At 63.7% G+C, this 57,671-nt stretch carries 46 protein-coding genes (1 of these 46 running past the window's edge); 30 read left to right on the top strand and 16 right to left on the bottom strand.

What is annotated here, in order from left to right; all coding sequences use genetic code 11:
- A protein-coding gene (locus ACIOVF_RS23150; RefSeq protein WP_010224703.1) for an electron transfer flavoprotein subunit beta/FixA family protein crosses the window boundary here: on the bottom strand, window positions 1–419 show its 5' portion. Its footprint begins 331 nt before the window's first position; the window shows 419 of its 750 coding nt (coding positions 1–419); the start codon lies at window positions 417–419; its stop codon lies off the left edge, out of view.
- A 544-nt stretch (window positions 420–963) separates the two neighbouring features.
- On the opposite strand from ACIOVF_RS23150, the gene ACIOVF_RS23145 reads away from it, so the two are divergent.
- A complete protein-coding gene (locus ACIOVF_RS23145; protein ID WP_045200520.1) occupies window positions 964–2,628 on the top strand; it encodes an electron transfer flavoprotein-ubiquinone oxidoreductase in 1,665 nt (554 codons plus the stop codon).
- A 61-nt stretch (window positions 2,629–2,689) separates the two neighbouring features.
- On the opposite strand, the gene ACIOVF_RS23140 is transcribed toward ACIOVF_RS23145, so the two are convergent.
- From ACIOVF_RS23140 to ACIOVF_RS23125, 4 genes are all read right to left on the bottom strand, one after another.
- Entirely contained in the window at window positions 2,690–3,091 is a 402-nt protein-coding gene (locus tag ACIOVF_RS23140; protein WP_045200518.1) for a type II TA system antitoxin MqsA family protein, read from the bottom strand.
- A 228-nt stretch (window positions 3,092–3,319) separates the two neighbouring features.
- Window positions 3,320–4,630, bottom strand: coding sequence for an MFS transporter (locus tag ACIOVF_RS23135; protein WP_045200515.1), 1,311 nt, complete (start codon window positions 4,628–4,630; stop codon window positions 3,320–3,322).
- Window positions 4,631–4,726: 96 nt separating this feature from the next.
- Window positions 4,727–5,212 carry a hypothetical protein gene (locus ACIOVF_RS23130; protein ID WP_045200513.1) on the bottom strand — a complete coding sequence of 162 codons (486 nt, stop codon included), beginning with the start codon at window positions 5,210–5,212 and terminating at the stop codon, window positions 4,727–4,729.
- Window positions 5,213–5,393: 181 nt separating this feature from the next.
- The gene (locus tag ACIOVF_RS23125) at window positions 5,394–5,873 is read right to left on the bottom strand and encodes a sigma-70 family RNA polymerase sigma factor (RefSeq protein WP_093387632.1); all 480 of its coding nucleotides are present in this window, start codon (window positions 5,871–5,873) and stop codon (window positions 5,394–5,396) included.
- Between the two features lie 228 nt (window positions 5,874–6,101).
- Between ACIOVF_RS23125 and ACIOVF_RS23120 the strand changes: the two genes are divergently transcribed.
- The 3 genes from ACIOVF_RS23120 to ACIOVF_RS23110 are packed head-to-tail and all read left to right on the top strand — an operon-like array spanning window position 6,102 to window position 10,652.
- Window positions 6,102–7,280 carry an efflux RND transporter periplasmic adaptor subunit gene (locus ACIOVF_RS23120; protein ID WP_093385371.1) on the top strand — a complete coding sequence of 393 codons (1,179 nt, stop codon included), beginning with the start codon at window positions 6,102–6,104 and terminating at the stop codon, window positions 7,278–7,280.
- A complete protein-coding gene (locus ACIOVF_RS23115; RefSeq protein WP_401292719.1) occupies window positions 7,281–9,248 on the top strand; it encodes a MacB family efflux pump subunit in 1,968 nt (655 codons plus the stop codon).
- A gap of 3 nt (window positions 9,249–9,251) precedes the next feature.
- Window positions 9,252–10,652 carry an efflux transporter outer membrane subunit gene (locus ACIOVF_RS23110; RefSeq protein ID WP_401292716.1) on the top strand — a complete coding sequence of 467 codons (1,401 nt, stop codon included), beginning with the start codon at window positions 9,252–9,254 and terminating at the stop codon, window positions 10,650–10,652.
- A gap of 79 nt (window positions 10,653–10,731) precedes the next feature.
- Here the strand turns inward: ACIOVF_RS23110 and ACIOVF_RS23105 are convergent, their stop codons facing one another.
- The gene (locus ACIOVF_RS23105; protein WP_401292713.1) at window positions 10,732–12,354 is read right to left on the bottom strand and encodes a twin-arginine translocation signal domain-containing protein; all 1,623 of its coding nucleotides are present in this window, start codon (window positions 12,352–12,354) and stop codon (window positions 10,732–10,734) included.
- A gap of 145 nt (window positions 12,355–12,499) precedes the next feature.
- Here ACIOVF_RS23105 and ACIOVF_RS23100 point away from each other — a divergent pair, with 145 nt between their 5' ends.
- Window positions 12,500–13,471 carry a siderophore-interacting protein gene (locus tag ACIOVF_RS23100; RefSeq protein WP_401292710.1) on the top strand — a complete coding sequence of 324 codons (972 nt, stop codon included), beginning with the start codon at window positions 12,500–12,502 and terminating at the stop codon, window positions 13,469–13,471.
- A gap of 305 nt (window positions 13,472–13,776) precedes the next feature.
- On the opposite strand, the gene ACIOVF_RS23095 is transcribed toward ACIOVF_RS23100, so the two are convergent.
- From ACIOVF_RS23095 to ACIOVF_RS23080, 4 genes are all read right to left on the bottom strand, one after another.
- Window positions 13,777–13,926: a hypothetical protein gene (locus ACIOVF_RS23095; RefSeq protein ID WP_156160226.1), complete on the bottom strand. Its 150-nt coding sequence runs from the start codon at window positions 13,924–13,926 to the stop codon at window positions 13,777–13,779.
- A 331-nt stretch (window positions 13,927–14,257) separates the two neighbouring features.
- The gene (locus ACIOVF_RS23090; RefSeq protein WP_045200501.1) at window positions 14,258–15,670 is read right to left on the bottom strand and encodes an aspartate aminotransferase family protein; all 1,413 of its coding nucleotides are present in this window, start codon (window positions 15,668–15,670) and stop codon (window positions 14,258–14,260) included.
- Window positions 15,671–15,828: 158 nt separating this feature from the next.
- Entirely contained in the window at window positions 15,829–17,154 is a 1,326-nt protein-coding gene (locus ACIOVF_RS23085) for an ATP-binding protein (protein WP_401292706.1), read from the bottom strand.
- A complete protein-coding gene (locus ACIOVF_RS23080; protein WP_045200496.1) occupies window positions 17,151–17,834 on the bottom strand; it encodes a response regulator transcription factor in 684 nt (227 codons plus the stop codon). The genes ACIOVF_RS23085 and ACIOVF_RS23080 overlap by 4 nt, the downstream gene beginning before the upstream one ends.
- 175 nt (window positions 17,835–18,009) lie before the next feature.
- On the opposite strand from ACIOVF_RS23080, the gene dsbD reads away from it, so the two are divergent.
- From dsbD to ACIOVF_RS23060, 4 genes are all read left to right on the top strand, one after another.
- Window positions 18,010–19,713 carry a protein-disulfide reductase DsbD gene (gene dsbD, locus ACIOVF_RS23075; protein ID WP_045200494.1) on the top strand — a complete coding sequence of 568 codons (1,704 nt, stop codon included), beginning with the start codon at window positions 18,010–18,012 and terminating at the stop codon, window positions 19,711–19,713.
- Complete coding sequence (locus tag ACIOVF_RS23070; RefSeq protein ID WP_045200576.1) at window positions 19,713–20,570, top strand: TlpA disulfide reductase family protein; 858 nt, start codon at window positions 19,713–19,715, stop codon at window positions 20,568–20,570. Before dsbD ends, ACIOVF_RS23070 begins: the two co-directional genes overlap by 1 nt.
- On the top strand, window positions 20,555–21,319 hold the full coding sequence (dsbG, locus tag ACIOVF_RS23065; RefSeq protein ID WP_045200491.1) for a thiol:disulfide interchange protein DsbG: 765 nt from the start codon (window positions 20,555–20,557) through the stop codon (window positions 21,317–21,319). Before ACIOVF_RS23070 ends, dsbG begins: the two co-directional genes overlap by 16 nt.
- Before the next feature lie 76 nt (window positions 21,320–21,395).
- Window positions 21,396–21,875 (top strand): YkgB family protein, encoded by a 480-nt coding sequence (locus ACIOVF_RS23060; protein WP_045200489.1) that lies wholly within the window; start codon window positions 21,396–21,398, stop codon window positions 21,873–21,875.
- A gap of 4 nt (window positions 21,876–21,879) precedes the next feature.
- Here ACIOVF_RS23060 and ACIOVF_RS23055 read toward each other — a convergent pair whose 3' ends face one another.
- Window positions 21,880–34,842 carry a non-ribosomal peptide synthetase gene (locus tag ACIOVF_RS23055; protein WP_401292701.1) on the bottom strand — a complete coding sequence of 4,321 codons (12,963 nt, stop codon included), beginning with the start codon at window positions 34,840–34,842 and terminating at the stop codon, window positions 21,880–21,882.
- Between the two features lie 335 nt (window positions 34,843–35,177).
- Here ACIOVF_RS23055 and ACIOVF_RS23050 point away from each other — a divergent pair, with 335 nt between their 5' ends.
- Window positions 35,178–35,708 (top strand): RNA polymerase factor sigma-70, encoded by a 531-nt coding sequence (locus ACIOVF_RS23050; protein ID WP_093385407.1) that lies wholly within the window; start codon window positions 35,178–35,180, stop codon window positions 35,706–35,708.
- A gap of 63 nt (window positions 35,709–35,771) precedes the next feature.
- Here ACIOVF_RS23050 and ACIOVF_RS23045 read toward each other — a convergent pair whose 3' ends face one another.
- Window positions 35,772–36,785 (bottom strand): GNAT family N-acetyltransferase, encoded by a 1,014-nt coding sequence (locus ACIOVF_RS23045; protein ID WP_401292698.1) that lies wholly within the window; start codon window positions 36,783–36,785, stop codon window positions 35,772–35,774.
- 62 nt (window positions 36,786–36,847) lie between these two features.
- Complete coding sequence (locus ACIOVF_RS23040; protein WP_045200574.1) at window positions 36,848–37,609, bottom strand: ABC transporter substrate-binding protein; 762 nt, start codon at window positions 37,607–37,609, stop codon at window positions 36,848–36,850.
- 207 nt (window positions 37,610–37,816) lie between these two features.
- Between ACIOVF_RS23040 and ACIOVF_RS23035 the strand changes: the two genes are divergently transcribed.
- Complete coding sequence (locus ACIOVF_RS23035) at window positions 37,817–38,368, top strand: exonuclease domain-containing protein (RefSeq protein ID WP_195883411.1); 552 nt, start codon at window positions 37,817–37,819, stop codon at window positions 38,366–38,368.
- A 70-nt stretch (window positions 38,369–38,438) separates the two neighbouring features.
- Window positions 38,439–38,723, top strand: coding sequence for a pyrimidine/purine nucleoside phosphorylase (locus tag ACIOVF_RS23030; RefSeq protein WP_010225980.1), 285 nt, complete (start codon window positions 38,439–38,441; stop codon window positions 38,721–38,723).
- A gap of 78 nt (window positions 38,724–38,801) precedes the next feature.
- On the opposite strand, the gene ACIOVF_RS23025 is transcribed toward ACIOVF_RS23030, so the two are convergent.
- Entirely contained in the window at window positions 38,802–39,491 is a 690-nt protein-coding gene (locus ACIOVF_RS23025) for an alpha/beta family hydrolase (protein WP_195883410.1), read from the bottom strand.
- A gap of 49 nt (window positions 39,492–39,540) precedes the next feature.
- Between ACIOVF_RS23025 and ccoN (ACIOVF_RS23020) the strand changes: the two genes are divergently transcribed.
- The 16 genes from ccoN (ACIOVF_RS23020) to ACIOVF_RS22945 all read left to right on the top strand — a co-directional run bounded on the left by ccoN (ACIOVF_RS23020) (window position 39,541) and on the right by ACIOVF_RS22945 (window position 55,049).
- Complete coding sequence (gene ccoN, locus ACIOVF_RS23020; RefSeq protein ID WP_038996264.1) at window positions 39,541–40,965, top strand: cytochrome-c oxidase, cbb3-type subunit I; 1,425 nt, start codon at window positions 39,541–39,543, stop codon at window positions 40,963–40,965.
- Window positions 40,966–40,975: 10 nt separating this feature from the next.
- The gene (gene ccoO / locus ACIOVF_RS23015) at window positions 40,976–41,584 is read left to right on the top strand and encodes a cytochrome-c oxidase, cbb3-type subunit II (RefSeq protein WP_038996265.1); all 609 of its coding nucleotides are present in this window, start codon (window positions 40,976–40,978) and stop codon (window positions 41,582–41,584) included.
- Window positions 41,585–41,589: 5 nt separating this feature from the next.
- A complete protein-coding gene (locus ACIOVF_RS23010; protein WP_010225988.1) occupies window positions 41,590–41,787 on the top strand; it encodes a CcoQ/FixQ family Cbb3-type cytochrome c oxidase assembly chaperone in 198 nt (65 codons plus the stop codon).
- Window positions 41,784–42,731 carry a cytochrome-c oxidase, cbb3-type subunit III gene (gene ccoP / locus ACIOVF_RS23005; protein WP_045200477.1) on the top strand — a complete coding sequence of 316 codons (948 nt, stop codon included), beginning with the start codon at window positions 41,784–41,786 and terminating at the stop codon, window positions 42,729–42,731. Before ACIOVF_RS23010 ends, ccoP (ACIOVF_RS23005) begins: the two co-directional genes overlap by 4 nt.
- Window positions 42,732–43,217: 486 nt before the next feature.
- Complete coding sequence (gene ccoN / locus ACIOVF_RS23000) at window positions 43,218–44,660, top strand: cytochrome-c oxidase, cbb3-type subunit I (RefSeq protein WP_038993873.1); 1,443 nt, start codon at window positions 43,218–43,220, stop codon at window positions 44,658–44,660.
- On the top strand, window positions 44,660–45,268 hold the full coding sequence (gene ccoO / locus ACIOVF_RS22995; RefSeq protein ID WP_036994387.1) for a cytochrome-c oxidase, cbb3-type subunit II: 609 nt from the start codon (window positions 44,660–44,662) through the stop codon (window positions 45,266–45,268). The genes ccoN (ACIOVF_RS23000) and ccoO (ACIOVF_RS22995) overlap by 1 nt, the downstream gene beginning before the upstream one ends.
- Window positions 45,269–45,273: 5 nt before the next feature.
- Window positions 45,274–45,471, top strand: a complete 198-nt coding sequence (locus ACIOVF_RS22990; RefSeq protein ID WP_010225992.1) for a CcoQ/FixQ family Cbb3-type cytochrome c oxidase assembly chaperone — start codon at window positions 45,274–45,276, stop codon at window positions 45,469–45,471.
- A complete protein-coding gene (ccoP, locus tag ACIOVF_RS22985; protein WP_045200473.1) occupies window positions 45,468–46,448 on the top strand; it encodes a cytochrome-c oxidase, cbb3-type subunit III in 981 nt (326 codons plus the stop codon). Before ACIOVF_RS22990 ends, ccoP (ACIOVF_RS22985) begins: the two co-directional genes overlap by 4 nt.
- A 251-nt stretch (window positions 46,449–46,699) precedes the next feature.
- Window positions 46,700–48,115: a cytochrome c oxidase accessory protein CcoG gene (ccoG, locus tag ACIOVF_RS22980; RefSeq protein WP_045200470.1), complete on the top strand. Its 1,416-nt coding sequence runs from the start codon at window positions 46,700–46,702 to the stop codon at window positions 48,113–48,115.
- A gap of 12 nt (window positions 48,116–48,127) precedes the next feature.
- Complete coding sequence (locus ACIOVF_RS22975; protein WP_045200468.1) at window positions 48,128–48,667, top strand: FixH family protein; 540 nt, start codon at window positions 48,128–48,130, stop codon at window positions 48,665–48,667.
- Between the two features lie 106 nt (window positions 48,668–48,773).
- Entirely contained in the window at window positions 48,774–51,227 is a 2,454-nt protein-coding gene (locus ACIOVF_RS22970; RefSeq protein ID WP_401292686.1) for a heavy metal translocating P-type ATPase, read from the top strand.
- A 12-nt stretch (window positions 51,228–51,239) separates the two neighbouring features.
- Complete coding sequence (gene ccoS, locus ACIOVF_RS22965) at window positions 51,240–51,452, top strand: cbb3-type cytochrome oxidase assembly protein CcoS (protein WP_010225999.1); 213 nt, start codon at window positions 51,240–51,242, stop codon at window positions 51,450–51,452.
- Window positions 51,445–52,128, top strand: a complete 684-nt coding sequence (locus ACIOVF_RS22960) for a sulfite exporter TauE/SafE family protein (RefSeq protein ID WP_093385427.1) — start codon at window positions 51,445–51,447, stop codon at window positions 52,126–52,128. The genes ccoS and ACIOVF_RS22960 overlap by 8 nt, the downstream gene beginning before the upstream one ends.
- 83 nt (window positions 52,129–52,211) lie before the next feature.
- Entirely contained in the window at window positions 52,212–53,594 is a 1,383-nt protein-coding gene (gene hemN, locus ACIOVF_RS22955) for an oxygen-independent coproporphyrinogen III oxidase (RefSeq protein WP_093385431.1), read from the top strand.
- A 118-nt stretch (window positions 53,595–53,712) separates the two neighbouring features.
- On the top strand, window positions 53,713–54,447 hold the full coding sequence (gene fnrA / locus ACIOVF_RS22950; RefSeq protein ID WP_010226003.1) for a Crp/Fnr family transcriptional regulator FnrA: 735 nt from the start codon (window positions 53,713–53,715) through the stop codon (window positions 54,445–54,447).
- Between the two features lie 53 nt (window positions 54,448–54,500).
- Complete coding sequence (locus ACIOVF_RS22945; RefSeq protein ID WP_045200461.1) at window positions 54,501–55,049, top strand: adenine phosphoribosyltransferase; 549 nt, start codon at window positions 54,501–54,503, stop codon at window positions 55,047–55,049.
- Window positions 55,050–55,127: 78 nt separating this feature from the next.
- Here the strand turns inward: ACIOVF_RS22945 and recR are convergent, their stop codons facing one another.
- Window positions 55,128–55,730 (bottom strand): recombination mediator RecR, encoded by a 603-nt coding sequence (recR, locus tag ACIOVF_RS22940; protein WP_045200459.1) that lies wholly within the window; start codon window positions 55,728–55,730, stop codon window positions 55,128–55,130.
- Window positions 55,731–56,095: 365 nt separating this feature from the next.
- On the opposite strand from recR, the gene ACIOVF_RS22935 reads away from it, so the two are divergent.
- The gene (locus tag ACIOVF_RS22935) at window positions 56,096–56,641 is read left to right on the top strand and encodes a fimbrial protein (protein WP_045200457.1); all 546 of its coding nucleotides are present in this window, start codon (window positions 56,096–56,098) and stop codon (window positions 56,639–56,641) included.
- Window positions 56,642–56,700: 59 nt separating this feature from the next.
- On the top strand, window positions 56,701–57,447 hold the full coding sequence (locus ACIOVF_RS22930) for a fimbria/pilus periplasmic chaperone (protein WP_176794283.1): 747 nt from the start codon (window positions 56,701–56,703) through the stop codon (window positions 57,445–57,447).
- Between the two features lie 9 nt (window positions 57,448–57,456).
- Here the strand turns inward: ACIOVF_RS22930 and ACIOVF_RS22925 are convergent.
- A partial coding sequence (locus tag ACIOVF_RS22925; RefSeq protein ID WP_401292678.1) for a hypothetical protein occupies window positions 57,457–57,671 on the bottom strand: 215 nt, incomplete at its 5' end.

Here is a 57,671-nt window from a genome sequence, read left to right as displayed (position 1 = left end):
CCCTGGGCGTAACCGCTCAGTGCAGCCAGCATCTGGCCGGTCTGGTTGTTGTCGCTGTCGATGGCTTGCTTGCCAAGGATCACCAGCTGCGGTTGTTCTTTGTCGACCACTGCCTTGAGCAGCTTGGCCACAGCCAGCGAAGTCAGCTCTTCAGCCGATTCGACCAGGATGGCGCGGTCGGCACCCAGTGCCAGGGCAGTACGCAGTTGCTCCTGGGCAGTGGCCGGGCCGACGGTAACGACGACGATCTCGCTCGCAACGCCCTTCTCTTTCAGGCGCACGGCTTCTTCTACGGCAATTTCGCAGAAGGGGTTCATGGACATCTTGACGTTAGCAAGGTCGACGCCGGAGTTGTCCGCCTTGACGCGAACCTTGACGTTATAGTCGACCACTCGTTTGACAGCTACAAGAACCTTCATGGATTCCTCGTTACTCTCCGGTGAAAAGAATGTCGCCTGGGGCAAACCCGGCGATTGCGCGTGGGTACAAGGGCACCTCTAAAAACGATCACAGGTGGACGAATTTAACCCTGACCCAGCGGTCTCGTTTCGGCCTGTCAGTTGCAAAACCCGTGGGTCATTATTTGTCGTGGCGTGTAAACTCCACTACAAAGCGGGTTGTGGCGTAACTGCCCTGCTTTTCGCCTGGTTTTTAGGGGTGCTCCTGCATCCTGCGGTCAGCCTACGGCGAGCGCAAAACCGCTCGTATCTTGACCGTAACGCCCAATCCGGTCAATACGGCAAACCGGTCAGCTTCAAGCCGCGCTTCTTTGATTTTACTGGCCTGCGGCAAATTCAAACAAACGTTTGTATTGGACCCCGCGAGTGGTGTAGATATAATGCGCGGCCAAGAGAAAGCGGTGTAGTCCGTCATCGCTCGAGCTACAGCCCGAGCGTCTGAAAAATGACCGCCTGACACCCGCCAACAAAGAAAAACCGATGAGCCTTGAGTAGGAGAGAACCTGTGGAACGCGAATACATGGAATTCGACGTGGTCATTGTCGGCGCTGGCCCGGCTGGCCTGTCCGCCGCCTGCCGACTGAAGCAGAAGGCCGCCGAAGCCGGTAACGAAATCAGCGTCTGCGTGGTCGAGAAAGGCTCGGAAGTCGGCGCCCACATCCTCTCCGGTGCGGTGTTCGAACCTCGCGCCCTGAACGAACTGTTCCCGGACTGGAAAGAGCTCGGCGCCCCGCTCAACACCGAAGTCAAACGCGACGACATCTACGTGCTCAAGGATGCTGGCAGCTCGATCAAGGTCCCTGACCTGTTCGTGCCCAAGACCATGCACAACGAAGGCAACTACATCATCTCTCTGGGTAACCTGTGCCGCTGGCTGGCCCAGCAGGCGGAGAACCTGGGCGTCGAGATCTACCCGGGCTTCGCCGCCCAGGAAGCCCTGTTCGACGAAAACGGCGTGGTCCGCGGGATTATCACCGGCGACCTCGGCGTCGACCGTGAAGGCAACCCGAAAGAAGGCCTGTATACCCCAGGCATGGAGCTGCGCGGCAAGTACACACTGTTCGCCGAAGGTTGCCGTGGCCACATCGGCAAACAGCTGATCAAGCGTTTCAACCTCGACAGCGAGTCCGACGTCCAGCATTACGGCATCGGCTTGAAAGAAATCTGGGAAATCGATCCGGCCAAGCACGAACAAGGCCTGGTTGTGCACACCGCAGGCTGGCCGCTGGATGTCATGGCCAAGGAAAACACCGGTGGATCGTTCCTCTATCACCTGGAAAACAACCAGGTAGTCGTAGGTTTGATCGTCGACCTGTCCTACTCCAACGCCTACCTGTCGCCGTTTGACGAATTCCAGCGCCTGAAACACCACCCGGTGATCAGCCAGTACCTCGAAGGCGGCAAGCGCATCAGCTACGGCGCCCGCGCCCTGGCCAAAGGTGGCTTGAACTCGCTGCCGAAAATGGTCTTCGCCGGCGGCGCCCTGATCGGTTGCGACCTGGGCACCATGAACGTGGCCAAAATCAAGGGCAGCCACACCGCCATGAAATCCGGCATGCTCGCCGCCGACGCGGTGGCCGAAGCCCTGCTGGCAGGTGGTGAAGGCGGCGATCAACTCAACAGCTACGTTACAGCGTTCAAAGCCAGCTGGCTGTATGACGAGCTGTTCTCCAGCCGTAACTTCGGCCCGGCCATGCACAAGTTCGGCCCGATGCTCGGCGCGGCGTTCAACTACCTCGACCAGAACTGGTTCGGTGGCAAGCTGCCGTTCACCCTGCACGACACCAAGCCGGACTACGCCTGCCTGAAGCTGGCGGCCGACTCGAAAAAAATCGACTATCCAAAACCGGATGGCAAGCTGAGCTTCGACAAGCTGAGCTCGGTGTTCCTCTCCAGCACCAACCATGAAGAAGAGCAGCCGTGCCACCTGAAACTGGCTGACGCGAGCATCCCGATCGGCACCAACCTGCCGCTGTACGACGAACCGGCCCAGCGCTACTGCCCGGCTGGCGTGTACGAAGTAGTCAGCCAGGAAGACGGCAGCAAGCGCTTCCAGATCAACGCCCAGAACTGCGTGCACTGCAAGACCTGTGACATCAAGGACCCTTCGCAGAACATTACCTGGGTCACCCCGGAAGGCGCCGGCGGCCCGACTTACCCGAACATGTAAGTCAGCCGGCCTAAAAAAGCCCCCTCGCCGTTGTGGCCAGGGGGCTTTTTTATCGCTTGTGTCAGGCCGTTCTGACTTCTTCGAACAACTCAGGGTGGCGATCAAGTAGCTTGAGCAATTTGACCAGGGCCAAGGGAGGCTTGGTCTTGCCGTTTTCGTAACGGGAGAATGCATTGACCCCGCCGCCGAATATTTCCGCTGCTTCACGCTGATCAAGTGCCAGCTTCTTGCGTACGGCAGCAATAAATTGCGGGTCGACAGCCGCAGCATTGACCTGCCGATTGAAGGCGAGCATCGCCGCACTGACACGCCGCGACTCTGTATCACTGAGCACCCTCTCAGCACAGGCAGGGCAGTAATCCCCGGCAACATCAGTCACCCGGGTTGTCTCACCTTTGTAGGTGTACGGCAGATCGCGCCTGGCACTGACCAGCTCAGCCGCGCCACAGGCTGGACATTTCATTTTCACAACTCCTTGAAGGACACGATGAGCACATCATCGATGACCGTCAGTTTCAGGTAGACCCGCCAGCGCCCTGACCGTCGAAAGCCTGCAATGAGGCGTGCCTTTCTCCATGAGCAATTAACCTAATAGGTTCAATTTGGCAAATAGGTTAATCCATTTGCCCCGCTCTGGAGTCTGCCCGATCAGCGCCCAGGCAGCAGGGAACCATTGTCACAGCAGATGAACTCAGCAGCGCACCGCCTCATCTTCGAAGGGCACCGCTTCGCGTGCGCCAAAGTACAGTGCCGTAAGCAAGCCAACCACACCCATGACCAGGCAGAAGCCCACGCACACCCATGGGCTCCACGGCATCAGGGCGATCAGCAGCAATGGCGTGGTGCTCGCCCACAGGGCGTAGGCAATGTTGTAGGTAAAGGAAATGCCGGAGACGCGAATCTGCGCCGGGAACAAGCCGACCATCACCGATGGCACCACCCCCACCACGCCACAAGACAGGCCAGCAATGGCATAGGCCAGCCCGGTCCAGCCCCAGCCAGCCACCAGGCTGGCGTAAAGGCCGGCGATGCCCAAGGGCAGCAGCAGGCTGTAGATCATCAAGGCCCGCCAGGCGCCGATACGGTCCACCAGCAAGCCGGCCAGCACACAACCGATATTGAGAAAAACAATGCCCATGCTGCTCAAGGCGAAGGTGTGCCCGGCACTCATGCCGAAGCGCTGCTGCATCACCGTCGGGGTGATCACCACCAGCACCACCACCGCCGAGGTCAGCACGCAGGTGAGCAGCGCTGCCGGTATCAGCGCCCGGCGATGCTCACGCAACACGGTGCGCAAGGGGAAAGCCGGCGGCTGCTCACGGCGCTCGCGCAAGGCCAGGAACACCGGTGTCTCGCTCAACCAGCGGCGCAGCCAGACGCCGATCACGCCGAATACGCCGCCGAGCAGGAACGGGTAGCGCCAGGCGTAATCGAGGATTTCCTGGGGGCTGAACAGCTGCGCCAGGGCCGTGGCGGTCAGGGCGCCGAGCAGGTAACCGAAGGTCAGCCCTGCCTGCAAAAAACCCAGGGCGTAGCCGCGGCGCCCGGGCGGGGCGTGCTCGGCGACGAAGGTCCAGGCGCTCGGCACCTCGCCGCCTACCGCAGCACCCTGAAGGATGCGCAAGGCCAGCAGGATCAGCGGCGCTGCGTAGCCAATCTCGGCGTAGGTGGGCATCACCCCGATCAGCAGGCACGGCAAGGCCATCATCAGGATGCTCAGGCTGAACACCCGTTTGCGCCCCAGGTGGTCGGCGAAATGGGCCATCAGGATGCCGCCCAGCGGCCGCGCCAGATAACCGGTTACAAAAATCCCGAAGCTCTGCAGCAAACGCAGCCATTCGGGCATCTGCGGTGGGAAGAACAACTGGCTAAGGGTCAGGGCGAAGAACACGAATATGATGAAGTCGTAGATCTCCAGCGCCCCGCCCAGGGCCGCCAGACTCAGGGTCTTGTGGTCGCTGCGCGATAGCTGCAGCGGGCGCGCAGGGTCAGTGGCCGTCATAGGGGTATCCGCAAGTGATCGAGTGCCGGTGCGACGGGCGCACCAGGGCAAACGCAAGAGGATAGCAAAAGCTACCCGGCCACACCCAGCGCGGCTTCAGGACTGGCGGCAAAACGCGGTTTGGGCCAGGTCCATTCGCCGTGGGTTGTACGCCGGCCTGGCGGTGCGCTCGGGGATGCCCGGCAAATGGCCGATCACCTGCGGCGAGTCAATGATATGCATGAAGGACTGGATGGTCTCGTTGTCCGGAACCTTGGACAGGCTGACATTCACCGCGCGGCGCTGGTTGTCGGGAATCGAGGGGATCTTCAAGTGTTGCGATTCGTACAGCAAGGCGTGCTGGATCAGCGGGTTGACCCGGCAGAACCGCTCCAGATCAACGCCGGCATGGCTGGCCAGGTCGATGTTGCCCAGCAGCAGGTTGAACGGTTGCAGTGCGCTCTGCACCAGGCGCTGCAGATCCTCGAAGCTCTCGACCGGGGCTATGCGGTAATAGCCCATGCCATTGAGCATCCGTTCCAGTTGCAGCAACTGCATCGGGTGTTCGTCGGCAATCAGGATCCGCAGCGATTTGTTCGGCATCGTCATGACCAAGGCAGAGAGCGTTAGAGACGTTCCTTGACCATACTGCGCCAGATCATCAATTGCAGGCTATTGGCGGGCACTTCGCCAGAGAGAGGGTCTTTACTGATAGTTGTCGGGAAATCGCCATAAATCAAGCAAGGCCATGACGGAATTTTCACATTTTTTCGACGTTGGCCGGTTACTGCGATTCCCACTGACGCATGCGCAGCCGGCAGTGTTTCATGGCGTTAACAATATGTTTCTCCACCACACTGCGCGAGATGCCCAGGCGCTCGGCGATCTGCGGGTGAGAAAGGCCGTCGAGCTTGCGCAGCAGAAAACTCTCGCGACAAGGCTGACTGAGCTCGGCCAGCGCGCGCTGCATCAGGTCCAGGCGCTGATTGAGGTCCATGCTTTGGGATGGCGCGGGGGTAAAGAAACGCTCATCGCTGTCGAGCACTTCAAGCGGCTCGGACTGGCGCAGCAAACCACGTCGATGCCCATCGATCACAAGATTCAGAGCGGTGCGATAGAGAAACGCCCGTGGATGCTCGATATCGTCTTCACCGTTGCGCTCGAGCACGCGGATATAGGCATCGTGGGCAACGTCTTCAGCCGCCTGCCGGTTACCCAGGCGGGCACAGAGAAAACTCACCAGTTCGCGATAGTAGTTTTCCAACACAACACCTGGCCGCGACATCTGCGGGGGGTTCCCTGACTCGTGGTTGAGCGGATCTGAATGATGGCAGTATGCAATAATACAAATTATAATTATTCTCAGCAAGATCAGACCTTGATCCCGGTAAATTCCACGGCCCCCACCTCGTTTACCTGGGAGCCTCCCGTGTCTGCCGTGCCGCTTCGGCAGTGAGATGTCACGGGCCATTCCATCCGGCTGGAACCCTGCATGAAACGCTCATCGAATACTCGTCGCCTGCTGTTGTGCAGTCTCGGCCTGCTCAGCCTGGGCGCCCTGCTCGCCTGGAAAACCCTGCCCGCCGGTGGCGACCCGTTGAGCACCGTTACCGTGACCCGTACCGACATCGAAAGCAGCGTCACGGCCCTGGGTACCTTGCAGCCGCGGCGTTATGTGGACGTGGGTGCCCAGGCTTCCGGGCAGATCCGCAAACTGCACGTCGAGGTGGGAGATCAGGTCAAGGAAGGTCAGTTGCTGGTTGAGATCGACCCCTCCACGCAGCAGGCAAAGCTTGATGCCGGGCGTTTCTCGATCGACAACCTCAAGGCCCAGCTGGATGAACAGAAGGCTCAGTACCAACTGGCCGAGCAACAGTTCAAGCGCCAGCGCAATCTGGCCGCCGGCGGCGCCACCCGCGAGGAAGACGTGCAAAGCGCCCAGGCCCAGCTGAAGGTCACCCAGGCGCGCATCGACATGTACCGCGCACAGATTCGCCAGGCCCAGGCGAGCCTGCGCAGCGACGAGGCTGAGCTGGGTTACACGCGCATTTATGCACCGATGGCCGGCACCGTGGTCGCCGTCGATGCCCGCGAAGGCCAGACCCTTAACGCCCAACAGCAAACCCCGCTGATCCTGCGCATCGCCAAGTTGTCGCCAATGACCGTCTGGGCCCAGGTGTCCGAGGCTGACATCGGCCATGTCAAACCGGGCATGAGCGCCTACTTCACCACCCTGGCCGGCGGCAAGCGGCGCTGGACCAGCAGTGTGCGGCAAATTCTGCCGGTGCCGCCCAAACCCCTGGATCAATCCAGCCAGGGCGGTGGCAGCCCGGCCAGCGCCAGTGGTAGCGGCGCCAGCAGCAAAGTGGTGCTCTATACCGTACTGCTGGATGTCGATAACCCGGACAACGCCCTGATGGCAGAGATGACCACCCAGGTGTTCTTCGTTGCCGGGCGTGCCAGCAAGGTGCTCACCGTACCGGTGGCAGCCCTGGATGATCATGCCGACGGCAATGACCTGCGCATTGCCCAGGTGCTCGACAGCAAGGGCAAGGTCAACCAGCGCCAGGTCCGCACCGGCCTCAGCGACCGCTTGCGGGTGCAGGTGCTCGACGGCCTTGCCGAGGGCGAGCGCCTGCTGATCGGCGCACCTGCCGCAAGCGGGGGTTGAATGTCCACGCCCCTGATCGAACTGCGCGACATCCGCAAATCCTATGGCGGCGTCGATACGCCCAAGGTCGAGGTGGTCCGCGGCATCAGCCTGGCCATCCATCCCGGCGAGTTCGTCGCCATTGTCGGCGCTTCCGGCTCCGGCAAGTCGACGCTGATGAACATCCTCGGCTGCCTTGATCGTCCGACCTCAGGCAACTACTACTTCGCCGGCAAGGACGTCGCCGACCTCGACAGCGATGAGCTGGCCTGGTTGCGCCGTGAAGCCTTCGGCTTCGTGTTCCAGGGCTATCACCTGATCGCCTCGGGTTCGGCCCAGGAAAACGTCGAGATGCCGGCCATCTATGCCGGCACCCCCGCCGCCGAACGCCATGCCCGCGCCGCCGCCTTGCTCGAACGCCTGGGCCTTTCCAGCCGCACCGGCAACCGCCCGCACCAGTTGTCTGGCGGCCAGCAACAGCGGGTGTCGATCGCCCGCGCCTTGATGAACGGCGGACACATCATCCTCGCCGACGAACCGACCGGGGCACTGGACAGCCAGAGCGGCGCCGAAGTCATGGCCCTGCTCGACGAACTGGCCAGCCAGGGCCACGTGGTGATCCTGATTACCCACGACCGCGAAGTCGCGGCGCGGGCCAAGCGGGTCATCGAGATTCGTGACGGCCTGGTGCTCAGTGATTCGGAAGAGCAATCTGCTGCTCCCGCCGCCAGCGCTCCCGGCCTGCAAGCCGAAGACCTGCGCCAGCGCCTGAACCTCGGCGCCACCGCCAGCGGCGCCTGGAAAGGCGAGCTGGTCGAAGCCCTGCAGGCGGCCTGGCGGATCATGTGGATCAACCGCTTCCGTACTGCCCTGACCCTGCTCGGGATCGTCATCGGCGTGGCCTCGGTAGTGGTCATGCTGGCCGTCGGCGAAGGCAGCAAGCGCCAGGTCATGGCGCAGATGGCAGCCTTCGGCTCGAACATCCTGTACCTGAGCGGCAGCGCCCCGACACTGCGTGAACCGGCCGGGGTCATCACCCTCGACGATGTCGCCGCAGTATCCAGCCTGCCGCAGGTGAAGATGATCATGCCGGTGATCGGCAACTCGCTGATGGTGCGCTACGGCAACAATAACCAGCAGTTCTATGTGGGTGGCAACAACACCCACTTCAGCGAAATCTTCAATTGGCCGGTGGTCGAAGGCAGCTTCTTCACCGAGGCCGATGAACAGAGCGCGGCAGCCGTGGCGGTCATCGGCCAGAAGGTGCGGGAGAAACTATTTGGAGCCGGTAACGACCCCATCGGCCAGTACATCCTGGTCGAAAACGTGCCCTTCCAGGTGGTCGGCATTCTCGCCGGCAAAGGCGCAAGCTCGGGCGACCAGGACAGCGACGAGCGCATCGTGGTGCCCTACTCGGCCGCCGCCATCCGCCTGTTCGGCAGCCGCAACCCGGAGTACGTGACCATCGCCGCCGCCGATTCACGGCGCGTGGCCGACACGGAAGCGGCCATCGACCACCTGATGCGCAAGCTTCACAACGGCAAACACGACTATGAACTGACCAACGACGCGGCGCTGATCCAGGCCGAAGCGCGCACCCAGAACACCCTGTCGCTGATGCTCGGCTCGATCGCCGCGATCTCGCTGCTGGTCGGCGGTATCGGGGTGATGAACATCATGCTGATGACGGTGCGCGAGCGCACCCGCGAGATCGGCATCCGCATGGCCACTGGCGCCCGCCAGCGCGACATCCTGCGCCAGTTCCTCAGTGAGGCGGTGCTGCTGTCGATGGTCGGCGGGGTCACCGGCATTGCCCTGGCCCTGTTGATTGGCGGCGTGTTGCTGCTGGCCGATATTGCCGTGGCCTTCTCCTTGCCTGCCGTGCTTGGCGCCTTTGCCTGTGCGGTGGTCACCGGCGTGGTGTTCGGCTTCATGCCCGCGCGCAAAGCCGCCCGCCTCGACCCGGTCAAAGCCCTTACCAGCGAATAATCCATGAACCTGCCCAGCCGTCTCAGTGTCCTGTCGATCAGTTTGGTGCTTGCCGCCTGTACCTCAACCCCCCCTGCACCTTCGAGTGGCCTGCAGGCGCCAGCGCAGTGGCAGGGCCAGGCAGCCAGCACCCCGCTGCCCCACGAGAACTGGTGGCAGCAGTTCTCCAGCCCCGCGCTCGATCAACTGATCGAACACGCCCGGCGCAACAGCTTCGATCTGGCCGCTGCCGCCGCGCGTATTCGCCAGGCTCAGGCCTCGGCGGTCATTGCCGGCGCGCCGTTGCTGCCTGAACTCAAGTTCGGCCTGGATGCCAGACGCCAACGCCTGCTGCATGGCAACGGCTTCGACCAACTCGATGCCAGCAGCCGCGAACGCACCAGCACCTCATTCGGCACCCGCTTGAGCGCCAGCTACGAAGTGGATTTCTGGGGCGGTAAAACGGCCGCACGCGACAGCGCCCTGTTCAACCTGGAGGCTAGCCGTTTCGATCGCCAGACCGTCGAACTGACCCTGCTCAGCGGCGTTGCCAACAGCTACCTGCAGAGCCTGGCCCTGCGTGAGCAGGTGCGTATCGCCCGCCTCAACCTGAGCAATGCCGAGGATGTCCTGCGCCTGGTCGAAACCCGCTATCAGTCTGGCTCGGCCACCGCCCTGGAACTGGCCCAGCAACGCAGCCTGGTCGCCGGCCAGCAACGCCAGGTGCCGTTGTTCGAGCAGCAGTTGCAAGAGGCGCGCATCACCCTGGCAACCTTGCTCGGCGAGCCGGTGCAGGCGCTGCCGGCCCTTGACGAGTCGATCACCGGCCTGAACTGGCCGCAGATCGGCAGCGGCGTGCCCAGCGAGCTGCTCAGCCGCCGTCCCGACATTGCCACCGCCGAAGCCAGCCTGGCCGCCGCCCAGGCAGACGTGCAGGTTGCCCGCGCAGCAATGCTACCGAGCCTGACCCTGGGCGCCGACCTGGGCTCGGGTGCCGACACCTTTGCCCAGGTGCTGCGCAGCCCCTACTACACCCTGAGTGCCGGGCTGGCTGCGCCGATCTTCAACAACGGCCGCCTGCGCGCCGAGCGCGACAAGGCCCGCGCCAAGCAGGACGAACTACTGGAGAATTACCGCAGCAGCATCATCAACGGCTTTGCCGATGTCGAGAAGGCGCTCAATGGCATCAGCGGAGTAGACCAGCAGCGCCAGTCGCAGGATGAGGAAGTGCAGCAGGCGCAGATCGCTTTCACCCTCTCCGAGCGCCGCTACCAGGCCGGAGCCGAAACCCTGCTGACCGTACTGGAAACCCAGCGCACCCTGTACCAGGCGCAAGACCAGCAGGTGCAACTGCGCCTGGCCCGCCTGCAAGGCAGCGTGGCGCTGTACAAGGCATTGGGCGGCGGATGGCAGGTGGTTCGCTAAATCATTGACCTGCCTGCACAAAACCTGTGGGGGCCGGCCTTGCCGGCGATGGCCCGCACAGCAGGCCCAATACAGCCAATCAGCTCACAATCCCGCGCAACGACAAATGCCGCGCATACCAGGGCCGCTGCGGCACCCGGCGCACCAGGTCGCCGATCTTGTCGTCTTCACCAAAGGTAATGCGCAGAGCCAGCTTCATGATCTCGACATCCATTTCCACCGATTTGCCCGGGAACATCCCCGGCGTGGTGCTGCAGCCATGGGTCACCGGCCCCAGCCACGGGTCGTCGACCTCGACCCAGCGCCCCGGGGCGAACCACTGCACGCCATTGACCTCAAGACGCCGAACCTGCCCCGGGTTGTAGCGCTCATGGGCGCGGTACCAATCCTCGATGCGATCATCGATCCAGCCATGGAAACCCCAGAACACCGGGTTGACGTGAGACGAGAACGGATCGCCGAGAAAGTCGTTTTCCGCCTCGTACCAGCGCCCGGCAAAATCAGCAGGGTCCCGGGCAAACGGCACTGGCGCACCGTTGACCGGATCACGTGGCACCGAGGCCCAGCACATGTGCAGCCAATCGTGCAGGTTCATTTCCAGCTCCGAACCGAACGCACCGAGGGTCAGCTTCGACAGGTACAGCGGGTCCTGGTACTGCGATTCCCAGACCTGGAAATTACTGCAGAAGGTCTCGCCGGCCTTGATCGCCGAGACCCATACGCCATAAGCCTCGTCGCCCGGTGCCCGCCAACCGGGCGGTACACAGTAACCGTCATGGTTGTCGTAATAGCGGGCAAAACCCTGGCGGTCGTGTTCGACGCTGGGTTGCGGCAAGGGGAAATGCGGCCATGACGGCAGGTCCTGCATCGACCGCGCCGTACCGAGCATATGCCGGTGCATGAACAGGAAGTCCACCCCCGAACCATTGCGATGCTTGCGCGGGCCGCGGGCATCACGCTCCTTGTCACGCGGGCCGGGCTGCCAGCCCAGGCCACGCAAGGCACCGTGTTTCTCTTCAGACAGCCGATGCCATTTGTCACGGGTCGCGTGCCAGAGCTGATGGAACAAGCGGTGCTCGGCGCTGATCAGCCAGGCTTGCAACTGCGGTGTATAGGGCAGCCGCTCACGGGCTTCAGGAAACAGGCGCTTGACGGCAACGAAGTGACTGTCGGCCAAGGGCAAGACCATCGAGCGATCCAGCGGTTGCAAGCGGCCACTGAGGGTGCCGCTACCGGCATTGGCGAAGCTGCCCCAGACTTCATCCAGGCTCGCGGTACATTCATAACCCGGCCCGCCCTGGGTGCTCATCAGCCGCCAGCGCACCGTGGCGGTGGACGCCCCGACCAAGTCGCCAAGCACTCGGTAGGCGGCCGGGGCGTCGCTGCGCAGAACCAGTTCGGTATCGACAAAACCACGCAGGCCACGGCCTTTGGCGGCGACGTCGAGGTACATCTGCAAGCCTTCCACAGGCAGCCCGGCGAGCTCGCCATCGGCACCGCTCAAACGCAAATCCCAGACGCCGCGCAATTGATCGGCCAGGTGCTGGCCAGCGGCATCCGCAAGCTCAACGCTGGCCTCGCCGGGGGTGACGATGTCGTCCTGTGGATCGTGGGTCAGTTGCTTGTGCGCGTAATAGGCGGCTGGCACGGTCGCGCCCGCCACCGCCAGGCCCGCTATGAATCCTCGTCGCGAAATCGTCATCGTCCTACCCGTATCAGCCATGAAGCAGGCTTTATCCAAGCTAGGACGTTTCCTGGAGGGGGAAATTTAACCACTGCCGCCCTGTGCTAATTCGATCGGCGGCTATTTCGTTTTCAAGGAACCTCCCTTGGAAAAGGTACCGCCCATGTCAGCCTCCACCTCCCTGACCAACGCCCTGGGCAACGGTCTGCGCAAGCTGGTCGGCAAACCTGCCAGAACCAGTGCCTACGGAGTGTTCGATGTGCAGCTCAAAGCCATCATGCCCCTCAGCCCGTCCCTCAGCCGCTTCGTGTTCAGCGGTGAGGATGTCGGGCAGATGCGTACCCTGGCTGCCGACCAGCGCATCAAGATCTTCTTTCCCTCTGCCGATGGCCAATACCCGAACCTGCCCAAGCAAGGTTCCTGGCAGCAAGCGCGTTGCGGCCTGAGCGCCGAGCAGAGCCCGCCGATGCGCACCTACACCATCCGCGACCTGCGCCGCGAGGCACTGGAAGTGGATGTCGACTTCGTCCTGCACGGCGTCAACGGCCCGGCATCGACCTGGGCGACCCAGGCACGCATCGGCGATCGCCTGCAGATGGTCGCCCCGAACCTGGCCTTCGACGCCGACCCCGGCGGCTACGAATGGCGCCCCCCGAAGAACCTGCGCAACCTGCTGCTGATCGGCGATGAAACCGCCCTGCCGGCAATTGCCGGCATCCTCGAACAGATGGCCGCAGACCTGCCCGAAGTCCCGGTACAGGCGTTCATCGAAGTCCCCTGCGAAGCCGATTGCCTCGACCTGACCTGCAGACGCGCCACCGAACTGAACTGGCTGCCGCGCGAAGTGCTGCACTGCACCCACGGCGAAGCGATGATCCATGCCATCCGCGAGCTGGCGCGCCTGCCGGCAGCCGTAGCGCGTACAGGTGCGAAGGTCGCCCTGGAGGAGGTCGATATCGACCGGCAGATCCTCTGGGAACTGGCTCAACCCGGCAACGGCGACTTCTATGCCTGGATCGCCGGCGAGTCGGCAGCGGTGATGAATATCCGTCGCTACCTGATCACCGAGCGCGGGCTGGATCGCAGCGCCCTGACGCTGATGGGCTACTGGCGCGCGGGGCGTAGTTTCGACTGAAGCGCAAAAAAAGGTTCTTCACGGAATCCCGGGGGCTATGATTCTTGGGTTGGGTTGCGGGCTTATCCATTCGATGTGGCGCCGCTGTTGGCCCCTTCCGCCCTTACGGCGGGTCCCTTTTGTTCTTGGCAAAAGTAACCAAAACCGCTCGCTCCAGCATACGGCCCTACGCTGCGCTCCGGGTTCCTTCGCTACGGTGCCTTCCAGGGGCATCGCGGCCTACGACTTGCTTTGCAAGTCTACGTCTCGCGACTTCGGCCTCGGCCGAAGGGTGCTACGCACCAGCCCCCTCCAGACACCTACGCTCAGCCTACTGAAGTCGCGAAGTTACGGGCGGCGCCTGCACTGACGTATCTGCGAAAGCAGATGTTGGCGAAGCCATGCTGACGCAGGAGCGGGACAAGCCCGCTGATAAAACGAGCACCAACTTGTTTGGTCTTGATCTTGATGTTCATGCACGTACTTCCAGGCGCCGCGAAAAGTGACTTCAGGAGGCCGAGTGGAGGTGCCTGTAGGGGCGGTGCGCAGCACCTTCGGCGGCAGCCGAAGACGCGAGACGTAGACTTGCAAAGCAAGTCGTAGGCCGCGATGCCCCGGAAGGTGCCGTAGCGAGGGGACCCGAAGCGCAGCGTAGGGCCGTATGCAGGAGCAAGCGGTTTTGCCTACTTCTTCCCAAGAGAAAAGTAGGCCGCCGTAAAGGCGGAAGGGGCCAGCAGCAGCCCCACACTGAATGGATAAACTCGCAGCCTCAACATCCCAGCCCGGGCTTTTACATGCCTGGGCCGTTTACAGGCTGGCCACCGCCGCAGCAACCGCCCGAGCAAAGCGCGCCGCCACCTCATCAACCTGCTCGGCAGTAATGATCAGCGGTGGCAGGAAACGCACCACGGCGCCCTGACGCCCGCCCAGTTCCAGAATCAGCCCACGCTTTAGGCATTCGCGCTGCACCAGCGGCGCCAGGCGCGGGCAGACCGGCGGATGCCCCTGGGCATCGAGCTGCCCTTGCGGATCAACCAGCTCGACCCCCAGCATCAGGCCACGGCCACGGATATCCCCCAACTGCGCGAAGTCCGCCTGCAAGCGGCGCAGATGGCCGGCCAGGCGTTCGCCCATGGCCTGGGCATGGCTGCACAGGTCGTGTGACTTGAGGTAGTTGATCACCGCCGAGCCTGCGGCCATGGCCATCTGGTTTCCACGGAAAGTACCGGCGTGCGCCCCCGGCTGCCAGGTGTCCAGCCACTGGCGATAGACCACCACCGCCAACGGCAGGCTGCCGCCAATGGCCTTGGACAACACCACCACATCCGGAGTGATGCCTGCATGCTCGAAGGCAAACATTTTGCCGGTGCGGGCAAAGCCACTCTGGATCTCGTCGACGATCAGCGCCACACCGGCCTTCTCGGTAATGCGCCGCACACCGCGCAGCCATTCGATGTCCGCCGGGATCACCCCGCCTTCACCCTGGACCACTTCGACGATCACCGCCGCCGGCAGTTGCACGCCGCTCTCCGGGTCGCTGAGCAGGTTTTCCAGGTAGTGCAGGTTGACCTTCACGCCCTCTTCGCCGCCCAGCCCGAAAGGGCAGCGGTAGTCGTATGGGTACGGCAGAAACTGCACGCCATTGGCCAGCAAGGCGGCCAGCGGCTTCTTCGGCCCCAGGCTGCCCATCAGGCTCAGGGCGCCCTGGGACATGCCGTGGTAGCCGCCCTGGAACGACAGCACGGTGTTACGCCCGGTAGCGGTGCGCACCAGTTTCAACGCCGCTTCCACCGCGTCGGTGCCGGTCGGCCCGCAAAACTGGATCTTCGCTTCGCCGCGCAGTTGCTCGGGCAGCAGGCTGAACAGGTCCTGGACGAACTGGTCCTTGACCGGCGTGGTCAGGTCCAGGGTGTGCAGCGGCAGTTCATCGGCCAGCACCTGCTGGATCGCTTCGATCACCAGCGGATGGTTATGCCCCAGCGCCAGGGTCCCGGCGCCAGCCAGACAGTCGATGAACTGACGCCCTTCTACGTCTTCGACATAGATGCCACGGGCGCGCTTGAGCGCCAGCGGAATGCGCCGCGGGTAACTGCGGGCATTGGATTCCTGCAGGCTCTGGCGGGCCAGCAACGGCGACTCATTGAATGCATAAAGTGTTTCAGCAGCGTCTGCGGTGGAAGACACCGGCAGCGCCTGGGCAAGGCTGATAGCGACTGACATCTGGGAAACCCTCGCAAGCAAGCGGATGTGCCCGTCACGCGCCTGTTGCCAGAGGAGTGCGGGTTGTTATCGCTTGAAAAACGCTTCAGCGCCCTGCGGATTTAGCCGATGCCCATCAACGCTGCGGATTTTTTCAACTGCCGCTTTGCACTTACCGGTTACGACGGGTTTGCCCGCAACGGAATGTGCAACAACACCCGCAAGCCATCGCTGCGGCTGTCAAAGCGCAAGCTGCCGGCACAGCGCTGGACGATCGCCTGGACAATCGCCAGGCCCAACCCGCATCCGCCGCTCTGGCTATGGCGCCAGAAGCGCTCGGTCAGGTGCTCGATGTCCTGTTCGGGAATACCGGGGCCGTGATCGCGCACCAAAAATGCCACCCGGTCCTGCTCCATCTGCACTGCCAGCTCCACCGGTTCGCTGCCACGGGTATGACGCAGGGCGTTGTCGAGCAGGTTGCGCAGGGCCGTGACCGCCAGTGGCGTGGGCATCCCGACGTAGAGCTGGGCGGCGCCGGGCGCCAACTGCAGATCGATGCGCCCGGCGTTGTCGACCCCGGTGTCCAGGATTGCCTGGCGGGCGATCTGCTCGGCGTTGCACTGCAGGCCGTCTTCAAACGACAGTCGGCCTTCCACCCGGGCCAGCAGCAACAGTTGTTCAAGAGTCCGGTGCAGACGATCGGCGCCCTGCTCGGCGTGTTCAAGGGCCTGCTCGCGCACCTCGCCATCGGTCATCCGTGCCACCTGCAGGTGGGTTTTGATCGCGGTCAGCGGGCTGCGCAGCTCATGGGCGGCATCATCGGTCAGGCGCCGTTCGCGCTCGATGGTCTGGCCAATGCGCAAAAACAGCTGGTTCTGGGTTTCCAGCAAAGGTTGCAGCTCACTGGGCAGGCCGCGCACCTGCAAGGGCTCAAGGGAGTCCGGGCTGCGCCGGCGCAAGGCATCGCGCATCCGGTTGAGCGGCGCCAGCCCCTTGCCAACACCCATCCACAGCAAGCCGAGGCTGCCGAGCAAGGCCATCAGCACCGGTGCCGAGGCCGCCAGCAGGATCGAACGGTTGAGGGCCTCGCGCTCCTGATGGCGGTCGGCGGTGGTAATGCGCACATCGCCATGGGCATAGGTGAAACTGCGCCAGCGGGCGCCGTCGATGGTCTGGTCGCGAAACCCGCTGCGCTGGTCGTCGAGGGGCTGCTCATTATTGTGGCTGCGGGCAAGAATCTCGCCGCGCAGCGAGCTGACCTGGCAGGCCATGCCGTCGACGCTCAACTGGTCGGCGCTCAGGCGCGTGCCCTCGCCCTTGCTCGACAGCGGTTGCGGCAACTGGTCGACCAGGCCGGCAACCATGCGTGCCGATGCCACCAGGCGCTGGTCGAGGGAGAACATCATCTGCATGCGCAGGTCGCGCAGCATCCACGCCGCAGCCAGCACCCAGATGACGATGAAGGCGGTGCCCAGGATCAGGGTCAGGCGCAAACGCAAGGTCATGCTTGCGGCTCCTCCGGCAGTTGCGCCGGGCCCAGGCGATAACCGAGGCCGCGCACGGTTTCGACAATACCATTGCCCAGTTTGCGCCGCAGGTGATGGATATGCACGTTCAGGGCGTTGCTCTCGACCTCGTCGCCAAAGCCATAGACGCTGTCCTTGAGCTGTTCGCTGGAGAGCACCCGGCCACGGTTGTGTAGCAGCGCCTGCAATAGCGCCTGCTCGCGCCGCGACAGGTCGACCGGGCGGCCACCCAGGCAGGTTTCGCGGCTGCTGGGGTCGTAGCTTAGCGGGCCATGCTCGATGATGTTCACCGCTCGCCCGGCGGCGCGGCGCAGCAAGGTGTGCAGACGTGCGGCCAGTTCACGCAGGTCGAACGGCTTGAGCAGGTAATCGTCGCCACCGGCCTGTAGGCCCTCGACCCGGTCAGTGACCGCATCGCGGGCGGTGAGGATCAGCACCGGCAGCTCATGGCCCTGCTGGCGCAGGCGCTGCAGCAGCTTGAGGCCGTCTTCGTCGGGCAGGCCGAGGTCGAGGACCATGACGTCGAACGCCGCGGCCTGGAGCATGGCCTGGGCCGCGCCGGCGCTGGCCACCCGGTCGACGGTCATGCCCTGGGCGCCCAGGCCGGCGCTGATGCCGCTGGCGATCAGGTCATCATCCTCGCAGAGCAGTACGTGCATGGTCGGGTCTCGGTCATGAAAGGCTTTATTCAAGCCCAGGCGGATTAACCCAGGATTATGCCGCGCCAGGCCACAACCGTCGCGGCCTTGGCGACAGCCGTCAGCCAACGGGTTAACTTTCGGTTAATCGGGCTGGGCCAAGCTGGGCCCTTCATCGCATTGCCAAGGCGTCGACATGCGCGTTTTTCTGTTTGCCCTGATGTTCCTGCTAAGCGGCCTGAGCCAGGCCAACCCGTTTGCCCAGAGCGATTTTTTGCCGGTCAACAAGGCCTTCGTGTTCAGCAGCGAACGCCTGGAATCGGGGCAAATGCGCCTGCACTGGCAGATCACCGATGGTTACTACCTGTACCAGAAACGCCTGAAATTCGACGGCCTGGCCCCCGAGCAGCAACCGCAACTGCCACCCGCCCTGCCCCACAGCGATGAGTACTTTGGTGAAACCCAGGTCTACCGTGGCGAGCTGGAGCTGATCCTGCCCGCCAGCGCCAGCGGCGAACTGCGCATGGGCTGGCAGGGCTGCGCCGACGCCGGGCTGTGCTACCCGCCACAAACCAGTGTGGTCAGCCTGGGTGGTACAAGCGCCGCCGCGCAGGCCAGCGACCAGGCCCTGGCCGGCGGCCTGCAACAGTCGACCCTGGCCTGGAACCTGCTGGCCTTCCTCGGCCTGGGCCTGCTGCTGGCCTTCACCCCGTGCTCGTTGCCGATGCTGCCGATTCTTGCAGGTCTGGTACTGGGCAGTGGTGCCAGTGCCCGCCGCGGCTGGTTGCTGGCCAGCGTCTATGTGCTGAGCATGGCCCTGGTCTACGCCGCCCTGGGCGTGGTTGCCGCATTGCTGGGCGCAAGCTTTCAGGCCTGGCTGCAGCAACCCTGGCTGCTGGGCACCCTGGCCGGGCTGTTCGTGCTACTGGCCCTGCCGATGTTCGGCGCCTTCGAGCTGCAGCTACCTGTATGGATCCGCGACCGCCTGGAGCGTGCCGGGAATGGCACCCGCGGCGGCAACCTGTACGGCGCGGCCTTGCTCGGGGCCTTGTCGGGCCTGCTGATGGGCCCGTGCATGACCGCACCGCTGGCCGGCGCCCTGCTGTACATCGCCCAGAGCGGCAATGCCGTGCATGGCGGCCTGGTACTGTTCACCCTCGGCCTGGGCATGGGCCTGCCGTTGCTGTTGCTGGTCACCCTCGGCAACCGCTACCTGCCGCGCCCGGGCGCCTGGATGAACCGGGTCAAGGGCCTGTTCGGCTTCGTCTTCCTGGCCATGGCCCTGTATACCCTGCGTGCGGTGCTGGAGCCTTCGCTGTGGCTGGGCCTGGCCGGTGCCTGGCTAATCGCCCTGGCCTGGGCTGCGTGGCCGGCCTTGCAAGCTATGCGGGCGCTTCGGGCACTGTCGCTGCTGCTGGGCTTGTGGGGCAGCCTGTTGGTCGTCGGCGCGGCAGCCGGTGGCAACGACCCCTGGCAGCCGCTGCAACCGTTCACCGCCGCCAGCGCGCCAATGGGCCTTGCCGTGCCGCATGATGCCTTCACCACCGTCAGCCAGCCGGCCGAACTGCAGCGCGAGCTGGAGGCGGCCAAGGCCCAGGGCCAGTGGGTGATGCTCGACTACTATGCTGACTGGTGCGTGTCGTGCAAGGTCATGGAGAAACAGGTGTTCGCCCGCGCCGACGTACTGGCGGCGCTTGGCGGCGTGCGCCTGCTGCGCCTGGATGTGACCGCCGACGCACCGTCCAGTCGCGAGTTGCTGCAGCGCTACCAGGTCCCGGGCCCGCCCAGCCTGATCTGGATCGGCCCGGAGGGCAACGAGCGCCGGGCCCGGCGCATCACCGGTGAAATCGATGCGGCGAACTTCCTCCAACACTGGGCCGCTACCCGGAGCCAAGGATGATGCTGACCGTCGCACTCGGGCCACTGACCATGGCCCTGAACCACCTGCTGCTGATCTGCGCCCTGGCCCTGGCCAGCCTTGTTGGCTGGCGCGTCGCCAAGCGCGGCGGCGACAACCCCGAGTCGGTGCTGTTCGGCCTGTTCCTGCTCGGCCTGCTCAGTGCACGCCTGGGCTTTGTCATCCAGTACTGGGCGATGTACCGCGAAGACCTGCTGCAGGTCATCGACCTGCGCGATGGCGGCTTTCTGCTGTGGCCAGGCCTACTGGCGGTAGCCATCGGCGCCTTCTGCCTCGGCTATCGCCGCCCGGCCCTGCGCCGGCCGCTGGGCTGGGGCCTGCTCAGCGGTGGCCTGTTCTGGCTGCTCGGCAGCCTGGCCAGCCACCTGTATGACCAGGGCACTCAACTGCCGGAAATGAGCTTGCGCAAGGCCAGTGGCCAGTCCGTCGAGCTCACCGACTACCGCGGCAAGCCACTGGTGATCAACCTTTGGGCTACCTGGTGCCCGCCGTGTCGGCGCGAGATGCCGGTGCTGCAACAGGCCCAGGGTGATTACCCGGACATCACCTTCCTGTTCGTCAACCAGGGCGAGGCGCCACAGACCGTGGTCACCTTCCTCGCCACCACCGGCCTTAACCTGTCCCACGTGCTGTTCGACAGCGGCGGCCAGCTGGCGCAGAAGGTAGGCTCCATGGCCTTGCCCACCACCTTGTTCTATAACGCCGAGGGTCGCCTGGTCGGCAGCCATCTTGGCGAGCTGTCGCGGGCTAGCCTCAGCCATGCCCTGCAATCTTTCGAGCACGCGCCCGCGCCTGCCGCCCCATCCCCCACAAGGAACGTCGCATGCGATCTCTGCTGAAACTGCCCCTCACCCTGGCCGTGGGCCTGATGACCAGCCAGCTGGCGCTGGCTGAAACACTCCCCAAGGCCATCCAGCAACTGGAGGCCAAAGGCGCAAAAATCAAAGGCAGCTTCGACGCCCCCGATGGCCTGCGTGGCTACGCGGCCGAATACCAGAACCGCGGCCTGGCGCTGTACCTGACCGCCGATGGCAAGCATGTGCTGGTGGGCAGCCTGTTCGACGAGCAAGGCAAGGACCTGAGCCAGGCGCCGCTGGAAAAACTGGTGTACGCCCCCATGGCCAAGGAGGTCTGGGCAAAGATGGAAAAAACCGCCTGGATCGCCGACGGCAAGGCCGATGCACCACGCATCGTCTACCTGTTCAGCGACCCCAATTGCCCGTACTGCAACATGTTCTGGCAGCAGGCGCGGCCCTGGGTCGAATCGGGCAAGGTGCAGTTGCGGCACATCATGGTCGGTATCATCCGCGAAGACAGCCCGGGCAAATCGGCCGCCCTGCTGGCCAGCAAGGACCCGGCCAAGGCCCTGGCGCAACATGAAAAGGCCGGCAAGGCCAGTACCCTCAAGGCCCTGGACAAGGTTCCCGAAGCGGTACAAGCCAAGCTCGACGCCAACCTCGCGGTCATGGAAGAACTCGGTTTGTCAGCGACCCCGGCGATCTTCTACCTCGACGACCAGCAGCAACTGCAAACCCAACAGGGCGCCCCGCGACCGGAGCTGCTGGGCAAAATTCTCGGCAAGCGTTAAGCACGCGATTGATGTAACAACTGGGCGGTCACGGCGTCTTGAGGATACCTGCCTCATCCCACCACAGGACCTCGCCATGACCCGCCCTGCCTACCTTGACCGCTTCATCCGCTCCTCCCTGGACATCCAGCTGCTGCGCTGGAGCCTGATCCTGATTTTCTTCGGCTTTGGCTATGCCAAGTGGTTCGATTACGAAGCCCAGGCCCTGATCCCGCTGATCGACAACAGCCCGTTGCTGTCCTGGCTGCACCTGGCCTTTGGCATCCACGGCGCCAGCTATGCGCTGGGCGTGGCGGAATGGGCGATTGGCGCGGCGTTGCTGGCCGGCATCTGGCAACCACGGCTGGCGGTGATCGGCGCCCTGGGCTCGGTGCTCACCTACGCCACCACCCTGACCCTGATCGTTACCACTCCGGGCGGCTGGGAGAACAGTGCTGGCGGGTTCCCGGCCATGGGCGGGGCGACGTCCTTCCTGATCAAGGACGCCGTGCTGCTGGCCGCTTCAGTCGCCTTGCTCAAGCACGACCTGCAGCGCAACAGCCCCACCCCGGCCTGAAGCCCTACAGCGCTTCCAGTTCAGCCATCAGGTCACTGAGTCGGTCGACCTTGTCATCGCTCAGCTCACTGGCCTTCAGGCTCTGGACATAGGTCGCCAGCTCCTCGACCGTGCTGCACTCGAACATCGCCCGCAGCGGCACGTTCAGTTGCAGCACCTTTTGCACCCGCGAGGCGATCTGGGTGGCCAGCAGCGAATGCCCGCCCAACTCGAAGAAGTTGTCGCGCACCCCGACCCGCTCGGCCTTGAGCACCTCTGCCCAGATCCCGGCCAGGGTGCTCTCCAGTTCGCTGCGCGGCGCCAGGTAAGCCTGGCTGTGCTGGGCGCCGATGTCGATGGCCGGCAAGGCCTTGCGGTCGAGCTTGCCGTTGGCATTGAGCGGCAGTTGCTGGAGCCAGGCCCAGTGCAGCGGCACCATGTACTCCGGCAACTCGGCACGCAGGCGCTGCTTGACTTGCTCCAGCAGCACGCTGGTATCGGCACCCGCAGTGCTGGCCACCAGATAGCCGACCAGGTGCTTGCCATTGACCCCGTCCTGCACACCGACCGCCGCATCGCGAATCTCGCTTTGCTCATGCAGGCGCGCTTCGATCTCGCCCAGCTCGATGCGGTAGCCGCGGATCTTCACCTGATGGTCGATACGGCCGACGTATTCGAGCACGCCGTCAGGCCGCCGGCGCGCCAGGTCGCCGCTGCGATACAGGCGCTCGCCCGGTGCGCCGAACGGGTGCGGGATGAACGCTTGCGCAGTGCGCAGCGGGTCGCCGACATAACCACGGCCGACACCGGTACCGGCCACACACAACTCACCGACGGCGCCCAGCGGCACCAGTTGCTGATCGTCGCCTATCAGGTACAGGCGGTTGTTGTCGGTCGGCGTACCGATTGGCAGGTAACTGCCACGGGTCGAGACAGCATCGACGCGGAAGAACGCCACGTCATCGGAACACTCGGCCGGGCCATAGGCATTGACCAGGCCGATGTGCGGGTAGCGCTGCAGCCACTGCCAAGCCAGCTCCGGCGGCATCGCCTCACCGGTCGGCAGCATCCAGCGCAAGCCATCGAGCTGTTGCTGCTCGCAGGCGAGCATGCCCTGGATCAGCGACGGCACGCTTTCCAGTACGGTAATGCCGGTTGCCTGCACGTGGGCCAGCAACCCCTGCGGGTCGTGGGCAATGGCGTTCGGCACAATGGCTACCTGGGCCCCGAACAGCGGTGCGGCGAGGAACTGCCAGACCGAGATATCGAAACTTTGCGAGGCGGTCTGGGCAATCACATCCTGCTCGTCCAGTTGCAGGTACGGCACCTTGCTCAACTGGTTGTTGAGCATGCCGCGCTGCTCGACCATCACCCCCTTGGGCAGGCCGGTGGAGCCTGAGGTATAGATCACATAGGCAAGGTTGTCCGGCCCGCTGTAGATACCTGGATTAGCATCCGGCCCGGCGACTGCCTGGACCTGCTCCCAGACCAGCAACTTCGGCCGCCCGGCACAGCTGAGCTCATCAAGCAGAGCACGGCCCTGCTCGGCACAGGCTGCGCTGCACACCAGCACCGGGGTACGACTGAGTTCGATGATCCGCTGCAGGCGTGCACCCGGCAGGCCAGGGTCCAGCGGCAGATAGCCGGCGCCGGCCTTGAAGCTGCCGACGATCATGCCCAGCAGCGGCAGGTCGCGTTCGGCCAGCAGGGCCACTGGCTGGTCGATTGCCACGCCGGCGGCCACCAGCGCATGGCCCAGGCGGTTGGCCTGGCGGTTGAGCTCGAAGTAACTCAGCGAGTGTTCCAGGCAGCGCGCGGCAGTGCGTTGCGGATGCGCGGCGACCCGCGCCTCAAACAGTTCGACGTAGCTTTGCTCAAGGCTGTAGGCCTGCTCGCTGCGGTTGCAGTCGTCGAGCAAGAAGCTGCGCTCGGCTTCACCGAGTAATGGCAACTCGCTGACCTCGCCCTGGAAGCCGTCGGCCAGGGCCAGCAGCAGGCGCTTGAATTCGGCCAGCAAGCGCTCGACCGTGGCAGTGTCGAAGTAGCGCTGGTCGAACGACAAATGCAGGCCCAGGTCATCGCCCGGGTAGCAGACGGCGGTCAACGGGAAGTTGGTGTGGGTGCGCCCGGAATCGGAACTGGCGTTCAGGCTCTGCGCTCGGTCAAGCACGGCCACCTCCACCGGCGCGTTCTCGAACACGAACAGGCTGTCAAACAGCGGCTGGCCCTTGGGCAGTTCGCTGCATTCCTGGATGCTCACCAGCGGCAGGTACTCGTACTCGCGCAGTTCCATGTTGCGTTCCAGCAGGTCTTGCAGCCACTGGCGTACGCTGCAGCGCTCGCCCGCGGCCGGCAGTTTTACCCGCAGGGCGATACTGTTGATGAACAGCCCGACCGTACGCTGCATCTGCGGCATGCTCACCGGCCGACCCGCCACGGTGACGCCGAAAACCACGTCGCGCTCGCCGCTGTAGCGGCTCAGCACCAGCGCCCAGGCGGCTTGGGCAAAGGTGTTGATGGTCAGCTGATGAGCCTGGGCCAGCTCGCGCAAGCGGGCGCCATCGGTGGCATCGAGGCGGGTGTAGCAATCGCCGACGACCATCCCGGCATTTTCCAGCGCATGGTCACGCAGCAATGGCCGGTCGCTGGGCACCGCGGTGCTGCGCTCGAAACCTTCGAGGTTGTTGCGCCACCACTGGCGCGCCTCGTCCAGGTCCTGGTGCTGCAGCCAGCTGATGTAGTCGCGGTAGCGCGGCGGCACCGGCAGTTGCGCCTGACGGCCCTCGCCCAGGGCCAGGTAGATCTCGAAGAAGTCATTCATCAGCAGCGAACGGCACCAGGCATCGATGAGGATGTGGTGGTTGCTCATCATGAACCAGTAGCGGTCCTCGCCCACCCGCACCAGGCGCAGGTGGAACGGCGCCTGCTGGAGCAGGTCGAAACCGGCCTCGCGCTCGTGCTTGTGCAATGCCTGCAGGCGCGCTTCCTGTTCAGCTTCAGGGATACCCGACCAGTCTTGATAGTCGACCGCCGTCGCCCCCGGTTTGTGAATGATCTGTAGCATGGCCTCGCCGGCGTTCCAGCAGAACGAGGCGCGCAAGGCTTCGTGACGGCCAACCACCGCTTGCCAGGCCTGGGCAAAGCGCTGCGGGTCCAGCGCGCTGTTGATCCGGTAGCGGTCCTGCATGTAGTAGATGCCGGTGCCCGGCTCCAGCAGAGTATGCAGCAGCAGGCCCTCCTGCATCGGCGTCAGCGGATAGACGTCGTCGATTTGTGCAGCGGCGACCGGCAAGGCATCGATCTGCTCCTGGCTCAATTGCGCCAGCGGGAAGTCCGATGGCGTGAAGCTGCCAGTGCCCGGCGCCAGGCAATGCTCGATCAGGGCAATCAGTTCGAGCCGGTAGGCTTCGACCAGGGTTTCGATGGTTTCCTGGTCATAGCGCTCACGGCTGAAGGTCCAGCGCAACTGCAACTCACCACCGTACACCTGGCCATCGACGCTCAGCCAGTTGGGCAGCGGCGCCTCCAGCGCATGGGCAAGCCCGACGCTTTCATCCACCGGCTGGTACAGCGCGCCGGCCTGGAACTGCTGGTCGAACTGGCCCAGGTAATTGAAGGTGATCCGCGCCTGGGGCAACGCGGCCATGGCTTCGCGCACCGGCGCATCGGCCAGGTAGCGCAGCACACCGTAGCCCAGGCCCTTGTGCGGCACCGTGCGCAATTGCTCCTTGATGGCCTTGATCGAAGCGCCCTGCCCAGCCGCCTCTTCGACGTTATGCGGGCTCAGGCTCAGCGGATAGGCACTGGTGAACCAGCCGACGCTGCGGGTCAGGTCCATGTCTTCGAACAGGTTCTCCCGACCGTGGCCTTCCAGTTGCACCAACACCGAGCTGTCGCCGCTCCAGCGGCACAGCACGCGAGCCAGGGCGGTCAGCAGCAGGTCGTTGACCTGGGTGTGATAAGCAGCGGGCGCTTCCTGCAGCAATTGCCGGGTATGGGTCGCGTCCAACTGTACGCTGAGGGTCTGCGCCTGCTGGTGCAGGTTCGCCCCCTGCGGGTGATCGCAGGGCAGTTCGCGGCTGGCGCGGCTCAGTTGCGCTTGCCACCAGCGTTGCTCGTCACGCAGCGAGTCGCTGCCGGCATAAGCCAGCAGGCGCGCCGCCCAGTCGCTCATGGCGCGGGTCTTGGCCGCCAGCGGCTGACCGCGGTACAGCGCTTGCAGGTCTTCCAGCAACACCCGCCACGACACACCATCGACCACCAGGTGATGGATCGCCAGCAACAGGCGCTGGCGGCCCTCGCCGTCTTCGACCAGCAAGGCGCGCAGCAGCGGCCCGTCTGCCAGGTCGAGGCTGCGCTGGACATCGCTGTACAGCGCCTGGCAGTCGCCCAGGTCGGCTACCGAGGCCTGCCAGAGCAACTCGCGCTGGTCGGCCTGGGCGTATTCACCGTGCCACTGACCACCTGCCTGGGTGAAGCGCAGGCGCAAGGCATCATGCTGCTGCAGCAACTGCTGCAAGGCCTGCTCCAGGGGCTTGCCGTGCAAACGCTCGGCGGGTGCCAGCAATACCGCCTGGTTCCAGTGCTGAGGGTGCGGCACATCGCTGTCGAAGAACCAGTGCTGGATCGGCGTCAACGCCGCGCGGCCGCTCAGCGGGCCCTGATCGATCTGGCTGGTTTCGCTGCGGCTGACCACGGTCGCCAGGGTCTGGATGGTCTGGTGCTGGAACAGATCGCGCGGGGTGAAATGCAGCCCCGCCTGACGCCCACGGCTGACCACCTGGATCGACAGGATCGAGTCACCGCCCAGTTCGAAGAAGTTGTCCTGCAGGCCGACCTGCTGAACGTTCAGTACCTCGCGCCAGATCGTCGCCAGTTGCTGCTCCAGCTCGCTGCGCGGCGCTTCATAACGTTGGCGGCCCTGCTCCAGGTCCGGCGCCGGCAAGGCGCGGCGGTCGAGCTTGCCATTGCCCATCAGCGGCAGCTGTTCAAGCAGTACCAGGTGAGTCGGCACCATGTAGTCCGGCAGCTGCAGACGCAGCTGCGCCTTCAGTGCATCACGCAGCGCGGCCTGTTCGGTGGCATCCGCCAGGGCCTGGTCGCAGACAAGATAGCCCGCCAGTTGTTTGCCCCCGGGCATGTCCAGGGCCAGCACCACAGCCTCGCGCACCGCCGGGTGTTCAAGCAGGCGGGTTTCGATCTCACCCAGCTCGATACGAAAGCCGCGAATCTTCACCTGATGGTCGATTCGACCGACATACTCCACCAGCCCGTCAGCACCCTGGCGCACCAAGTCGCCGGTGCGGTACAGGCGCCCGCCATTGGCGCTGAACGGATCGGCAACAAAACGCTCGGCGCTCAAGCCCGGGCGCTCGTGGTAACCCTGGGCCAGGCCGGCGCCACCGACGTACAGCTCGCCAATGCCGCCTTGCGGCAACAGGGCCAGGTCGGCATCGAGGATATACGCGGTGCGCGCACCGACCACGCTGCCGATCGGCACGCTAGCGGCGCCGGCTTCCAGTTGCGCGGGGGCCAGGCACGCCAGGGGCATGACCACGGTTTCGGTCGGGCCATAGGCGTTGAAAAACTGCTGCGGGGTGAAGGCCTGGCGAATGCGCTGCAAGTGCTCGCCGGTCAGCGCTTCACCGCCAGTGATCACCAGGCGCACCGGCAGCGCTTCGTTGCGGCTGGCCAGCCATTGCGCCAGCTGGCTGCCGTAACTTGGGGTAAAGCCAAGGATCGATACCTGCTGCTCGCGGATCAGCGTGCAGATTTCTTCCGCGCCCCACTGCCCCTGGGCACGCAGCACTACCCGCGCGCCACAGAGCAGCGGCACCAGCAGGCGCTCACTGGCCGCGTCGAAATTGATCGAGTAAAAATGCAGCTCACAGTCGTCGCTGCGCATGCCGAAGCGCTCGATCACCGCCTGGCAGTGCATGGCGATTTCACCGTGGCTGACCACCACGCCTTTGGGCTTGCCGGTGGAGCCGGAGGTGTAGATCAGGTAGGCCTGATGGGCCGGCAGGGTCAGCGACGGCAAGGCTTCGCGGCTATACGCGGCGAGGCCGTCACGGTCGTCTTCCAGGCACCAGCGGCCGACCTTGGCCGGCAACTCGCCGAGGGCTTCGAACAGTGCCCGCTGGCCCAGCAACAGGGCGATGCCGCTGTCCTCGATCATGTAGTGCAGGCGCTCCAGCGGGTACTCAGGGTCGAGCGGCACATAGGCGCCGCCGGCCTTGAGGATTGCCAGCAAGCCCACCACCAGTTCCAGCGAACGCTCCAGGGCCAGGCCGACACGCACCTGCGGGCCGACGCCGCGCTCGCGCAGCACCCGGGCCAACTGGTTAGCGCGAGCATCGAGATCGGCATAGCTCAGGTGCTGACCGGCAAAGGTCAGGGCCAGGGCCTCGGGCTGGCGCGCAGCTTGTTCGCTGAACAGCTGCTCAAGGGTCTGATCCAGCGCCAGGCTGTTGTCACCCTTGAGCGAGTCGCACAACGCCTGTTGCTCGACCGCCGCCAGCAACGGCAACTCGCCCAGGCGCTGCTCGGGATCACCCAGCAGCGCCACCAGCAGGTTCTGCCAGTGGCCGGCCATTTGTGCGATGCGTGGTTCGTCGAACAGGTCGCGGCTGTAAGTCAGGCAGCAACCCAGGCGGCGGTCGAGGTCGGTGACTTCCAGGTTGAGGTCGAACTTGGTCGCACGGGCGTCGTTGACCAGGTACTCGACCTGCATGCCGGCAAGCTCGCGGCTTTGCTGGAACTCCCAGCGCTGGACGTTGCACATCACCTGGAACAGCGGGTTGTAGGCACTGCTGCGGGGCGGCTGCAGGGCCTCGACCAATTGATCGAAAGGCAGGTCCTGATGGGATTGGCCATCGATCACGGTCTGGCGTACCTGCTCGATCAGTTCGCTAACGCGCATCTGCCCGTCGAGCTGGCAACGCAGCACCTGGGTGTTGAGAAAGGCGCCGATCAGGCCTTCGCTTTCCGGACGAATGCGGTTGGCCACCGGCGCGCCGATGCGCAGGTCGCTCTGGCCGCTGTAGCGGTACAGCAGCGCCGCCAGGGTGGCGGTCATGGTCATGAACAGGGTCAGACCGCGCTCGGCATTGAAGGCACGCACGCGCGCCGCCAGCTCCGGGCTCAGGTCGAAACGATAGAGCTCGCCACGGTGGCTTTGCACCGCCGGACGCGGGCGGTCGGCAGGCAGTTCCAGCACCGGGTGCTCATCGCCCAGCTTGGCCTGCCAGTAGTCCAGCTGGCGCTGACGCTCGCCGCTCTCCAGCCACTGGCGCTGCCATGCGCTGTAGTCCAGGTACTGCACCGGCAAGGGGGGCAGCGGCGATTCGCGCTCGTCGACAAAGGCCTCGTACAGCTCGCCCAGCTCACGGGCAAAGATGTCCATGGCCCAGCCTTCGGTGACAATGTGGTGCAACGTCAGGACGAAGTAGTGCTCACGCTCGCCGGCCTTGACCAGGCAGGCGCGCAGCAGCGGCCCGCGCTCCAGGTCAAACGGCTGGTGCGCCTGCTCATCGGCAAAGGCCTGCAGGCGTTGCTGGCGGTCCACCACGCCATAACTGGAAAAATCCAGCCAGCTCATCTGCAGGTTGCTGTCTTCGGCCACGCACTGGTACGGCACGCCGTCGATGCTCGGGAAGGTGGTGCGCAGGGTTTCGTGGCGCACGATCAGTGCCTGCAACGCCTGCTCGAAGCGGCTGACATCCAGCACCCCGCTCAGGCGCGCCATGCCGCCGACGTTATAGGCCGGGCTGTCGGGTTCCATCTGCCAGAGGAACCACATACGCTGTTGGGAGTAGGACAGCGGCACCGCCTGGCGACGGTCGATGCGCTGGATTTCGCCCTGCAGGTTGCGCGCGCCACTGTGCTGGATCGCCTCAACCGCAGCGGCAAAGGCCCCCAGTTCGCTGGCCTCGAACAGCGTGCGCAGCGGCAACTCGACGTTGCAGGCCTGGCGGGTACGGGAAATGATCTGGGTGGCCAGCAACGAGTGGCCACCGAGGGCGAAGAAGTCATCCTGCAGGCCAACCCGCGGGATGCCCAGCACCTCGCGCCAGATCGCGGCGATCTGCTGCTGCAGGGCACTGCCCGGCTCGATGTGCTCACGCGATTGCCATTGCGGCTCGGGCAAGGCCTTGCGCTCGATCTTGCCGCTCGGGCCCAGTGGCATTTGCGCCAGGTGAACCAGTTGCGCCGGGACCATATAGGCAGGCAATTGCTTGGCCAGGGCGGCCACCATCTGCCCGCTCGCGTCGATACCGCTGTAGTAGCCGACCAGTTGCGGGCCGGCAGGGGTGTCGCGAATCATCACCAGCGCCTGCTCGACGCCGGGCTGCTTAAGCAGGCAAGCCTCGACCTCTTCGGGCTCGACCCGAAATCCGCGCAGCTTGACCTGCTGATCAAGGCGGCCCAGGTACTCCAGCGCCCCCAGGTCAGCCAGCCAGCGCGCCCGGTCACCACTGCGGTACAGGCGCTGGCCGTCGCCATCGGGCTGCGGCACGAAACGCTCGGCGGTCAGTCCCGCGCGCCCCAGGTAACCCCGGGCCAGACCGACGCCGCCCAGGTACAGTTCACCCGGCACGCCGGGCGAGGTAAGTTCGAGTTCATCGTCGAGCACCCTACACAGTACGTTAGCCAGCGGCCGGCCGATCGGCGAACGCGTACCGTCGGCAGCGCTGCACGGCCAGTGGGTAACGTTGATGGCGGTTTCGGTGGGGCCGTAACGGTTGTGCAGGGCCACCTGCGGCAATACCTGCAGCACCCGCTCACGCAGGCTGGCCGACAGCGCCTCACCGCCAGAGAACAACCGGCGCAGGCTGCTGCACTGTGCCGCCAACGGCTCCTGGACAAACACCTGGAGCAAGGCCGGGACGAAGTGCAAGGTGGTCACGCCATGCTCGCGCACCAACTCGGCGATACGCTGCGGGTCACGGTGCTCGCCGGGGCCGGCCAGCACCAGTTGGCAACCGTTGACCAGCGGCCAGAAGCATTCCCACACCGACACGTCGAAGCTGATCGGCGCCTTCTGCATCAACACGTCGCTGTCATTGAGTTGATAGCTGTCCTGCATCCACTGCAGGCGCTCGGCAAGTGCCGCGTGGGTATTGCCGACGCCCTTGGGCTGGCCGGTGGAGCCGGAGGTGTAGATCACATAGGCAAGGTTGTCGCCGTGCAGGTGCAGGCCCGGTGGCTGGCACGGCCAGCTGTCGAGCTTGAGGCGGTCCATGGCGATGGCGCTGACATCCGCGGGCAGGCTCAGGCGCTCGAGCACGTCGCTGTGGCTCAGCAGCAGGCTGGCACCACTGTCGGCGAGCATGTAGGCCAGGCGTTCTGCAGGGTAATCGACATCCAGCGGCACATAGGCGCCCCCGGCCTTGAGGATGGCCAGCAGGCCGATCAGCAGTTGCGGCGAACGCTCGGCGGCGATAGCCACGCACACATCCGGGCCAACGCCCTTGTCGCGCAGGTAATGGGCCAGGCGGTTGGCCTGCTGATGCAAGCTGGCGTAATCGAGGCTGCCGCCTTGCCACACCAGGGCGGTGCGCTCCGGGCTCTGGCGCGCTTGCTCGTTGAGCTGCTCGACCAGCCATTGCTGCGCCGGTGCCGCCGGCGCCTGGCCCCAGGCGAGCAATTGCGCACGGCCATCGGCGTCCAGCAGTTGCAGCGCACCGATGGCGACCTGCGGTTGCGCGCAGACTTGCTCCAGCAAGCCGACCAGTTGGGCGCTGATGCGCGCCACGGTCGCGGCATCGAACAGATCGTCGGCATAGTCGAACGACAGGCTCAGGCGGCCCTGATGGTCTTCTTCACTGTGCAGTTGCAGGTCGAACTTGGCCTCGCGGCTGTGCCACGGCAGCTCATCGGCCAGCAGCCCGGGAAGCCGACGCAGGGCGCCGAGGTCACGCTGCTGGTGGTTGAACATGACCTGGAACAGGCCCTGCTCGCGCGCTTGCGGGAAGGCTTCGAGCAGTTGCTCGAACGGCAGGTCCTGATGCGCCTGGGCCTCCAGGCTGCGCTCGCGCACCTGGGCCAACAGCTGGTTGAACGGCAGGCGTGAGTCAAGCTCGGCGCGCAGCACCTGGGTGTTGATGAAAAAGCCCACCAGGCCCTGGGTTTCAAGGCGCGGGCGGTTGGCGTTGGGCACCCCGACACGGATGTCGGTCTGCCCGCTGTAGCGGTGCAGCAGGCTCTGAAAGCCGGCCAGCAAGACCATGAACAGCGTTGCGTCATGATCACGGGCCAGGCTGCGCAAGGCTTCGGCCAGGGTCGGCTGCAGGCGCACGCTCAGGCGCGCGGCGGCGTTGCTTTGGCGATTGGCGCGCGGGTGGTCGGTGGCCAGGTCCAGCACCGCGTGCTGCTTACCAAGCCGTTCCTTCCAGTACGCCAGTTGCCGGGCACTTTCACCCTCGGCAAGCCACTGGCGCTGCCAACTGCCGTAGTCGGCGTAGCCCAGGCTCAAGGCCGGCAGCCGGGCCTGCTGGCCCTGGCAATGGGCGGCGTACAGGCGCGAGAACTCATCAATGAGGATATTCATCGACCAACCATCGGCGATGATGTGGTGCAGGGTCACCCACAGCTGATGGTCTTCGCTGTCCAGCCGCACCAGGGTCACGCGCAGCAGCGGGCCTTGTTGCAGGTCGAAGGGCTGCATGGCTTCGGCTTCGCGCTGCGCCAATACGTCCTGGCTGCTGGCGGCAGACAGGTCCAGGCGCTGCAGGTTGAACACCTGGCTCGGCAGGATGCGCTGCAAGGCCTGGCCGTCTTCCTCGGCAAACACCGTGCGCAAGGCTTCGTGCCGCGCGACCAGGGCCTGGAAGCTGGCCTGCAGCGCCGCTTCGTCCAGCTCGCCGCGCAGGCGCAGGGCGCCGGGAATGTTGTACGCCGCACTGTGCGGCTGCAGTTGCCAGGTCAGCCACAGGCGGTTTTGTGCCAGTGACTGCGGCAGCGCCTGGGCGCGGTCGAGACGGCTGATGGCGCCACGGGCGACACCGCCGTCGTGTTGCAACGCCGCCACTGCCGCGCTGAAGCCGGCCAGGGTCGGCGCCTCGAACAGCACCCGCACACCCAGTTCAATGCCCAACTCATCGGCCAGGTGCGCGCAGGCCTGGGTGGCGGCGATGGAGTTGCCGCCAAGCAGGAAGAAGTGATCGTCTGCGGCGATCTGCTCAAGGCCCAGCAATTGGCCCCACAGGCGGGCAACCCGGGCTTGCATACTGGTCGCCGCAACCGCCTGATCAGCCACCGCTGCTGCTTGCGGGTCGGGGAAACGCGCGTAGCAATCGAGGCTGCCATCGTCCATGCGCAAGCGGCAGGCCGAGCGCTGCAGCTTGCCGCTGGAGGTCTTCGGCAAGGCGCCAGGGTTGAGCAGCAGGACCACCGCCGGCGCCTGCTGGCAGGCATCGGCGATCACCTGGCGCAGGGTCTTGATCAGGCTCGCAGGGGTGATGATTTTCTGTACGTTGCGGCTGACCTCGACGGCCACGCCGATGCCCTCCTCGCCGCAGTCATCGACCGCGAACACCGCCACCCGGCCTTTGCGCAGCACCTCGACTTCACGCTCCAGGGTCTTTTCCAGGTCCTGCGGGTAGAGGTTGTGGCCGCGTACGATCAGCAAGTCCTTGAGCCGACCGGTGACGAACAGCTCGCCATCGCGCAAGAAGCCCAGGTCACCGGTGCGCAACCAGGTCCGCCCGCCCTGCTCGACAAAGGTGCGCGCCGAGGCTTCGGGGTTGCGCCAGTAGCCCTTGGCGATGCTCGGGCCAGTGGCCCAGATTTCACCGACCTGGTTGTCGGCCAGCGGTGCCAGCGCGTGTGGCTCGACGATCTGCACCGCATGCAGCGGCTGGCTGCGCCCGCAACTCATCTGCACCGTGCCCCGGCCCGCTTCGGCGCTGTTGCGCGCCAGCGCCTGGCGATCAAGCTCCAGTGCGCCAATGCCTTGGCCGCGGGTGCTGCCGCTGACGAACAGCGTGGCTTCGGCCAGGCCGTAGCTGGCAAAAAAATTCTCCGGCATAAAGCCGCAAGCGGCGAACTTGTCGGCGAAGGCCTGCAGGCTGTCCTGGCGGATCGGCTCGGAGCCGGAATAGGCCACCCGCCATTTACTCAGGTCGAGGCTGGCCATTGCCGCGGCGCTGACCCGTTCGCTGCACAAGCGATAGGCAAAGTCCGGCCCGCCGCTGATGGTGCCGCCGTGGTCGCTGATCGCTTGCAGCCAGCGCTGCGGCCGGGCAAGAAAATACGCCGGGGCCATCAATACGCAGGGCACGCCACTGAAGATCGGTTGCAGCAGGCCGCCGATCAGGCCCATGTCGTGGTACAGCGGCAGCCAGCTGACGATCACGTCATCAGGGTTCACATCGATGCCGAAGCCCTCGCGGATCAGCACTTCGTTGGCTACCAGGTTGCCATGGCTGACCTGCACGCCCTTGGGCAATGCGGTGGAGCCGGAGGTGTACTGCAAGAAGGCGATGTCGTCGCCCTGCAGGGGCGGCGCCTGCCAGCCTGCGGCCAGTTCAGCGGCCAGGCTGTCGACTGCCAGCAGTTGTGGCGCGCCGGGCCCGGCCAACACTTCGAGAGCCTGCAGGCTGTCGTGCAGGGCGCTGGTGGTCAGCAGCAGGCGCGGCTCGGCATCGTCGATGATCGACAGCAGGCGCTCCTGGTGGTGACGGCGCGATGACTCTGGCGGATAGGCCGGTACGGCGATCACCCCGGCATACAGGCAAGCAAAGAACGCTGCGACGTAATCCGGGCCACTGGGGAACAGCAGGATGGCGCGGTCGCCCACCTCGGTGCGTGCCTGCAAAGCCGCGGCGATGGTCCGCGCCCGCTGATCGAGGTCGTGATAGGAAAGCACGGCTTGATCACGCGGGTCTTCGGCCAGAAAGCGCAAGGCAACCCGGTCGGGTGTGCGCGCAGCACGTTGAACCAGCGCCTGGACCAGCGTAACCGGGAGTTCGAAGGCGTCCGTCATGAGGGGTTCCTGCCAGAGTCTGTACGTGAAATCAGGTCTCGGCCAGCGCAGGGCGGGCACACTGGCACCGCGTTGCGCCTTGCCGGAGCCGAGGATGTACAGAGAGGAACGGATGGCCGGAGGAAATAATTAAGACGTGCGCAGCCGGTCGGGCCGGGTGAAAAAATCTGGAGTTTGAAGCCGGTCACAAAGTAAAAGCTTAGAACCAAAAAGCATAGAGACTTATTAACTTTCGCATTTGACAATAATTATCATTACGAATAGTTTGTCGCACGTCGTAGGAAGCCTCCGAAACTGGAGCGCTCCACTTCCCTCTTAGAGATAAGGTGATTTCCATGGCGGAACAACTATCCACAAGTAAGTGCGATTCACCGTTACTCCAGGCGTTTGTCGACAACCGCAGCATCCTCGTGAAGATTGCCGCGCGCATTACCGGCTGTCGCTCCCGGGCCGAAGACGTGGTCCAGGATGCCTTCTTCCGGCTCAGCGCAGCGCCGCAGATCACCTCCTCGTTCAAGGCCCAGCTCAGCTACCTGTTCCAGATCGTGCGCAACCTGGCCATCGACCACTACCGCAAGCAGGCCATGGAGCTCAAATACTCCGGCAGCGAAGAGGAAGGCCTGAACGTCGTTATCCAGGGGGCTTCGCCAGAAGCCACGCATATCAACTTCGCCACCCTGGAACACATTGCCGAGGCGCTCAACGACCTGCCCCAGCGCACCCGCTACGCCTTCGAAATGTACCGCCTGCACGGCGTGCCACAAAAAGACATCGCCAAGGAACTGGGCGTCTCGCCGACCCTGGTCAACTTCATGATTCGCGATGCCCTGGTACATTGTCGGAAAGTCTCAAGCCAGAGGGCTTGAGAGCGACAAGCTGCAAGCTTCAAGCGGCAAGTGGGTGGTGATGCCGCTTGCCGCGCTTGAGGGTCAAAGCAACCTGCAACCTTCGAAGAACCGCTCCCGCCCCAGAATCATCAATGCCGCACGCTTGTGCGGAAAGTCGAATTCCTTCTCGCAATGAAAACACTGCTCGTGCATGTAGCCGATCATCTTGCCGTTGTCGGCACGTGGCTCGGCCACTACTCGCTGGGTGCGCGGATCGTCCAGGAACAGGTAGTGGACCAGCGCTGACAACCAGCTGGCGACCTTGTGCGGGCCACGATGCTGCTCCTCCCCCACCAGCATGTGGATGCCGCGATCGTAGTCGTCCACCGCATAGAATGGCGCGATGCGGTCTTCCTTGGCCCAGTAGGCTTCGAAGTAGGCGAACGGCTGGTCGTCGAAGCTACCGATCAGGGTCAGGCTGTGCGGATCGGCTTCGAGCTTGCTCAGGTAGTCACGGTGCTGTTCGAGGCTGCCGCCCTCCTGCCAGAAGTTGAGCACCCGCGGGTTGTTCTGCCAGCGGTTGAAACGCTCCAGGTCCTGATCGATTTCCAGGGTACGTAACGAGATCCAGGCGCCGAGCCGGGCATCGAAGCGCCGATACACTTCGCCACGCGGTTTTGGTGCGCGGCGGGGATGGCGCTTGCCGTCACTGAGCTGCATCTGCTGCGGGTACACGCCTGCGAAGGGCTGGCCGAGCCAGGGTTGTGGCAATTGCCAGAACAGGCTGCGTTCGCACAGGTACTGGCCCGGGCTCGGTGTGCTGACCAGCAAGCCGCTGTTCAGGGCGTCCTGCGGCGCTTCATGCAGCTGCCAGGTCAGGCGCTGACAACCAGGGTCGCGTGCAAACAACCAGTAACAGACAGCCCACAGGGCTTGCTGCGCGCGGTCGCGCGCGTAGTCTTCAAGCTGCACCTGCAAGGTCTCGCCCCGCTGCAGGCGCACCCGCACCAACGGGCTGCCTTCAAGTACCAGGCTCAGGTGGCAATCACCTTCATCGGCGCTGAGGCTGCGCCAGCGCGGCAAGGACAAAGTCGGCGAAGCGAAATCGAATGGCATGATCGAGGCTCACGGAAGGAATGATCGGCTCACCCTTGTGAACGTAGCCTGTGCAGGCAAATTTAGTCGCCCTTGGGCGTGCTGACGCTGATGCGATAGGGCTGGAAGATTTTCAGCATCGCGCCGTTGTCGCGCAGCGACTGCAACAACCTGGCAAACGCCGGCGCGCTGATCGGCGCACCCGGACGCAGCAGTGCGTAGTGATGGTAGACCTGGTCGACCCGGTCGGAGGCCAATAGCTGGTCGGCGCTTTGCGGGTTACGTACGAGAAAATCGCTCAGGTAAGAACGGGTCACCAGGGCGATATCGGCGCGGCCACGCTGAACCATCAGCAGGTTGCTGTCATGGGAATAGGTCAGGGTCGCGTTGTAGGTGTCGGCCAGGTACTTGGGGTCGGGATTGAAACTGGCGAAGGCGTAGTGATAGCCGCTGTACAACGCCAGGCGCTTGCCCTTGAGGTCGTTGAAGTAGTGCTGATCGCGGCCGGACTGGCGATGGGTGACGAAGACTTCGGCGTCTTCCAGGCCCATGTCGACACTTTCATGGGGGATCTGCTGCCAGCCCCATTCGGGGTTCTCGAAGATCGCCATGTCGGTGCGCCCCTGCTGAAAGTCGCCAAAACGACGCGGGATCGAGGTCGGCACAAGGACGAAGCGATAACGTTGCTGGGTGTTGTTGAGCGCCTCGATCAATTGCGGCAACAGGCCGGTATCGGCGCCCTGCTCGGGCCGTACGGTATAGGGTGGAAAATGCGCCGCGCCGACCTTGACCTCGATTTCCTCTGCTGCCCAGGCTGAGGGCGACAGCCAGGTCGCGGCAAGCATGAACAGCAAGGGCACGGCCTGTGGCATGGGCGTCGAACTCAAAGCAACACACTCTTTGCGGATTTGAACCGGAATCCGCCTAAGCTAGGCGTTTTCCGGGCGTTGCACAACTGTCGGTTATGCCAAGCGCAGCAGGCAAAACGCCAGGGGATACCCGCCGCGCCCGAGTTTGGCTACGCTCTATCGAGTCTTGTATGGGAGCCTACTATGGGCCATTGGCTGGTGATCGACCTTGAAGCAACCACAGACGATGGCGGCTGGCCGGTCACGGATATGGAAATCATCGAAATCGGCGCGACCCTGGTGGATCGCCAGGGCCGTGAAGTCGGGCATTTCCAGCGTTTCGTGCGCCCGCGCCGGCGTCCGCAACTGACGCCGTTCTGCCGTGAACTGACGCACATCAGCCAGGCCAACGTCGACACTGCGGCCACCTTCACCGAGGTCTGGGCGCAGTTCGAGCGCTGGCTCGGCCATCATGCCAAGCACCTGCAAGGCTGGGTTAGCTGGGGCGACTACGACCGCAAGCAACTGCTGCAGGAGTGGCAGCAGTACCAGCTCGCCAGCCTGCTGCAGACCCTGCCGCACATCAACCTCAAGCAACGCTTCGCCAAGGCCCGCCAGTTGCAGCGCCCGCTGGGCCTCAATGGCGCGTTGCAACTGGCCGGCCTGCAGTTCAGCGGACAGCAGCACCGCGCCCTGGAAGACGCGCGCAACACTGCCCGCCTGCTGCCCCTGACCCTGCCGGCCAATGGCACCTGAAAGCGGATGACGACGCTGCGGGCCTTGGGCATACTGGCCTGCCTTTTTAGCCCCTGTTCAGGAGTCGCCCATGTTTAAAGTCAACGAGTACTTTGATGGCACGGTCAAGTCGATCGCCTTCGGCACCGCTGAAGGTCCGGCCACGGTTGGCGTAATGGCCCCGGGCGAATACGAGTTCGGCACTGCCCAGCGCGAAATCATGCACGTGGTCTCGGGCGCGTTGACGGTCAAACTGCCAGACAGCGACAACTGGGAAACTTTCAGCGCCGGCAGCCAGTTCAATGTCCCGGCCAACAGCAAGTTCCAGCTCAAGGTGGCGGTTGATACGGCTTACCTGTGCGAGTATCGCGGTTAAGCCGCTGTAGGAGCGGGCTTGCCCCGCGATCAGCGAGTGGCCACACCGCCGTAATCGCGGACAAGCCCGCTCCTACCATCAGTGCAAAAAACCTGTGATCCTCTGCGCCGCCGTCGCCAGATGATCGGCATGGCTGAACCCCGAAGCCTTCAGCGGCTTCAGGTCATGATCCCCCGCCTGCAGCCAGCACAGCTCGATCGCTGACGACAGCGCATAACCTTCCACCGTCTGCCGGTTGCCCAGGGCATCGCGCTCGCCCTGAACAATCAGGGTCGGTGTCTGCAATCCGGCCAAATGCGCCACCCGTGGTTTTTCCGGCTTGCCCGCGGCATAGAACGGATAGCCCAGGCACACCAGCGCATCAGCGCCCAACTCATCGGCCACGAGACTGGCCATGCGCCCGCCCATGGACTTGCCACCGATCGCCAGCGTCCCAGTGACCAATGGTCGCACCTGGCTGTACACCTCACGCCAGCATTCGAGCAGTTTGGCCTGGGGATTTGGCGGCCTTTTGCCACCATCGATGCGTCGCTGGGCCATGTAGGGGAACTCGAAGCGCAGCACCCCCAGGCCTTGCTCCGCCAGCCTTTGCGCGATTTCCTCCATGAACACGCTGTCCATCGGCGCACCCGCGCCATGGGCCAGGATCAGGCACCCCAAATGCTGGCCATCCCCCTGATTTTGCGGGGCATTCCACAGCCAGCCGCGGCTTTTGACCAGCCGCGCCCATTGATCCCCGTCAATACCGGCCAGTTGCCCATTACTCATGCTTGCCTCGCTGTTTAGTCTGCCTATAACCGTGGATGGGAACCCATACATGAACACAACCAGCAGTACCGCCTACAACTACAAGGTGGTCCGCCAATTCGCCATTATGACGGTGGTGTGGGGAATCGTCGGGATGGGGCTCGGCGTTTTTCTCGCCGCGCAACTCGTCTGGCCTTCGCTCAACTTCGACCTCCCCTGGACCAGCTTCGGCCGCCTGCGACCCTTGCACACCAACGCGGTGATCTTCGCCTTCGGTGGTTGCGCACTGTTCGCCGCTTCCTACTATTCGGTCCAGCGTACCTGCCAGACCACCCTGTTCTCGCCACGCCTGGCGGCTTTCACCTTCTGGGCCTGGCAATTGGTGATCCTGCTGGCTGCCATCAGCCTGCCGCTGGGTTATACCAGCTCCAAGGAGTACGCCGAACTGGAATGGCCGATCGACATCCTGATCACCATTGTCTGGGTGGCCTACGCCGTGGTGTTCTTCGGCACCCTGATGAAGCGCACCACCAAGCACATTTATGTGGGTAACTGGTTCTTCGGTGCGTTCATCATCACCGTGGCAATTCTGCACATCGTCAACAACCTGGAAATTCCGGTCAGCCTGACCAAGTCCTACTCGCTGTACGGTGGCGCCACCGACGCCATGGTCCAGTGGTGGTACGGCCACAACGCCGTAGGCTTCTTCCTGACCGCAGGCTTCCTGGGCATGATGTATTACTTCGTGCCGAAACAGGCCGAGCGTCCGGTGTATTCCTATCGCCTGTCGATCGTGCACTTCTGGGCGCTGATCACCCTGTACATCTGGGCAGGTCCCCACCACCTGCACTACACCGCCCTGCCCGACTGGGCGCAGTCGCTGGGCATGATCATGTCGCTGATCCTCCTGGCGCCAAGCTGGGGCGGCATGATCAACGGCATGATGACCCTCTCGGGTGCCTGGCATAAGCTGCGCAGCGACCCGATCCTGCGTTTCCTCGTGGTATCGCTGGCGTTCTACGGCATGTCGACCTTCGAAGGCCCGATGATGGCGATCAAGACCGTCAACGCCCTGTCGCACTACACCGACTGGACCATCGGCCACGTACACGCCGGCGCCCTTGGCTGGGTTGCGATGATCTCGATCGGCGCCCTGTACCACATGATCCCGAAAGTGTTTGGCCGCGAGCAGATGTACAGCCTCGGCCTGATCAACGCGCACTTCTGGCTGGCGACCATCGGCACCGTGCTCTACATCGCCTCGATGTGGGTCAACGGCATCGCCCAGGGCCTGATGTGGCGCGCAGTCAACGAAGACGGCACGCTGACCTACTCCTTCGTCGAAACCCTGGTGGCCAGCCACCCAGGCTTCATCGTGCGCTTCGTCGGCGGGGCGATCTTCCTCACCGGCATGTTGCTGATGGCCTACAACACCTGGCGCACCGTACGTGCCCCGGTGGCCGCGACCGCCCCTGCCGCTGCGCAGCTGGCCTGAGGAGACCCTGATGAAACACGAAGTAATCGAGAAGAACGTCTTCCTGCTGGTGCTGTTGATGGTGTTTGCCGTCAGCATCGGCGGCCTGACCCAGATCGTTCCGCTGTTCTTCCAGGACGTCACCAACAAGCCGGTGGAAGGCATGAAGCCTTACACCGCGCTGCAACTGGAAGGCCGCGACATCTACATCCGTGAAGGCTGCGTGCAGTGCCACTCGCAGATGATCCGTCCGTTCCGCGCCGAAACCGAACGCTACGGCCACTACTCGGTCGCCGGTGAAAGCGTCTGGGACCACCCGTTCCTCTGGGGTTCCAAGCGCACCGGCCCGGACCTGGCCCGCGTCGGTGGCCGCTACTCCGACGACTGGCACCGTGCGCACCTGTACAACCCGCGCAACGTCGTGCCCGAGTCGAAGATGCCGGCCTACCCATGGCTGGTCGCCAACCCGGTCGACAGCAGCCACACCGAGACCAAGTTGAGCACCATGCGCACCCTCGGCGTGCCGTACACCGACGCCGACATCAGCGGCGCGGTGGAGTCGCTCAAGGGCAAGACCGAAATGGACGCACTGGTTGCCTACCTGCAGGTGCTCGGCACCGCGATCAAGAACAAGAGGTAAGGGCCATGGACTTCACACTGGATATCGGCCAATTGCGCGGCCTGGGCACCCTGCTGGTGGCCATCGCCTTCATTGGCCTGTCGCTGTGGGTGTTCAACGGCCGGCGTGACCGTGAATTCGCCGAAGCCAGCCTGCTGCCGTTTGCCGACGACCGCCTGGCACCTGCCGCCAACGAACCCGAACCGAGGAGTAACGGGCAATGACCACCTTCTGGAGTACGTACATCTGCGTACTGACCATCGGTAGCCTGATCGGCCTGACCTGGCTGCTGCTGGGCACCCGCAAGGGCGAAACCAAAGGCACCACCGACCAGACCATGGGCCACAGCTTCGACGGCATCGAGGAGTACGACAACCCGCTGCCCAAGTGGTGGTTCTGGCTGTTCGTCGCCACCCTGGTGTTTTCGGTCGGCTACCTGATCCTCTATCCAGGCCTGGGCAACTGGAAAGGCATCCTGCCGGGCTATGAGGACGGCTGGACGCAGACCAACGAATGGCAAAAGGAAATGAACAAGGCCGACGCCAAGTTCGGACCGATCTTCGCCAAGTTCGCCGCCATGCCGGTGGAAGAAGTGGCCAAGGATCCGCAGGCGCTGAAAATGGGCGGCCGTCTGTTCGCCTCCAACTGCGCTGTTTGCCACGGTTCCGACGCCAAGGGTGCCTACGGCTTCCCTAACCTCACCGACAAGGACTGGCGCTGGGGTGGCGAGCCGGAAACCATCAAGGCCTCCATCATGGGCGGCCGTCACGGGGTAATGCCGGCCTGGGCCGACGTGATTGGCGAACAAGGCGTTGCCGACGTTGCCGCCTTCGTGCTGACCAACCTCGATGGCCGCAGCCTGCCGCAGGAAGCCAAGGCGGATCCGGCCAACGGCGAGAAGCTGTTTGCCGCCAACTGCGTGGCCTGCCACGGTCCACAAGGCAAAGGCACCCCGGCCATGGGCGCACCGGACCTGACCCACCCGACCGCGTTCATCTACGGCTCAAGCTTCGCCCAACTGCAGCAGACCATCCGCTACGGCCGCCAGGGCCAGATGCCTGCCCAGGAAGCGATCCAAGGCAACGACAAGGTCCACTTGCTGGCCGCCTATGTCTACAGCCTGTCCCAGGAGCAACCTGCACAAGGCGAAAGCCTGTCTGCCAAGTAAAACGATTGAGTAACTGAGCCTTGACTCAAACCGCCGCATCGGCACCCGATGCGGCGGTTCCCTTCGCCCTTGCGACCAAGTGTCGCACCCCGCCCTGCCCCCGCCTTGCACCCCCCTCGATCACAACTAAGCTTGTTGCCACAGCGACTGAAACAGCCGGTGTGTTTGCACCTTTTTGGGGCATTTTTCGCCAGCGGTTCTGCGCAAAGGCTGATGGGGCCGACTCAAGCGCCGATCGGCGAGTGATGAACGGTACTGCGCACGCGCTCATCGAAAGCCTTTGCCATAGACGAAAAATCAAATTTTGGTACACATATCAGATAATTAATTGTGTACAATTTGCCCACCACAAAGGCTCGAAACCGCCGTGGAACAGGCTTTGGCAAGGATCGGCGCGGGCGCCATCGCGTTGCAATAACCACACGGTTTATACATACTTGCGCCGATTTTTACCCTATAAAAACACCCAAACCGTGGAACCTTAGAATGAGCACAGCAATCAGTCCGACTGCTTATAACTATAAGGTCGTCCGCCAGTTCGCCATCATGACGGTGGTCTGGGGGATCCTTGGCATGGGGCTTGGTGTCTTCATCGCCTCGCAACTGGTCTGGCCCCAGCTGAACCTGGACCTGCCGTGGACGAGCTTCGGACGCCTTCGCCCATTGCACACCAACCTGGTGATCTTCGCCTTCGGTGGTTGTGCACTGTTTGCCACTTCCTACTATGTCGTGCAGCGAACCTGCCAGACGCGACTGATTTCCGACAGCCTCGCGGCCTTCACCTTCTGGGGTTGGCAAGCGGTCATCGTCGGTGCGCTCATTACCTTGCCGCTGGGCTACACCACGACCAAGGAATACGCCGAGCTGGAATGGCCGATCGCCATTTTGCTGGCCATTGTCTGGGTCACCTACGGCGTGGTGTTCTTCGGCACCATCGTCAAGCGCAAGACCAAGCACATCTATGTCGGTAACTGGTTCTACGGCGCCTTCATCGTGGTTACCGCGATGCTGCACATCGTCAACCACGCCTCGTTGCCGGTCAGCCTGTTCAAGTCCTACTCGGCGTACTCGGGTGCTACCGATGCGATGATCCAGTGGTGGTACGGCCACAACGCCGTAGGTTTCTTCCTGACCACGGGCTTTCTCGGCATGATGTACTACTTCGTGCCGAAACAGGCCGAGCGCCCGATCTACTCCTATCGCCTGTCGATCGTGCACTTCTGGGCGCTGATCACCCTGTACATCTGGGCAGGTCCCCACCACCTGCACTACACCGCCCTGCCGGACTGGGCGCAGTCGCTGGGCATGGCCATGTCGATCATCCTCCTGGCGCCAAGCTGGGGCGGCATGATCAACGGCATGATGACCCTCTCGGGCGCCTGGCATAAGCTGCGTACCGACCCGATCCTGCGCTTCCTCGTGGTTTCGCTGGCGTTCTACGGCATGTCGACCTTCGAAGGTCCGATGATGGCGATCAAGACCGTCAACTCGCTGTCGCACTACACCGACTGGACCGTCGGCCACGTACACGCCGGTGCCCTTGGCTGGGTAGCGATGATTTCGATCGGCGCCCTGTACCACATGATTCCGAAGGTCTACGGCCGCGAGCAGATGCACAGCACCGGCCTGATCAACGCGCACTTCTGGCTGGCGACCATCGGTACCGTGCTGTACATCTCCTCGATGTGGGTCAACGGCATCACCCAGGGCCTGATGTGGCGTGCAATCAACGACGACGGCACCCTCACCTACTCCTTCGTCGAAGCCCTGCAGGCCAGCCACCCGGGCTTTATCGTCCGCGCCCTGGGCGGTGCGTTCTTCGCCTCCGGCATGCTGCTGATGGCGTACAACGTTTTCCGTACCGTACGCGCCTCGAAGCCGGCCGAAGCTGAAGCCGCCGCTCAGATCGCTGTAGTTGGAGCTCACTGATGAAGCATGAAGTAGTCGAGAAGAATATCGGCCTGCTGGCCTTCTTCATGGTCATCGCCGTGAGCATCGGCGGCCTGACCCAGATCGTCCCTCTGTTCTTCCAGGACGTCACCAACAAGCCGGTCGAGGGTATGAAGCCGCGTACCGCGCTTGAGCTCGAAGGCCGCGACATCTATATCCGCGAAGGCTGCGTGCAGTGCCACTCGCAGATGATCCGGCCGTTCCGTGCCGAAACCGAACGCTATGGCCACTACTCGGTCGCCGGTGAAAGCGTCTGGGACCACCCATTCCTCTGGGGTTCCAAGCGTACCGGCCCGGACCTGGCCCGCGTCGGCGGTCGTTACTCCGACGACTGGCACCGTGCTCACCTGTACAACCCGCGCAACGTCGTGCCCGAGTCGAAGATGCCGGCCTACCCATGGTTGGTGGAGAACAAGCTCGATGGCAAGGACACGGTGAAGAAGATGGAAGTCCTGCGCACCCTCGGCACGCCGTACACCGATGAAGACATCGCCGGTGCCCGCGACGCGGTCAAGGGCAAGACCGAAATGGACGCCCTGGTTGCCTACCTGCAAGGCCTGGGCACCATCATCAAAAGCAAACGGTGACATTGATGGATATCGGGATGATTCGTGGCCTGGGCACCGTCGTGGTGATGGTGGCCTTTATCGGCCTGGCGTTGTGGGTGTTCAGTTCTCGGCGCAAGTCCGAGTTCGACGAAGCGACCATGCTGCCCTTCGCGGATGATCCCGAAGCCAGCAAGCACGTCGAGCAAGCGCAAGCGAAAGCGTCTAGGAGTAACAACGAATGACTACCTTCTGGAGTCTGTACGTCACCGTTTTGAGTCTGGGCACCATCTTCGCCCTGACCTGGCTGCTGCTGTCCACCCGCAAGGGCCAGCGCAGCGAAACCACTGAAGAAACCGTGGGCCACGCCTACGACGGCATCGAGGAGTACGACAACCCGCTGCCAAAATGGTGGTTCATGCTGTTCGTCGGCACCATCGTTTTCGCCCTCGGCTACTTGGTGCTGTACCCGGGCCTGGGTAACTGGAAAGGCATCCTGCCGGGCTACCAGTACCTGGACAACGACAAGAAAACCGAGTTTGCCAACGGCCAGGCCGGCTGGACCGGCGTGCACGAGTGGGAAAAGGAAATGGCCCGCTCGGACGCCAAGTTCGGGCCGATCTTCGCCAAATTCGCGTCGATGCCTATTGAAGAAGTGGCCAAGGACCCACAAGCGCTGAAGATGGGCGGGCGCCTGTTCGCCTCCAACTGCGCGGTGTGCCATGGCTCCGACGCCAAGGGCTCCTACGGCTTCCCCAACCTCACCGACAACGACTGGCGTTGGGGCGGCGAACCGGAAACCATCAAGGCCACCATCATGGGCGGTCGTCACGGGGTGATGCCGGCCTGGGCCGAAGTCATCGGCGAACAAGGTGTTGCCGACGTTGCTGCCTACGTGCTGACCAACCTCGATGGCCGCACCCTGCCCAAGGATGCCAAGGCGGATCCGGCCAACGGCCAGAAGCTGTTTGCCGCCAACTGCGTGGCCTGCCACGGCCCTGAAGGCAAGGGCACCCCGGCCATGGGCGCGCCCAACCTGACCCACCCGACCGCGTTCATCTACGGTTCGAGCTTCGCCCAACTGCAGCAGACCATCCGTTACGGCCGCCAGGGCCAGATGCCTGCCCAGGAAGCAATCCAGGGCAACGACAAGGTCCACCTGCTGGCCGCCTATGTCTACAGCCTGTCGCACCAGCCTGAGAAAACCGCTGAAGCGCAGTAATTCGCCCAGCTGGCAAAAGCCCCGTCAGTGAAACTGCCGGGGCTTTTTTATAGACCCTGTCCCGACCCATGACCTGTGTCAATTGACACGGGCCAATACACTATTAACCGCGATTCCCCAACGCGGCCAAAGGTCGCACCCCTCCCCCCTGGCGGCAGGACAGGCGTATCATGCGCCCTAGAGCAGCAAGCTTTCGACTGCGGCCGGCAGGTACTGGCCGCGGCACTTCTCCACTGCCGTGGGACTCAATGATGAGCAAGCAGATTCCGGTACATGACGTCACCCCGCCTGCCAGTAAAGACACCAGCAGCGTCGATCTCTACGCCTCCCGAGAAAAAATCTACACCCGCGCCTTCACCGGCGTGTTCCGCAATTTGCGCATGGTCGGCGGCGCCGTCCTGTTCCTGTTGTACTTCGGTACGGTATGGCTGAACTGGGGTGGCCACCAGGCCGTCTGGTGGAACCTGCCGGAGCGCAAGTTCTACATTTTCGGCACCACCATCTGGCCCCAGGATTTCATCCTGCTCTCGGGCCTGCTGATCGTCGCCGCCTTCGGCCTGTTCTTCATCACCGTTTACGCCGGCCGCGTCTGGTGTGGCTACACCTGCCCGCAAAGCGTGTGGACCTGGATCTTCATGTGGTGCGAGAAAGTCACCGAAGGTGACCGCAACCAGCGCATGAAGCTCGACAAGGCGCCAATGAGCGGCAACAAATTCCTGCGCAAGCTGGCCAAGCACAGCCTGTGGCTGAGCATCGGCTTTGTCACCGGCATGACTTTCGTCGGCTACTTCTCGCCGATCCGCGAGCTGGTGATTGAGTTCTTTACCGGCCAGGCCGACGGCTGGGCCTATTTCTGGGTCGGCTTCTTCACCCTGGCCACCTACGGCAACGCCGGCTGGCTGCGCGAGCAAGTGTGCGTGTACATGTGCCCGTATGCACGCTTCCAGAGCGTGATGTTCGACAAAGACACCCTGATCGTTTCCTACGACCCGCGCCGCGGCGAAACCCGTGGCCCGCGTAAAAAAGACCTGGACTACAAGGCCAAGGGCCTGGGCGACTGCATCGACTGCACCATGTGTGTACAGGTGTGCCCGACCGGCATCGACATCCGTGACGGCCTGCAGATCGAGTGCATCGGCTGCGCCGCCTGCATCGACGCCTGCGACACCATCATGGACAAGATGAACTACCCCAAAGGCCTGATCAGCTACACCACCGAGCACAACCTGTCGGGGCAAAAGACCCACATGGTGCGCCCGCGCCTGATCGGTTATGCCGTGGTGCTGTTGACCATGATCGGCCTGCTCACTACCGCGTTCGTCATGCGTCCGCTGGTCGGTTTCGACGTCAGCAAGGACCGCGTGCTGTACCGCGAGAACGCCCAGGGGCGGATCGAGAACGTCTACAGCCTGAAGGTCATGAACAAGGACCAGCGCGACCACGTCTACGTGCTCGAAGCCGGCGGCCTGCCTGACCTCAAGCTTGAGGGCGCACGGGAAATCCGCGTCGCGGCCGGCGATATCGTCAGCCTGCCGGTACAACTGTCGATGGCGCCGGAGCAACTGCCGTCGACCACCAACGAAGTCATCTTCACCCTCAAGGACGCTGACGACAGCGCCACCCAGGTTGAAGCCAAGAGCCGCTTCATCGGCCCGCAAATTCGATAAGAGACTGAGCCCATGCCTTCTGCAACTGCCGCAAGCCCCTGGTACAAGCACCTCTGGCCGTGGATCATCATCGGTGTATTGGCCACCTCGGTGACCCTCAGCCTGACCATGGTGACCATCGCGGTGAACAACCCGGACAACCTGGTCAACGACAACTACTACGAGGCCGGCAAAGGCATCAACCGCTCGCTGGACCGCGAGCTGCTGGCCCAGACCCTCAACCTCAAGGCCAGCGTGCACCTGGACGCGCTGACCGGTGAAGTCGACCTGCGCCTGACCGGCAACAGCCAGCCGCAAACCCTGGAGCTGAACCTCATTTCGCCGACCCAGCCGGAGAAGGACCGCAAGATCATGCTGACCCGCAGCGACAGCGAAGCCGGCCGCTACCTCGGCCAGCTTGGCGACAAGGTCGAGGGCCGGCGTTTCGTCGAGCTGCTGGGCAGCCAGGACGCGCATGTCTGGCGTCTGTTCGAGGAAGAAGAAGTCGCCCACGACAAGACCCTGGTACTCGGTGACGAGGCGCTGCAAGGGGCTGAACACCTCGAGAAATGAGTCGTTGCTTATCGCGGGTCAAGCCCGCTCCCACAGGTGCAATGAATCCCTGTGGGAGCGGGCTTGACCCGCGATCAGCCCAACACCACACCTTGCGACTGACACCATGACCAGCCCCACGCCCTGCTACCACTGCGCCCTGCCCGTGCCCGCCGGCAGCCACTTCACCGCCGTGGTGCTTGGCCAGCCGCGGGCGTTTTGCTGTCCGGGCTGCCAGGCGGTGGCCGAAGCCATCGTCGCCGGCAACCTGGAAAGCTATTACCAGCACCGCAGTGAAGCCAGCGCCAACCCCGATGCCCTGCCCCAGCAACTGGTCGACGAACTGGCCCTGTACGACCGCGCCGATGTGCAAAAGCCCTTCGTGCGCCACAGCGGCGAGCTGGCCGAAACCACCCTGCTGATCGAAGGCATCAGTTGCGCCGCTTGCGGCTGGCTGATCGAAAAGCACCTGCGCAACCTGCCGGCGGTGGCCGAGGCGCGTTTGAACCTGTCCAACCACCGCCTGCAGGTGAGCTGGGCCGACAGTGCGTTGCCGCTGTCCAAGCTGCTCGCCGAGCTGCGCCACATCGGCTACGCCGCCCACCCCTACCAGGCCGACCGCGCCGCCGAACAACTGGCCAGCGAGAACCGCACCGCCCTGCGCCAACTGGGCGTGGCCGGGCTGTTGTGGTTCCAGGCGATGATGGCGACCATGGCCACCTGGCCGGAATTCAACATCGACCTGAGCCCGGAGCTGCACACCATCCTGCGCTGGGTGGCGATGTTCCTTACCACGCCGATCGTGTTCTACAGCTGCGCACCGTTTTTTCGCGGCGCCGCCCGCGACCTGCGTACCCGCCACCTGACCATGGACGTCTCGGTATCGCTGGCCATCGGCCTGGCCTACGGTGCCGGGATCTGGACCGCAATCACCGGCAGCGGCGAGCTGTACTTCGACGCCGTGGGCATGTTCGCCCTGTTCCTGCTCGCCGGACGCTACCTTGAGCGCCGCGCCCGCGAGCGCACTGCCGCCGCCACCGCGCAACTGGTCAACCTGCTGCCGGCCTCGTGCCTGCGCCTGGGCTCGGCCGGGCAGAGCGAGCGGATCCTGCTCAGCGAACTGCGCCTCAAAGACTGCGTATTGATCCAGCCAGGCCACGTGATCCCCGCCGACGGGCGCATCGTCAGTGGCCAGTCGAGCATCGACGAGTCGCTGCTTACCGGCGAGTACCTGCCGCAACCACGCAGCGCTGGCGACGCAGTCACCGCCGGCACCCTCAACGTCGAGAGCGCGCTGACCGTCGAGGTCCAGGCTCTGGGCCAGGACACTCGCCTGTCGGCGATCGTGCGCCTGCTGGAGCGGGCACAGTCGGAAAAACCGCGCCTGGCGGAAATCGCCGACCGCGCCTCGCAGTGGTTTTTGCTGTTCACTCTGATCGCCTCGGCCGCCATCGGCCTGCTGTGGTGGCAGATCGACCCGTCGCGGGCGTTCTGGATCGTCCTGGCCATGCTGGTCACTACCTGCCCCTGCGCCCTGTCGCTGGCCACCCCGACCGCGCTGACTGCCGCCACCGGCACCCTGCACAAGCTCGGCCTGCTGCTGACCCGCGGCCACGTGCTGGAAGGCCTGAACCAGATCGACACGGTAATCTTCGACAAGACCGGCACCCTTACCGAAGGCCGCCTGACCTTGCGCGCAATCCGCCCCTTGCGCGACACCGACGCCGATCGTTGCCTGATGCTCGCCGCCGCCCTCGAAAACCGCTCCGAGCACCCCATCGCCCGCGCCTTTGGCCGCGCCAGCCAGGCTGCCGACGAAGTTCAGGCAATGCCCGGGCTGGGTCTTGAAGGCAAGGTAGGCGAGCACGTGCTGCGCATCGGCGAAGCCGGCTTTGTCTGCGCCCTCAGCGGCGCCCCCACACCGGTGATGCCAGACGAAGCCGGGCAATGGCTGTTGCTCGGTGACCAGCAAGGCCCGCTGGCCTGGTTCGTCCTCGACGACCGCCTGCGCAGCGATGCCGCCGACCTGCTGGCGGCCTGCCGCGCCCGTGGCTGGCAGACCCTGCTGCTGTCTGGCGACAGCTCGCCGATGGTCCACAGCGTGGCCGCCGAACTGCAGATCGACCAGGCCATTGGCAGCCTGCGCCCGGACGACAAGCTGGAGCAACTCAAGGCCCTGCAGCAGCAAGGGCGCAAGGTGTTGATGCTCGGCGACGGGGTCAACGATGTGCCAATCCTGGCGGCGGCCGACATCAGCATCGCCATGGGCTCGGCCACCGACCTGGCCAAGACCAGCGCCGACGCGGTGCTGCTGTCCAACCGCCTGGACGCCCTGGTCCAGGCCTTCAGCCTGGCCCGGCGCACCCGGCGGATCATTATCGAGAACCTGCTGTGGGCCTCGGCGTATAATGGCGTCATGCTGCCGTTTGCCGCACTGGGCTGGATCACGCCAATCTGGGCGGCGGTCGGCATGTCGGTCAGTTCGCTGATCGTGGTCCTCAATGCCCTGCGCCTGACCCGCGTCAGCGGCCTGCCGGCCAGCCATGCGCCAGCCACTGCCACGCATCCCGCGACGGCCTGACCAGGAGCCCCCATGCCCGCGCTTTACATCATGATCCCGGCGGCCCTGCTGATCGTCGCCATCGCCATCTACATCTTCTTCTGGGCGGTGGACAGCGGCCAGTACGACGACCTCGACGGCCCGGCCCACAGCATCCTCTTCGACGACCAGGACCCGCAGCACCAGGCGGCCATGGACGAGGCCGACGGCAAGAAACCCGACGACGGTACCCCGCCCCGTGACTGAACTTCTGCCCCTGCTCAGCTCGGCGTTGATTCTCGGCCTGCTCGGTGGTGGCCATTGCCTGGGCATGTGCGGCGGCCTCATGGGCGCGCTGACCCTGGCCATTCCCAAGGAGCAACGCAGCCGCCGCTTTCGCCTGTTGCTGGCCTACAACCTGGGGCGCATCCTCAGTTATGCCCTGGCCGGCCTGCTGCTCGGCCTGGCCGGCTGGGCGGTGGCCAACAGCCCGGTGGCGACCGCCATGCGCGTACTGGCGGCGCTGCTGCTGATCAGCATGGGCCTGTACCTGGCCGGCTGGTGGAGCGGCCTGACCCGTATCGAGGGCCTGGGCCGGGGCCTGTGGCGGCATATACAGCCGCTGGCCAACCGCCTGCTGCCGGTCTCCAGCCTGCCGCGCGCCCTGCTGCTGGGCGCCCTGTGGGGCTGGCTGCCGTGCGGGCTGGTGTACAGCACCCTGCTCTGGGCCGCGAGCCAGGGCAATGCCGCCGACAGCGCGCTGTTGATGCTGGCCTTCGGCCTGGGCACCTGGCCGGTACTGCTGGCCACCGGCCTTGCCGCCGAACGCACCAGCGCCCTGCTGCGCCAGCGGGGCGTGCGTATCGCCGGCGGCGTGCTGGTGATGCTGTTTGGCCTGTGGACCCTGCCAGGGCCACACCAGCACTGGCTGATGGGCCACTGAAGCGGCGTTGATACAAATCAACACGGGTTTGCCCGGCACTCCCTAGACTCCGGACACTGCTGCTCTTTCTGGGGACTGCCCGCATGCTCGACGTTCTTCGTTGGGACTCCGACCTGATTCGCCGCTACGACCTGGCCGGCCCACGCTACACCTCCTACCCGACCGCGGTGCAACTGCACAGCGAAGTCGGCTCCTTCGACCTGCTGCACGCCCTGCGTGACAGCCGTCGTGCCGTTCGCCCACTGTCGATCTATGTGCACGTGCCGTTCTGCGCCAATATCTGCTACTACTGCGCCTGCAACAAGGTCATCACCAAGGACCGTGGCCGCGCCGCGCCCTACCTGCAGCGCCTGGAGCAGGAAATCCAGCTGATCGCCTGCCACCTGGACCCCAAGCAGACCGTCGAGCAGTTGCACTTTGGCGGCGGCACCCCGACCTTCCTCAGCCACGTCGAGCTGCGCCAGCTGATGGCCCACTTGCGCCAGCATTTCAACCTGCTGGATGACGACTCCGGCGACTACGGCATTGAAATCGACCCGCGCGAGGCCGACTGGTCGACCATGGGCCTGCTCCGTGAGCTCGGCTTCAACCGCGTCAGCCTCGGCGTGCAGGACCTCGACCCGGTTGTGCAGCGGGCGATCAACCGCCTGCAGAGCCTAGAGCAGACCCGGGCAATCATCGAAGCGGCGCGCACCCTGCAATTTCGCTCGATCAACCTCGACCTGATCTACGGCCTGCCCAAGCAGACCCCGGAAGGTTTTGCCCGCACCGTCGAGGAAGTGATCAAGCTGCAGCCCGATCGCCTCTCGGTGTTCAACTATGCGCACCTGCCGGAACGCTTCATGCCCCAGCGGCGCATCGACAGCAACGAGCTGCCGGCCCCGGCGGCAAAACTGGAAATGCTCCACAACACCATCGAGCAACTGACCGCCGCTGGCTACGTGTACATCGGCATGGACCACTTCGCCCTGCCCGATGACGAGCTGGCGATTGCCCAGGAAGAGTCGACCCTGCAGCGCAACTTCCAGGGCTACACCACCCACGGGCATTGCGACCTGATTGGCCTGGGGGTCTCGGCCATCAGCCAGATCGGCGACCTCTATTGCCAGAACAGCAGCGACCTCAACACCTACCAGGACACCTTGTCCACCGCTCAACTGGCGACCAGCCGCGGCTTGATCTGCAGCGAGGATGACCGCCTGCGCCGGGCGGTGATCCAGCAATTGATCTGCCATTTCGAACTGGACTTCGCAACCATCGAGCGGGATTTCACCATTGACTTTCGCGGCTACTTCAACGACCAGTGGCCCGCCCTGCAGGCCATGCACAAGGATGGCCTGATCGAACTAGGCAACGACAGCATCAAGGTGCTGCCCGCCGGACGGCTGCTGGTGCGCTCGGTGTGCATGGTCTTCGATGCCTACCTGGACCTGCACAACCGCCAACGTTTCTCCCGGGTTATCTGAGGTTTTTTGTCGCAGTCTTGTCCCGTCTGGCCTCGGCACAATCGTCCAAGCTGGCCGAAACACCCTAGCCTGGGTTACCCTTACGGCTTATGTGTGCTTTCCCACAAGGATTGAAGAAATGTCCGAGCCAGTTAAACTGCGCCCCCATAACCAGGCCCATTGCAAGGATTGCAGCCTGGCGCCTCTGTGCCTGCCCTTGTCATTGAACTTGGAAGACATGGATGCACTGGATGAAATCGTCAAACGCGGGCGTCCGCTGAAAAAAGGCGAGTTTCTGTTCCGCCAGGGCGACAATTTTGGCTCGGTCTATGCGGTGCGCTCCGGCGCCCTGAAAACCTTCAGCCTGAGTGACAGCGGCGAAGAGCAGATCACCGGCTTCCACCTGCCCAGCGAACTGGTTGGCCTGTCCGGCATGGACACCGAAGCCTACCCGGTGTCGGCCCAGGCCCAGGAAACCACCTCGGTGTGCGAGATTCCTTTCGAGCGCCTGGATGAGCTGTCGGTGCAACTGCCACAGCTGCGTCGCCAGCTGATGCGGGTGATGAGCCGGGAAATCCGCGACGACCAGCAAATGATGCTGCTGCTGTCGAAAAAGACCGCTGACGAGCGCATCGCCACCTTCCTGGTCAACCTTTCGGCGCGCTTCCGCGCCCGTGGTTACTCGGCCAACCAGTTCCGCCTGAGCATGTCACGCAACGAAATCGGCAATTACCTGGGCCTGGCGGTCGAGACCGTCTCACGGGTGTTCACGCGCTTTCAGCAGAACGGCCTGATCCAGGCCGAGGGCAAGGAAATCCATATCCTTGACCCGATTCAGCTGTGCGCCCTGGCCGGTGGTTCGCTGGAAAGCTGACCCCGCGGATAACAGGTATACTGGCGGGCATTCGTTTCTCAGGATACCCGCCCATGCCCAGCGCCACTTTCGACCTCAAAGCCCTGATCCGCCCCGTACCGGACTTCCCCAAGCCGGGCGTGATCTTTCGCGACATCACCCCGCTGTTCCAATCGCCGCGGGGCCTGCGCCATGTCGCCGATGCCTTTATCGAACGCTATGTTGAAACCGAGTTCAGCCATATCGGCGCGATGGATGCGCGCGGCTTTCTGATCGGCTCGATCATCGCCCACCAGTTGAACAAACCCCTGATCCTGTTTCGCAAGCAAGGCAAGCTGCCGGCCGACGTGCTCGCCGAGGGCTACCAGACCGAGTACGGCGAAGCCTTCCTCGAAGTGCACGCCGACAGCCTCTGCGAAGGCGACTCGGTACTGATTTTTGATGACCTGATCGCCACCGGCGGCACCCTGCTGGCCGCCACCAAACTGGTACGGCGCATGGGCGCGCAGGTATATGAGGCGGCGGCGATCATCGATCTGCCGGAGCTGGGCGGCTCGCAGCGCCTGAACGACGTGGGTGTGCCGACCTTCTGCCTGACCGAGTTCTCGCTGAGCGAGTATTGACAGCATCGCGGGGCAAGCCCGCTCCCACAGGCCAAGGTTCTGTGGGAGCGGGCTTGCCCCGCGATTAAAGACCCAGGGTTACAGCGAGATCGGTTTGCGCCCGGCGAACGAATGCGCCAGGGTGCCGCCGTCGACCAGCTCCAGCTCACCGCCCAATGGCACACCGTGGGCGATACGAGACGCGACCAGACCTTTGTCGGCCAGCAACTGGGCGATGTAATGGGCGGTCGCTTCACCTTCCACCGTCGGGTTGGTGGCCAGGATTACTTCGGTGAAGCTGCCCTGCTCCTCGATCCGCGCCATCAGTTGCGGAATGCCGATGGCTTCCGGGCCCAGGCCATCAAGCGGCGACAAATGCCCTTTGAGCACGAAGTAACGGCCGCGATAGCCGGTCTGCTCGACGGCATAGACATCCATCGGTCCTTCTACCACGCACAGCAGCGTGTCGTCCCGGCGCGTGTCGGAACACTGCGGGCACAGCTCCTGCTCGGTCAGGGTCCGGCACTGGCGGCAATGCCCCACCCCTTCCATGGCCTGGTTCAAGGCCTGGGCCAGCCGGGTACCGCCACTGCGATCACGCTCCAATAGCTGCAAGGCCATGCGCTGGGCGGTTTTCTGTCCGACGCCAGGCAAGATGCGCAACGCGTCGATCAGCTGTCGGATAAGCGGACTGAAACTCATGGGAAAAGGCCTTGATGCAAGTGAAGGCGGTTTATACCTGCCTGACTGGGCAACGTCAAATCTTACAGACATTAAGACTAGCCGCGTAAGAAGCTAATCTTTCTTTTACGCTAGCAGTAATATTGCCTACATCGCATAAAGCATACCAACCCCTTTCTAACCCTTCTTGCCTCAATCCCTTCTATAAACACCCAATCGTACAACACCCGGCTAAGTTCCCTCCGCCATCACCACCCTTCTTCCTACATCCAGCCAAATAAATAATCCGCATAATTTCCTGGCGTTCAAGAGCAAGTAAATATGTCTATGCAACACCTCATTTTACTTATCAACGCGCAATCTTAATTAATCCAGTTGGAAAAAAAATGAACACACGCATTTTCGCTCTTGCCCTGTCCTTACCTCTGTTGGCTGGCGTCACCCTCAATGCCCAGGCAACTGATGGCTTGATCGATTTCACCGGCAGCATCTCGGGCACCACTTGCACCATCAACGGCGGCCCTGGCGGCCAGAACTTCACTGTTGCCATGAGCCCGGCGCATACCACCGAATTCACTACTGTCGGCAGTATCGCCCAACCTCGCCCCTTCGAGATCTCCCTGACCAACTGTGTCGCTGGCACCAGCGGCCAAGTGGACATCGAGTTCCTGGGCGGCGCCAATGTGCAGAACGGCCGACTGAACATGGATGCCGGTCCTACCAGCGCAACTGGCGTGCAGTACCAACTGCTCAACCAGGCGGGCATTCCGATCATTATCGGCGGGGTAAGCGGTGGCCAAAACACTGTCCCCGTAGAACTGGTAGATGGCGCTGCGACCCTGCGCTACACCAGCCAGTACTACGCTTCCGCCGCAGCGGTCACCCCGGGTGCCGCCAACTCCCGCGTTCAGTACGTGATCAATCTGCCGTAATGAACCAGCAGGCGCGCCTTGCGCGTCTGCTACCCCCAATCAGGTCGGATATCGCTTTCATGACTCGCTTTTCTTCCTTCCTGCTGGCTGCCCTCGCGCTACTGGCGGCCAGCGCACCCGCGCATGCCAGCGTTGTAATTACCGGCACCCGTATCATCTTTGCGGCACAAGAGCGCGAGGCTACCGTCAACCTCCTCAACAATGGCAAAGACCCCAGCCTGGTTCAGGTCTGGGTAGACGATGGCGATTCCCGAGCAGCACCCGAGACTCTACAGGTCCCCTTTACCGTAACGCCGGCGCTGGCCCGCATCGAACCGGCTCAAGGGCAGAGTATTCGCCTGTTGCACACCGGCAGCCCGATGGCCAGTGATCGAGAGTCAATCTTCTGGTTCAACATGTTAGAAGTCCCCCCAAAAGCCAAAGACAGCAACGTCCTGCAACTGGCCTTTCGTACCCGCATCAAGCTGCTGTACCGCCCACAAGGCCTGCCAGGCAAGCCCGAGGACGCACCCGCCCTGGTAACCTGGCACCGAGCGCCTGGCCAGGACGGCAAGCCGCACACGCTGGTTGGCCGCAACCCAACGGCCTACTTTGTCAATCTCGGGGGAATAAAAGTCGAATTCAACGGCCAGTCGACGTCCTTGGGCACCGGCTATATTGCACCTTATTCGCTCGCACACTTCAGCCCTTCGGCACCTATTAATCCAAGCGCAACCATCAACTTTACCAGCATTAATGATTATGGCGCAGACCATAACAATAGCGCGCCCCTAAGTGCAGTGACGGCTACTACACCCAGCCCATAGCCTTACTCCTTATCTGACACTCCGGGCGGTCTCGAAGTTTTCGTGCGTGCCCAGGTTTACTATTGGCACTTCTGAAAATGACGATAATGTTATTGCACTTTCGCTCGCATCGAAAAAGCTCAGCTTCGTTAGGGATGGTCTGAAGTAGCCATGTGTTTCTGGCTGACTTCGGCCACCGCCGATTTTGAACGTGGCGAGTCGATCCGAAACGCTCAGATCACTCA

This window comes from Pseudomonas sp. NPDC087612 (assembly GCF_044743505.1).
Classification (GTDB): Bacteria; Pseudomonadota; Gammaproteobacteria; order Pseudomonadales; family Pseudomonadaceae; genus Aquipseudomonas.
This window is presented reverse-complemented; position numbering and strand designations above follow the sequence as displayed.

Bases quoted from the DNA above. Each gene is read 5' to 3' on its own strand.
- ACIOVF_RS23040 (WP_045200574.1), bottom strand. From the start codon at position 37,609: ATGCTTGCCGCGACCTGGCTGTCGCCCTCAGCCTGGGCAGCAGAGGAA.
- ACIOVF_RS23070 (WP_045200576.1), top strand. From the start codon at position 19,713: ATGCTGACCGTCGCACTCGGGCCACTGACCATGGCCCTGAACCACCTG.
- ACIOVF_RS23030 (WP_010225980.1), top strand. From the start codon at position 38,439: ATGTTTAAAGTCAACGAGTACTTTGATGGCACGGTCAAGTCGATCGCC.
- ACIOVF_RS23135 (WP_045200515.1), bottom strand. From the start codon at position 4,630: ATGACGGCCACTGACCCTGCGCGCCCGCTGCAGCTATCGCGCAGCGAC.
- ACIOVF_RS23055 (WP_401292701.1), bottom strand. From the start codon at position 34,842: ATGACGGACGCCTTCGAACTCCCGGTTACGCTGGTCCAGGCGCTGGTT.
- ACIOVF_RS23025 (WP_195883410.1), bottom strand. From the start codon at position 39,491: ATGAGTAATGGGCAACTGGCCGGTATTGACGGGGATCAATGGGCGCGG.
- dsbG (WP_045200491.1), top strand. From the start codon at position 20,555: ATGCGATCTCTGCTGAAACTGCCCCTCACCCTGGCCGTGGGCCTGATG.
- ccoG (WP_045200470.1), top strand. From the start codon at position 46,700: ATGAGCAAGCAGATTCCGGTACATGACGTCACCCCGCCTGCCAGTAAA.
- ACIOVF_RS23120 (WP_093385371.1), top strand. From the start codon at position 6,102: ATGAAACGCTCATCGAATACTCGTCGCCTGCTGTTGTGCAGTCTCGGC.
- ACIOVF_RS22970 (WP_401292686.1), top strand. From the start codon at position 48,774: ATGACCAGCCCCACGCCCTGCTACCACTGCGCCCTGCCCGTGCCCGCC.
- ACIOVF_RS23110 (WP_401292716.1), top strand. From the start codon at position 9,252: ATGAACCTGCCCAGCCGTCTCAGTGTCCTGTCGATCAGTTTGGTGCTT.
- ccoN (WP_038996264.1), top strand. From the start codon at position 39,541: ATGAACACAACCAGCAGTACCGCCTACAACTACAAGGTGGTCCGCCAA.
- ccoP (WP_045200477.1), top strand. From the start codon at position 41,784: ATGACCACCTTCTGGAGTACGTACATCTGCGTACTGACCATCGGTAGC.
- ACIOVF_RS22975 (WP_045200468.1), top strand. From the start codon at position 48,128: ATGCCTTCTGCAACTGCCGCAAGCCCCTGGTACAAGCACCTCTGGCCG.
- ACIOVF_RS23105 (WP_401292713.1), bottom strand. From the start codon at position 12,354: ATGACGATTTCGCGACGAGGATTCATAGCGGGCCTGGCGGTGGCGGGC.
- ACIOVF_RS23060 (WP_045200489.1), top strand. From the start codon at position 21,396: ATGACCCGCCCTGCCTACCTTGACCGCTTCATCCGCTCCTCCCTGGAC.
- ACIOVF_RS23095 (WP_156160226.1), bottom strand. From the start codon at position 13,926: ATGAACATCAAGATCAAGACCAAACAAGTTGGTGCTCGTTTTATCAGC.
- ACIOVF_RS22990 (WP_010225992.1), top strand. From the start codon at position 45,274: ATGGATATCGGGATGATTCGTGGCCTGGGCACCGTCGTGGTGATGGTG.
- ACIOVF_RS23010 (WP_010225988.1), top strand. From the start codon at position 41,590: ATGGACTTCACACTGGATATCGGCCAATTGCGCGGCCTGGGCACCCTG.
- ACIOVF_RS23035 (WP_195883411.1), top strand. From the start codon at position 37,817: ATGGGCCATTGGCTGGTGATCGACCTTGAAGCAACCACAGACGATGGC.
- ccoO (WP_038996265.1), top strand. From the start codon at position 40,976: ATGAAACACGAAGTAATCGAGAAGAACGTCTTCCTGCTGGTGCTGTTG.
- ccoP (WP_045200473.1), top strand. From the start codon at position 45,468: ATGACTACCTTCTGGAGTCTGTACGTCACCGTTTTGAGTCTGGGCACC.
- recR (WP_045200459.1), bottom strand. From the start codon at position 55,730: ATGAGTTTCAGTCCGCTTATCCGACAGCTGATCGACGCGTTGCGCATC.
- ACIOVF_RS23080 (WP_045200496.1), bottom strand. From the start codon at position 17,834: ATGCACGTACTGCTCTGCGAGGATGATGACCTGATCGCCAGCGGCATC.
- ACIOVF_RS23045 (WP_401292698.1), bottom strand. From the start codon at position 36,785: ATGCCATTCGATTTCGCTTCGCCGACTTTGTCCTTGCCGCGCTGGCGC.
- ACIOVF_RS23090 (WP_045200501.1), bottom strand. From the start codon at position 15,670: ATGTCAGTCGCTATCAGCCTTGCCCAGGCGCTGCCGGTGTCTTCCACC.
- ACIOVF_RS23085 (WP_401292706.1), bottom strand. From the start codon at position 17,154: ATGACCTTGCGTTTGCGCCTGACCCTGATCCTGGGCACCGCCTTCATC.
- ACIOVF_RS23130 (WP_045200513.1), bottom strand. From the start codon at position 5,212: ATGCCGAACAAATCGCTGCGGATCCTGATTGCCGACGAACACCCGATG.
- hemN (WP_093385431.1), top strand. From the start codon at position 52,212: ATGCTCGACGTTCTTCGTTGGGACTCCGACCTGATTCGCCGCTACGAC.
- ACIOVF_RS23115 (WP_401292719.1), top strand. From the start codon at position 7,281: ATGTCCACGCCCCTGATCGAACTGCGCGACATCCGCAAATCCTATGGC.
- ACIOVF_RS23140 (WP_045200518.1), bottom strand. From the start codon at position 3,091: ATGAAATGTCCAGCCTGTGGCGCGGCTGAGCTGGTCAGTGCCAGGCGC.
- fnrA (WP_010226003.1), top strand. From the start codon at position 53,713: ATGTCCGAGCCAGTTAAACTGCGCCCCCATAACCAGGCCCATTGCAAG.
- ACIOVF_RS22930 (WP_176794283.1), top strand. From the start codon at position 56,701: ATGACTCGCTTTTCTTCCTTCCTGCTGGCTGCCCTCGCGCTACTGGCG.
- ACIOVF_RS23050 (WP_093385407.1), top strand. From the start codon at position 35,178: ATGGCGGAACAACTATCCACAAGTAAGTGCGATTCACCGTTACTCCAG.
- ccoO (WP_036994387.1), top strand. From the start codon at position 44,660: ATGAAGCATGAAGTAGTCGAGAAGAATATCGGCCTGCTGGCCTTCTTC.
- dsbD (WP_045200494.1), top strand. From the start codon at position 18,010: ATGCGCGTTTTTCTGTTTGCCCTGATGTTCCTGCTAAGCGGCCTGAGC.
- ccoN (WP_038993873.1), top strand. From the start codon at position 43,218: ATGAGCACAGCAATCAGTCCGACTGCTTATAACTATAAGGTCGTCCGC.
- ACIOVF_RS22945 (WP_045200461.1), top strand. From the start codon at position 54,501: ATGCCCAGCGCCACTTTCGACCTCAAAGCCCTGATCCGCCCCGTACCG.
- ACIOVF_RS22935 (WP_045200457.1), top strand. From the start codon at position 56,096: ATGAACACACGCATTTTCGCTCTTGCCCTGTCCTTACCTCTGTTGGCT.
- ACIOVF_RS23100 (WP_401292710.1), top strand. From the start codon at position 12,500: ATGTCAGCCTCCACCTCCCTGACCAACGCCCTGGGCAACGGTCTGCGC.
- ccoS (WP_010225999.1), top strand. From the start codon at position 51,240: ATGCCCGCGCTTTACATCATGATCCCGGCGGCCCTGCTGATCGTCGCC.